Source organism: Roseovarius nubinhibens ISM (assembly GCF_000152625.1).
GTDB lineage: Bacteria > Pseudomonadota > Alphaproteobacteria > Rhodobacterales > Rhodobacteraceae > Roseovarius > Roseovarius nubinhibens.
On sequence record NZ_CH724156.1, the window covers coordinates 737,732 to 794,336 of the forward strand.

Consider the following 56,605-nt stretch of genomic DNA (forward strand, 5'->3'; position numbering starts at 1 on the left):
GGCGCGATCCTCATCTTTGCCGTGGCGGGTATCTGTTCCAACGGGATCGGGCGGCAGGCGATGTATTGGGCGACCGAACGGATCGGCGCGGTGCGTGCGGGCCTGTTGCGGCGGCTGACCCCGCTGTTCGTGCTGCCCTGCGCCTATCTGCTGCTCGGCGAGGTGCCCGCGCCAAATACCCTTTTGGGCAGCGCCTTGGTTCTCGCAGGCGTCCTGATCTACGTCCTGCCGCAGACCCGCGCCGCCACGCCCGCGCCAAATACCCTGCCGCAAATCTCGGCCAACCCGTTCGGCCTGCTGCTCGGCACGCTCTCGGCGCTTGCCTATGCGCTGGCCTTCGCCTTTCGCGGGCTGGGGCTCGACATCCTGCCGGACCCGACATTCGGCGCGATGATCGGGGCCTTTGCCGGGGCGCTGGCGCTCTTGGCACTGGCCCTTGCCCGCAAAGGTCTGCGCGACGGGCTGCGGCATCTGAGTCGAGACCGCCAAGCCGCCCATTGGCTCACCGCGCTGGGCCTGAGCGCCGGGCAGATCCTGCAGTTCTTTGCCCTCCATTCCGCGCCGGTGGTCTCCGTGGCGCTGCTCGGCACGCTCGAAGTGATGTTCTCGGCCGCCATCATCCTCTTGATAACAAAAGGGGAAACCGTGGCGCTCCGGCCGCTTATCCTGGCCTCTATCCTGTCCACCGCAGGCACCGCGATCTTACTTTTTGCCTAAGCCTGATATCAGCAAAACATATACCCATTTTCCCAGAAACAAATGTTTCTTTGCTCCCATTTCTCCTAGATTTTCCGGTGAAACACGGCCCTCCGCGGCCAGAGAGCCCCGAGGGAGGTGACCATGACCGAACATCCGACACTCAAACCCTTCAACTTCAAGAAATGGGTCGCCGACAATGCCGACAAGCTGCGCCCGCCGGTCGGCAACCAGCTTCTGCACAAAGAAGGCGACATGATCGTGATGGTCGTGGGCGGCCCCAACACCCGCGTCGATTTTCATGATGACCCGGTCGAGGAATGGTTCTTTCAGCAAAAGGGCGACATGATGCTCAAGATCGCGGAGGGCGGCAAAATCTACGACGTGCCGGTCCGCGAAGGCGAGGTCTTCATGCTGCCGCCGCATGTGCGCCACGCGCCCCAGCGCCCGCAAGAGGGCTCGGTCGGGATCGTCGTCGAAGCGCCGCGCCAGCCCGGCATGAAAGAAGGGTTCGAATGGTTCTGCTTCAACTGTCAGGGCCTCGTCCACCGCGAAGAGCTGACCCTTGACGGCGCCGAAGGCATCGTCAGCGCCCTGCCCAAAATCTACGACCGTTTCCACAACAGCACCGAGGCCCGGACCTGTCCGAGCTGCGGCGAACTGCATCCGGGCAAGGGCAAACCGCCCGCCGGATGGGTTCAACTCTGATCCAACGAGAATGATAAAGGGAGCCTCAAGATGAAGACCATCACCAGATTGCTGACCGGCGCCGCGATGGCGCTGGCCACCGCCGCCCCCGGCTTTGCCGCCGAATTCCGGCTCGGCCTGATCACCCCGCCGCCCCATATCTGGACCAAGGCCGCCGAAGCCTTTGGCACCGAGCTGGCCGAGGCCAGCGGCGGCACCCATAGCGTCACCGTCTTCCCCGCCCGTCAGCTCGGCAACGAGGCCGAGATGCTGCAACAGCTGCAGACCGGCGCGCTCGACATGGCCTTCATGACCGTGGCCGAAGTGTCGAACCGCGCGCCTGATTTCGGCGCGCTCTACGCGCCCTATCTCGCCGATGACATCGGTCACGCGGGCCGCATCCTGCGCAGCGACACCGCCCGCGACATGCTCGACCAGCTGCCCGGCAAGGCCGGCGTCGTCGGCACCGGCTTTGGCATGGCCGGCCTGCGCCAGATCGTCAGCCGGGGCGAGATCAATTCCGCCGAAGACCTCGCCGGTCTCAAGCTGCGGGTCACGCCCTTTGAGCCGATCCTCGATTTCTACAACGCCATCGGCACCGCCCCCACCCCGATGCCGCTGCCCGATGTCTATGACGCGCTGGCCAATGGTCAGGTCGACGCCATCGACATGGATGCCGAGCTGATCTGGGTGCTGAAATATTACGAGCACGCCGACACCATCGTGCAATCCGACCATATGATGTTCCCCATGGTTGGCCTCGTCTCGGCCCGCGTCTGGGCCGGTCTCTCGGAAGAGGACCGCGCGATGATCGGTGATCTCATGGCCCGCCATGTCGACAGCACCATCGACAGCTATGTCGAGAAAGAGCAGGGCTGGCTCGACCAGATCCGCGACACTGGCCGCAGCTACAAACAGGTCGACGAGAGCTTCTTCAGCGAGGCCATCGCCACCTGGAACGACACCTGGTCGGACCGCGCCCCGTCGCTGGCCGCCCTGCGCGAGGTGGCGGCGCAAACCGCCGAGTAACCCACCGAAAGGGTTGATCGGGGCGCGGGCCAGCATGTGCACGCGCCCCGACAGTTTGGAGACATGACATGATCGGACGTATCTCAGCCCGATGGGCGCGGATCGAACTGGCACTGGCGGCAGCCCTGGCCGTATCGATCACCTGTCTCATCCTCCTCAATGTCGTCACCCGCAGCATCGGCGCCGCCCTCTACTGGGTCGACGAGCTGGCCATCTACGCCATGGCCTGGATGACCTTTCTCGGCGCCTCCGCCGCGCTCCATTTCGGCCATAACGTGGCGGTCACCATCCTGACGGATTCGCTGATCCCCGTGCTGCGCCGGATCACCGCCAAGCTGGTCGATCTCATCGTGCTCGTCTTCGCGCTTTGCATGATCTGGTTCTGCTGGCGCTGGTTCTCCCCCTATCAGCTCGCCCTCCACGGCTTTGACACCGAGGCGTTTCAGGGCGCGGTGTTCAACTTCATCTACGCCGAGCCGACCACCACGCTCGGCATCCCGAAATACTGGGTCTGGATGGTGATGTGGGCCTTCGCCCTCGGCGCGACGCTGCACAGTGTCGCCAACCTCCTCGGCCAGAACGCCGCCGCCACGGATCAAGACACATGACCCCGCTCATCTTTGCCTTCAAACTGCTGATCGCCGTGCCCGTGGCCCTGGTGCTGGCGCTGACCGCCATCTGGTACATCTGGGAGAGCGGCAACACCGTCCTCTACGACAGCTTCGCGCAAAAGATGTTCTCGGGCCTCGAAAACTATGGCCTGCTCGCCATCCCGCTCTTCATGCTGACCGGCGAAATGATGAACGAAGGCGGCATGACCCGCCGGCTGATCAACGCGGCCCGGGTCTTTGTCGGCGGGTTTCGCGGCGGCCTCGCCTATATCAACCTGCTGGCCAATATGTTCATGGCCGCGATCATCGGCTCGGCCACCGCCCAGATCGCCGTCATGGCCCGCGCCATGACCCCCGAGATGGAAAAAGAAGGCTATGACACGGGCTTTGCCGCCGCCACCACCGCCGCCGGCGGGCTCTTGGCTCCGGTCATCCCGCCCTCGATGATGTTCGTGATCTACGGCGTGCTGGCCCAGGTGCCGATCGGCGACATGTTCCTCGCGGGCATCCTGCCCGGGCTGATGCTGGCCGTGGCCTTTGGCGCGGTGATCTTCTGCATTGGGCTCGCCACCTCCTTTCCCAAGGGCACATGGTTCACCCGACGCGAGGCGTTTCAGGCGCTGATCTACTGCCTGCCCGCCGCGTTGATCCCGCTGGCCATCATCGGCGGCATCCTCTTTGGCATCGCCACCCCGACCGAGAGCGCCGCCATCGCCTCGCTCATCGCCTTTCTCATCGGCTGGCTGATCTATGGCGAACTCAAGCCGCGCGCCCTCTTCGCGATGTTTCAGCGCACGGCGGTCAACGCCTCGATGATCATCTTCATGATCGCCGCCGCCAATGTCTTTGGCTGGGTGATCATCTACGAAGCCCTGCCGCAGAAACTTGCCGCGCTGATCACCTCGATCACCAGCGACCCGTTCCTCTTCCTGCTGATCGTCAACCTGATCCTGCTCTTCGTCGGCATGCTGATCGACGGCATCGCGGCGGTGATCCTGATCTCGCCGATCCTCTTGCCCATCGCGACCAATGACTATGACATCAGCCCCTATCAATTCGGCGTGGTGATGTGCCTCAACCTCGTGCTCGGCCTGCTGACGCCGCCAGTGGGCGTCGGGCTCTATATCGCCTCCTCGATGAGCGGCGTGACCCCGGGGCGCATTCTCAAATCGCTCTGGCCCTTCCTGCTGGCGGTCACCGTGATCTTGCTGCTTCTGAGCCGCTTCCCCTGGCTCTCGACCGCACTGATCTGACCGCACTGATCTGACCAGCCCCGGTATAAGCAAACCCTCTATCGACATAAGCGTTTCGATAACGCCCGCCCCGCCCGCAGGTTGTACCCTCAAAAGCTGAGGCCACCGGCCCGCCCGGAAGGGGCGCGGCCCCGGTCTCACGGCAGGCCCAAGGGAGGACAAGGCACGCGCCTGCCAGCACCGGACGCCCAAGGGCCAGACACCCAAGGACCGGACACCACCCCGGCCCACAGACCGGACCACCAAACCCACACCATCCTATCGGAGGAGAGACGGATGATCACCATGACCCAACGCGGCCGCAAGGCCGCGACCAATCCCGGCACGCCGCTGCTGGCCTCACTGCTGGCCCCCGTGCTGGCCCTGACGCTGGCCGGCACCGCCCTCGCGGGCGAAGCCCAGCACCCCGACCCGGCGAGCTATGGGCTCGACCCGGAAACCGGCGTTTTCAAACATCCCGCCGAAGCGCCCTATTGGGCCTATAGCGGCCCCCGCCCCTTTGACGGCAGCCTCGAAGAGCTCGAAGACGCGACATATATCAAGAACATGACAGTCGAAGGCCATTGGCCCATCGTCGTCAAACCGGGCCATTCGTGGCAGCACACCGTGGACATGGACGGCCATCGCTACATGATCCACTACTACCGCCACATCCTGAAAATCTATGACATCACCAACCCCAAGGAGATGGAGATCGTCCTCGAGAAAACCTACGAGGACGGCAATTGGTTCGGCGCCGCCGCCATCGCCTATAATGAGAAACTCGAGAAATGGATCATGATCCAATCCTTCGAGGTGCCCCGCTCTATCGGTGGGCTCAAGGGCAAGAAATACGACGCCCCCGAGGCGGTGAAGGCGATCAAAGAGGCCGAGGCCTTCCGCGGTGTCCGCATCTACGAGATGGACAGCATCACCGAATGGCGCCAGATCGCCGAGATCAGCACCAACACGCTCAACCCCCATGGGACGCGGCAGGAAGGTTCAGGCGCGCTCGACGTGCCGAATTACGACGGCGGCAAATATGCCTTTGTCGCGGCGGCCCCCGACAACACTTTCACCAATATCGAATACCCGAACTACATCTACTCTCCGGCGCAGATGATCCTCGACGTCGAAGACCCTTATAACCCGAAATGGGTCTCGACCTGGTGGGTGCCCGGTCAGCGGCTTGGCGAGGAAGAATATTACAAGGAATGGCGGCAATACGGGAACCGCGTCTCCTGGACCGGCGCACGGCTGCCAATCTCGACGCCGGTGCCGCTCGATGAGGGCGGGCGCTATGGCTATACGGTCATGGGCGGGCTCGGCTTTCACGTGCTCGACCTGCAGGACCCGGCCAATCCCAAGGCGGTCGGCAGTGTTGATCTGCCGGTCAATGTCGGCGGCGTCGAGGGCGACAATATCGACGTGACCCGTGTGCAGTCGCGCGGCATCGTGCTCGCCAATGGCTATCCGATGAATGAGGATTGCTACGAGCCCTACAAGGACATCTTTGTGATCGACGTCAAAACGCCCGAAGCGCCCGAGATCATCTCGGTCCTGCCGCGTCCGACACCGCCCGCAGAGGCCCCCTATACCGACTTCTGCCAGCGCCGGGGCAAGTTTGGGCCGAAACGCCCCTCGCCCTTCTTCGCGCCGGGTCAGGCCGACGACAATCTGGCGATCTACCCGTTCAACAACGCGGGCGTGCAGGTCTTTGACATCTCGGACCCGAAGAACGCCGAGATCGTGGCCTATTTCACCCCGCCGATGACCGATGATCTCGACGACCCGCGCTCCTACATCACCCCGGTCGAGAGCATCTTTGTCGAATGGGACCGCAACCTGATCTGGGCGATGGCCAATTCGGGCATGTATCTGCTGACCTCCGACGCGCTCGGCACGCCACAGTTCGACCTCGCCGGGATCGCTGGCAACTGATCCCACACCGTGAGCGGCCTCACCGCCGCTCACGGGCTGTCACGCAGAAGGCTTGACTTATGGCCGCCAATCCCCCACATGGGGCCTGTGCTGCGCTGCCGCGTGAGTATGCCGCGCCCCCAGATCGGGCGCATCAGCACATCTTCTCCAGTTCCCATTCACGCAGGGTTCTCTTGGCCATGGCCGGGTGCCGCGGGATACGCCTGCGCATTCGAGGTCACGGTTCACCCTGTCGCGTGGCGCATGAGGCGTGGCGCGAAACTTGCTCCTGCGGGCCGTTGGCGTCGTGGTGGGCGCTATAAAGGAATACACTTGTTCGATTTTGACATGCTCGGTCTCGCACCGGCCCTCAACGAGGCGCTGACCCGCGCCGGTTTCTCTGAACCCACCCCGATCCAGAACCAGGCGATCCCGCTTGCGCTCGAAGGTCACGACATTCTCGGCCTCGCCCAGACCGGCACTGGCAAGACGCTGGCCTTTGGCCTGCCGCTGATCAACCACCTGCTCGCAGAGCCCGGCAAACCGGCGCCCAAAACCGCCAAGGCGCTGATCCTCGCGCCGACCCGCGAACTGGTCAACCAGATCGCCGACAGCCTGCGCAACCTCACCGACGGCACCAGACTGCGCGTCGCCACGGTCGTTGGCGGCCAGTCGATCAACCGTCAGATCACCTTCCTCGCCCGTGGCACCGACATCCTCGTCGCCACCCCGGGCCGGCTCATCGACCTGATGGACCGCCGCGCCGTCGATCTCGGCTCGGTGCGCCACCTGGTGCTCGACGAGGCCGACCAGATGCTCGACCTCGGCTTCATCCACGCCCTGCGCAAGATCGCGCCGCGCCTCGGCACCCCGCGTCAGACGATGCTGTTCTCGGCCACCATGCCGAAACAGATGGAAGAGCTGAGCCGCGCCTATCTCGAGAACCCGCGCAAAGTGCAGGTCTCTCCCCCGGGCAAGGCCGCCGACAAGATCACCCAATCGGTGCATTTCCTCGAAAAACCCGCCAAACCGTCGAAACTGCGCGAAATCCTGTCGCGCGACATGGACGCGCTGACGCTGGTCTTTTCGCGCACCAAACATGGCGCGGAAAAGCTGATGAAAGGCCTCGTGGCCGACGGCTATAACGCCGCCTCGATCCATGGCAACAAGAGCCAGGGCCAACGCGACCGCGCCATCAAGGCCTTCCGCGCGGGCGAGATCAACGTGCTGGTGGCGACCGATGTCGCGGCCCGTGGCATCGACATCCCCGGCGTCGCCTATGTGATCAACTACGACCTGCCCGACGTGCCCGACAACTACGTGCACCGCATCGGCCGCACCGCCCGGGCTGGCCGCGAAGGCGAGGCCATTGCCTTTTGCTCGTCAGAAGAGGCCGATCTCCTGCGTCAAATTCAGCGCCTGATGAAAATCGACATCCCCGTCGCCAGCGGCACCCTGCCGCAAGGCGCGGCCGATGAGGCGCGCGGCGCGAAACCCGGTGGCAATCGCCGTCGTGGCGGCCGTGGCGGCCCCCCTGCCGCCAACCGTGGCGGCAAACCCGCCCATACCAAGCCCGGCGGCCAGTCCAAGGGCCGACGCCCCCGCCGCCGCAGCGCTGCTGCCAGCTAAGCAACAGCTCAGCGACAAAAAGAAAGACCCGGCCGCCCTCGCGACCGGGTCTTTTCTTGCGTCAAATCAATAGGATCAGGCGGCGCTGACCGCGTTCTGTTCGAGATCGCGACTGTCCATCCGGGCAATCGCTGCCTTGGACGCGCGGCAAAAGTTGAGCTTCGGCGTCGGGTTGATCTTGAGCGCCGACCCCATCACCAGATCGACCGGCACATCCTGCACAAAGCCCGATGTCTCCACCAGTTTCCGCAGCTTCAAAAGCAGCGCATCTTCCATCTTGGTCAGGTTCCGTGTCGGCGCATGATGCGACGAGCACAGGAACACGCCATTGCCCATATGGGTCATGAACACCTGTTCGGGCGCGAATTCCTCGGTGATCGCCTTGGCGAACATCTTGAGGAACTCGAGGAACTCATCCGAGCTGGTGAGCTCGAACACCCGCGAGATGTACTGTGCCTTGATCGCGGTCAGATGGATCTTGGCCTTGTCCTCGCGCGCCGCCTGTTCGAGGTAATTGCGGAACACCGGCAGCGCCAAGAGATTGTCGCCGCTCACATGTTGCTCTTCATCGACCATCACCGGCGGCATGTCCTTGGACTTGCGCACGCTGGCACGGCCCACGGCGGGCTGACCGACACTGTTTTGCAGCGCGAGATAGCTGTCGAGCGCGGCACGACGTTCCTGCACCAGCGCATGGGCGACACGGATCCGGGTCACCACTTCGACAAAGGCAAAGGGCTTGGTCACATAATCGGTGGCACCGGCGGCAAAGGCGCGTTCGACGACCGCTTGCTCCATATGTTTGGTGATCATCAGGATCGGCGCGTTGCGATAGCGGTCGAGACGGCGAATATCGGCACAGAGCTCGATCCCGTCGCGCTCGGGCATATCAATGTCGAGCAGCACGCAATCATAGGCGATCGACGTCTCGCGCAGCATGTCAAAGGCACGTTTGGCAGAGGTCTCCAGCGTCACATGCTCATGCCCCGCCTGGGCCAGGCATTCGCCCAGAATATCAAGTGCTATCGGATCATCGTCGACTGCCAGGATTTTCATTTTGCCACCTTCGTACACAGCTCGTTTGTCTCAGGGATCGTCACCGCCTGAGGTGGTGCGTCTCTCTCCCATAGATTGTTAAACATAAACTTTGTCGAAATTAAGGAGCGTAACTTTCCGACTCTGAGCAGGCGTATTTTCGCCAGTCGCGACATTTCCCGCCCCTCCCGCCAAAGAACGGTCGCTTTTGGCGGCCAAGCGGCCAACACCCCCCGGTTGCCGATCTTCTTCTGACCAATTCGTGTCGCGATCCTGCCCCATTGATAAATTTATCGTTAAAATCCAACAGGATAGATTTTGACGCATTTTTTCGGATTTTTTCCACGATGCCAGCAAAAAGCCAAACTCGCTTTTTATACATCTCTAAGATGAGTAAGTGAAACCATGCCTTGGGAGGCACAACATGCGTATTTTGTTGGTAGACGACGATCCGATTTTTACCGAGTTGCTGCTCGCGCATTTGGGGCATCAGGGGCTAACCGATGTGGAAACCGCCGCGTCGGCCAGTGCGGCCCTGCAACTGGCGGATCAGGCGCGGCTTCCCTATGAATGCCTGCTGCTCGACATTCAGATGCAAGGCATGGACGGGATCGAGCTCTGCGCCGAGATGCGCCGCCGCGACGACTATCGCAACGTGCCGATCATCATGATCACCTCGGGCGACCCGGCCCAATATATGAACAATGCCTTCGCCGCCGGCGCCACCGACTTTATGCAAAAGCCGCTCAACGTGCCGGAACTCATCGGGCGCATGAATATGGCGATGATGCTGGTCGACTCGCTGAAAAAGGAACGGATGAGCCGCGAAACCATCCGCGAGATGGTGACCCGCCCCTCCGCCCATGATCAATTCGACCCGTCCGAGCGGTTCACCTTCTCCGAAGTGTCCGGCATGGTCGATTTCTTTCAGCTCGAAAACCGCATCCTGCGGATGCAGAGCGGCCTCTACGCGCTGAGCCTCTTCCGCATCCAGGTGCAGGATTTCGGCACGCTCGGGCGCTATTCCGACCGCAGCGAGATGCAACAGCTCCTGCATGCCATGAGCACGGTCATCACCCATTCGGTGAATGAAAGGAACCTGCTCATCTCCTACCTGGGCCATGGCCGGTTTGCGATCTGCGTGCTGGGCCGGACCCCTATCGTCCTGCCGCTGCTGCAACTTAAACTTGCCGAAAACATCGAAGCGGTGAGCGATCTGATCCCCGATCTCGGCGGCCGCAAGGTCACGCTCAAGGTCTCGGCCCTGTCGTCGCGCCGCATCCTGTCGACCCAGGCCGCGCTCGACCTGCTCGAACAAGAGATGCAATCGGTCAGCGTGCTCGCCGACACCGAACTGCCGCGCGTCGAGGCGATCGAGGAAAACATCTTCCGCAAGGCCAAGCTTCTGGGCGAACGGCCCCGGCCTTTGCTTCTGGGCTGATCAGGCGCTGTGGCGCAAAGCGGGCTGTTGCCGGTCCTTGTAGGGCTGCACCACATTCATCAGCGCCGCCTGCGTCCGGTCGCCCGCGATATTCATCTCGGGTCCGAGCGGCGTCGCCGTCATTCCGATGCGCTTCATCCATCGGCTGAAAACCGCCGGAACAATGCCGATCACCGCCTCTGCGCCCAGCGCGCGGGCCGAGGCCGCCATATATTCGAGCAGGATCTTCTGCACCAAAAGCCGCCGTTTGCCATCCACCGAGGGCGCCACAAAGAGCCGCGTCGCCTCCCAGATGTCATCCCGGCAAGGTGCCTCGACAAACAGCACATCCGCCGGAATGTTTTCCAACAGCCCGCGCTGCGCGTCGCGCAACATATAGGTGTATTGCCCGCATTGCGCCGTGGTTGGCGTAAGCCGCATTCCGGCAAGAATGCGACCGTATTCATGGATCACCACCCAGCGGCTCAGCGGGGTGTCATATTGGTCGAATTCCATCCCCTCGGACTGCGGCAATTCCCAGCCTTTCATGTCTATAAAGACTTCGCGCCGCACCTTGAGATAGTTCACGAACAGGTTGCCATGCTGGTGAAGGTTCGCAAAAGACAAGGTAGTGCCTTGAATCTCCGAACTCAATTCATGCGTCGGCAGGATAAACTCGGGCTCTGCCTTCGGGGTTTTCGGCGGCTCTGCACGAAACCGGAACGGTGTCAGATCCTCCTGAGGCACAAGTTCGGGGAACCGGGAAGGTGCCGGTCGCATCCGTGTATGCCGTGAAAACAAGCCCATAGTTTTTCGCCTTGGTGATTACGATTCGATAAAATCACAGGTTGAATCTAAACGCCACAGTTTTGCCTCATAAATGCGGTAAACAGGATATATTGAGTTGGTACAAATGCCTATTAGATAATCACCAACGCGGAGTTGGCCTCAATAATTGGCCCATCTGTGCGTTTAAAAGCGGTAGCGTTTAATGGATTTTGCGTCCTTCAACTGGTCTCAACGGCGAGACACACGGTCGATCTTTCTCCTGACCTCTCAGATGAAAGACTACGCCCGCGTTGGCACCTCGCTGTTCTGGCAGCGCCAGATGATCTATGCCGCCGCCCTGGGGCTCGAAGCCTATTATTACAGCTGGCAACTGGCCCTTTTGAACCTCGCGTTGATGATCATCTCCGAGATCTACGACTTCGCCTGCTTCCGCAAAGTGCTGCGGATGAACGCCCGCGATATCAAATCCGCCCGCAAATATATCAAGCTGATTTACCTCGGCACCGCCATCAGCGCGGCCAATATTTGCATCTATGCGTTAACGGTCGCGATTCTCCAGGGGCACACCACCCACTTCCTGTCGATGTTCATGCTCTTCGCCGCGGCACTCTTTGCCTCGATGAACAACCACCAGTTGATTCCGATCCTGATCTTTCGACTGGCCATCTATGGCGCGACCTTCCTCTTCATCCCGATCTACGACATCTGGGCGACCAATGCCCCGGTGACCTCGGATCTCTGGATGCAGCTCTTCACCAGCCTCTTCGTGATGTTCTTCATCATCGACTGTAGCCGCGTCTCCTCCGGCCTCTACCGCCGCACCCTGCAACAGATGGCCGATTTGCAGACAGAGCACGAAAAGACAAAAGAGGCCTCCGCCGCGAAATCCGAATTCCTCGCCACGGTGAGCCATGAACTGCGCACCCCGCTGACCTCGATCAAGGGCTCGCTCGATCTGATCGCGGCCCGCGCGCTCGGCGAAATCCCCCCCAAGATGGAACCGATCCTGACCATCGCACAGCGCAATTCGACCCGGCTCAACGCGCTGATCAACGATCTTCTCGACCTCCAGAAAATGGAGGCCGGGCGCATGGACTACTTCATGGAAGAGCTGAACGCAGCCGAGTTCCTCGAACAATCCATCGCCACCAACGAACCCTTCGCCCAGCGCTTCGACGTCACCTTCGAACTCGAACCGACGCCGGCCAACCTCTTCATCACCTGCGACGCGAGCCGTCTCGACCAGGTGCTGTCGAACATCCTGTCGAACGCCGCCAAATTCTCGGAAACCGGCAGCACCGTCTCGATCCGCAGCGATGTCGTGGGCGCGATGCTCCGGGTGAGCGTGATCGACCGTGGCGTCGGCCTGCCCGAGAACGTCAAGCAAAAGGTCTTCGACGAGTTCAGCCAGCTCGATTCCTCGGACAAGCGCAAGGTCGGCGGCACCGGCCTCGGCATGAACATCTCCAAGCGCATCATGGAAGCCCATGACGGCCGCATCGATTATGTCAAAAATGAGGGCCCCGGCACGACCTTCTTCATCGAACTGCCCCTGGCGAATGTGGGCAAATCGGCCGAGATGCCCCCGGCACGCGGACGCAACCTCCGCTTGAGCGCCTGACACCCAACTCTCCTAAAATTCCCCTGTCTTTGAATGACTACGGTTCGGCCACAGTTTCGCCGAACTCCTATGGGAATCATTAGTGTAGTAACTGGTGTTCTTTGGGTGACGTGGAACTCTCCGATAAAAGGCAAAAAAGACTATGAGAATTCTCGCGGTAGATGATGACCCAATCATCCTGACGCTCCTTGTCGAGGTGCTTCGGGCTGCAGGCTTTACCGACGTCGTGACCGCCGAGTCCGGCGCCGATGCGCTGCGCGCCATCGACACGACGAACACGGCCTTCGACTGTTTCCTGCTCGACATCCAGATGCCCGAAATGGACGGCATCGAGCTGGTGCAAAAGATCCGCGGCTACAAAGCCTATGAGGCGACGCCGGTTCTGATGATCACCGCCATGTCGCAGCGCAAATATATCGACGCGGCCTTCGCGGCAGGCGCAAGCGATTATATCACCAAACCCTTCGAGATCGGCGAAGTCCACGCCCGGCTGCGCCTCGTGTCGTCGCTGGCCGAAACCCGCCGCGCCGGGGGCATCCCCGAACATCACGAAGAGATTGCCACCGATCGCCCCGTCGATCTGGCACGCCGCGTGAAACTGCATGATGTCGATGGGTTCATCGACTATCTGGCGATGGAAAACTACCTGCTGCAGGTGTCGCGGATCTCGCTCATCGGCATGCGGACCTTTGGCGTCATCATCCCGGAGATGAAGCGCGTCCTGGCCCATTCGACCCCCTATGAATACGAATCCGTTGTCGCCGATATGGCCGAAGCCATCTCTGACACGCTCAAGCCGCAATCCTTCTTTGCGGCCCATGCGGGCGGCGGCGAATTCATCTGCGTTCTGCTGAACTGCAATTCTTTCGACGGCGATGACTTCAATCACCGCCTGAACGAGACGATCACCGAAATGGATCTCCATTACAGCAACGGGGCGCCGATGTCGCTCCGCGCCGTGGTGGGGGATGATTTCTCGCTCAAGCTCAAATCGCCCAAGGGCGTGTCGCAAACCTTGGTGCAGGCGCTCGCCGCCGCCGAAATGGTCGAACGGCAGCCGCAGCGCAAAGAGCCGCAGAAATCCTCGCTATTACAATTGTTCGGCTTCGGTTAACCTCTCCGAAAAAGACCCGGAGGACAGGTTGCTGATGCAGGCACAAGACGCGTTTTCCGCGGGATTGCAAAAGGTGCGATCCCGCTTCCTCGAACAATTGCCGGAACAATCCGCGATGATCCGGGACATCTGGGCGCAGGTTCAATCCGCCCCGGACAAGCCCTCGCCGATCCTGCCCGACATCGGGCGCATCGCCCATCGCATCGCCGGCACCGCCGCCACATTGGGCTTTCCCGAACTGGGCCGCCTTGCCGCCACGCTCGAAGATGCGGTGACCGAGGCCCATGATCACCCCGGCGGCATTGCCGCGCTCACCGCGCCGGTCACCGCCATGCTACAGGAAATGGCCCGCGCCGCAGAGACCGAGAACCAGACCGAGACTGGGGCCGAGACCGGCGTGCAAACGAAAACGGGGCAGGCCTGACCGGCCTGCCCCGCTGATCCGCGCGCTGGGCGCAGGATTACCCGGCTTTCTGCCAGTTGTATTTTTCGTTCACCTTATCCACCGGCGTTTTCGCCAGATGGTTGGTGTAGTTCGACATGATCTTCTGGCTATAGCCAAGGATCACTTCGAGAACCTGCTGCTTGGTGAACCCGGCATCGAGGAATGTCTGCACGGTCGCATCGTCGAGGAAGCCCCGCTCGCGCACCAGCGCCAGGGTGAAATCGCGCAGCGCCTCGAGACGGGCGTTGGGCAGCGGCGTCTCATTGCGCAGCGCTTCGGTGATCTCGGCATCGACGCCCATCATATTCGCGATGGCGGTGTGGCCGGGCACGCAATAGTGGCATTCGTTCTCGACGTTGATCGCCTGCCAGACGACGGTCATCTCGTCCTTGTCAAAGCTCGAGTTGACGAAGAGCTCATGCAGCTTCTGGTAGCCTTCCAGGAGGCCCGGCGCTTCGGCCATCACCGCATGCAGACCGGGAACCCGGCCAAAGGCGGCTTTGGATTTCGCCAGAAGCGGCTTGGAGGCGTCGGGGGCGGTGGTTTCGTCGTGCAGGGTAAATTCAGTCATGTCAGAGGCTCCTCATCTGTGCCTTGGGTGATTGTCTCCCCCGTCATGTGCCTATTTTTGAGCGATCACTCAAGTCTATTTTTGAGCGATCACTCAAATGTGAGCTGAAAGCCGCAAATCGGCCAAGACAAACCCCGTCAGGCTGGCTATGGTGCGTCCCCAAAGCCGGAAAACCGGCACCGTCGGGTTACCGACGCAATACCGACATGTTACCGACCGGCGAAAATCATGGCACGTTCCCCCTCTTACAACCGCGACGCGGCGCTCGACACGGCGCTCGATCTGTTCTGGAAGAAGGGCTATCACGCCACCTCGCTCAAGGATCTCGAGGCCGCGCTCGCCATGAAACCGGGCAGTATCTACGCCGCCTTCACCAGCAAGGAGGCGCTCTATCTCGCCGCGCTGGAACGCTATTTCACCCGCAACCGCGCCGCGCTCCAGACCCTGTTTTCTCAGGCTGACGCGCCCCTGAAGGCCCTGGCCGATCACCTCCGCGCCACCGCCCAGAGCCGCCGCCCCACCGCCCCGAGCCAGGCCTGCATGCTGGTCAAAACCATCCTCAGCGCCACCGCCGACGACAGCGCCCTCGCCCAGGCGGCCCAAGGCTATATGACTGAAATGTCAGGTGTTTTTGCCGCAGCCTTTGACCGGGCCCGCGACTTGGGTGCGCTCCCGCGCGAGGCCGACACCGCCCGCCTCGCCCGCCGCTATCAGGCCAATCTCACCGCGCTCCGCATCGAAGCCGAGAGCGGCACCGACCCCCAGGCCCTCGCCGATCTGGCCGAAGACATGGCCCGCGACATCGAGGCTCTCGCCCAACCCGCCTGAGCCTATTGCTCGGCCCCGTCATCCTTGACGGCAAAGGGTTTGAGCCCCTCATGCAGCTTGTCGAGGAACAGCTTGGCGGCAATGCCCAAGGGCTGTCCGCGATGGGTGATCACCACCATATCGTGATAGATCGGCGGATGAAATTTGCGCCAGACCACCCCATCCTTGAGATCCGCCTTGCCATTCACCGGATCGATGATCGACACATCCCCCCCGGCCGCCACCATATTGCGGGCAAGCGCATAAAAATAACTGGTACAGCTGCGTTCATAGACCGCATCGGCCCGCACCATCTGGTCCTCGAATTGCCGGTCGACACTGTGGTCCCCGGTCACCCCGATCACCCGCCGCCCGCTCAGAAGCTGCGGCGTGATCACCTCATGGCTGGTCAGCGGATCGTCCTTGGTCATCACACAGACGCATTCCATCCGCATCTGCTCGCCCTCGAGCCCCGCCACCGGCATCGGCGCGTCGATCAGCCCGATATCGACCTGACGGCTCGCCACCATCGAGGCCACCCGCCGCGACGACCGCACATGAAGGTTGGTCCGGATACCGGGGTTTTCCTTTTGAAACTCGGCAATGACGCGCGGCAACATATTGACCGACATCGCCCCATTGGTGGCCACCGAAATGGCGCCGGCTGACCCGGCCCGGATTTCATCCGCCCGTTGATCGATCCGGGTCAGCGCCGCCAGCCCGTGGCGGACCTCTTCGCGCAGCAAGACCGCTTCGCGCGTTGGCGCAAAAAAGCCCCGATCCCGGTGAAACAGCTTCATTCCAAACTCTTCTTCGAGCTTGCCTAAGGCCACGCTAACGGCGGGTTGAGAGAGGTTGAGGCGCAGCGCCGCTCGGGACACGGACCCGGCTTCGAACAGGGCGTTGAACACTTCGAGGTGGCGTATCTTCAATCGCATAAGGCTTCCTAGCAAACAGTATTAATAAATCGAATGGAGGTATTTTCTATATTCAATTGCCTAATCAATGGTTCATTTCTAACACTGAGTCGCACCGGCTGCGACCCAAACGTAACTGCTGCCACTATTTCAAAATTTAACAAGATACTAGGAGAGCCCGGTTGGCGCCGACAATGAAAATCTCGTGTAACGGTTCCGTGTGGGCCCAATCCTGGACCGACCGCCCCTATTGGATCGATGGCGAAACGGCCCTGCCAGACATGGCCGAACGGCCTGATACACAGGCCGATGTGGTGATTATCGGCGCGGGCTACACCGGGCTCAACGCGGCGATCGAGACGGCGCAAGCGGGACGTAAAACCATCGTGATCGACGCCCAGGACGCGGGCTATGGCTGCAGCACCCGCAATGGCGGCCAGATCAGCACCAGCATCAAACCCTCGCTCGCCAAGCTCAGCGCGCGGTTCGGCCCAGAGCGTGGCCGCGCCATCCGCCGCGAAGGTGAAACCGCGCTGCAATGGATCGAGGACCGCATCGGCAGCCTCGGCATCGACTGCGATTTCGACCGCCCCGGCCGCTTCCACGCCGCCCACACCCCGCAAGCTTATGATCAGATCGCCCGCGAAGCCGAACAGCTCGGCCGTGAAGAAGGGATCGAGGCCCACCCCATCCCCGCCGCCGAACAGCACGCCTATCTCGGCAGCGACGCCTATTTCGGCGGGGTCCTCTTTCCCAACCACGCCTCCATCCATCCCGGCAAATATCATCGCGGGCTGCTGCGCGCGGCGCTGGCGGCAGGGGCAAGTCTCGTGCCGCATTGCGCCGCCATCGGGATCACCCGGGTGGCGGGCGGCTTTGAGGTGCAGACCGAAAAGGGCAAGATCCACGCCCGCGACGTGATCGTGGCAACCAATGGCTATACCGGCGCGGCAAGCCCCTGGATGCAGCGTCGGGTCATCCCCATCGGCAGCTATGTGATCGCCACCGAACCCCTGCCCGCCGAGCTGATGGACCGGCTTTTTCCGCAGAACCGCATCGCCAGCGACACCTGCAAAGTGGTCTATTACTACCGCCCCTCGCCGGACCGGACCCGCGTTCTCTTTGGCGGGCGCGTCTCGGCGAGCGAGACCGACCCGGCGGTCAGCGGCCCCAAGCTCTATCGCGACATGTGCCGCATTTTCCCCGAACTTTCGGCCTATCGCCTGACCCATAGCTGGGTCGGCATGGTGGCCTATACGTTCGACGAGCTGGCCCATACCGGCACCCATGACGGGGTGCATTATGCCATGGGATATTGCGGCTCGGGCGTGTCCATGGCCAGCTATCTTGGCATGCGCATGGGGCAAAAGGTGCTCGGCCTCGCGGAGGGAGAGACCGCGTTCGACGACCTGCCCTTCCCGACCCGCCCGCTCTATGCGGGCAAGCCCTGGTTCCTGCCGCCGATGGTGGCTTGGTACCGCTGGCGGGACCGGATGGAATATGGCCGCGCCCAGCGCGCGCTCGGCCAATCCTAGAGACAACCGGCGCGGATCATCGCCACCGCGCCGGGACAATCCATAGCAAGGCGAGACCCCCAAGGCCCAAAGGGCCGGGGCAAACCGAAAAGCAAAGGGAGTGCTCAGAATGACGAAACAGATCAAAACCACTTTGGCGCTGGGCCTGATGGCCAGCACCGCCCTGACCGGCGCGGCACTGGCGCAGGACAAATCCGTGACCATCGCGTCCTGGGGCGGGTCCTATCAGGAGGCGCAGAGCAAGGCGCTCTTTGAACCTGCCGCAGAAAACACCGGCATCGAGGTCAAACAGGAAACCTATGGCGGCATGTCCGATGTGCGGCTGCAGGTCTCGTCAGGTCAGGTGACGCTCGACATCGTCGCCAGCGGCTCTGGCTCGGCCTCGCGCGCGGCGGCCGAAGGGCTTCTTGAGCCGCTCGATTACGATGTGATCGACGTCTCGACCTTCTACCCGGGTCTCTATTCCGACTATTGCATCGGCGGCGATGTGTTCTCGGTCGTGGCTGCTTGGAACACCGACACCTATGGCGATGCCGGCCCGCAGAACTGGGCCGATTTCTTTGACACCGAGAAATTCCCCGGCACCCGCGCCTATCGCGGCACGGTTTCTGGCGCGCTTGAACCCGCGCTGATGGCCGATGGGGTCGCGCCAGAGGATGTCTATGAGGTGCTGAGCTCGGAAGAAGGGATCGAACGCGCGCTCGACAAGATCCGCGAGCTGAAACCCCATATCGCGGTGTTCTGGTCGTCCGGCGCACAGCACGCGCAGCTCATGAAAGACGGCGAGGTCGACATGACCACCGGCTGGAACGGACGGTTCGACAACGCGGCCAAGGATGGCGGCAAGGTATCCTATACGTTCAACCAGGCGCTTTTGGACTATGATTGCTTTGCGATCCCGAAAGGCGCGCCCAACAAGGACACCGCGATGGAGTTTCTCGCCGAGATTTCCAAGGCGGAATACCAAGACGACCTGCCAAAATACATCACCTACGGTCCGACCAACAAGGCCGCCTATGAGACGGGCGAGATCAGCGCCGAGGTGGCTGCCTCCCTGCCCTCCTCGCCCGAAAACGCGGCCAAGCAGCTTCCCATCTCGCTCGAATGGTATGCCGAGTGGGAACAGGTGGCCGCCGAGATGTATCAGGAAATGCTGACCGAGTGAGCCACGGCCATGGCATGACGGACAGGCGGGCGGCCCCAGCGCCGCCCGCTGCGACTGACAGGAAGGGACAGGATGAGTAGCCAAGTGACCCAGGAGGCGCTGCCGATCACGGTGCGCAACGTGACCAAGACCTATGGCCGTGTCCATGCGCTGGACGATGTGTCTCTCGATGTAAAAAGTGGTGAGTTTCTGACACTTCTGGGCCCTTCCGGGTCCGGCAAGACGACGCTTCTGATGGTGCTGGCGGGCTTTACCCGCCCCGATCAGGGCAGTCTCAAATTTGGCGACCGCGAGATGATCCGCACCCCACCGCATCTGCGCGATGTCGGCATGGTGTTTCAAAACTACGCGCTTTTCCCGCATATGACCGTGGCGGGTAACGTCGCCTATCCGCTCAAGCTGCGCCGCACCCCGAAGGCCGAGATCGCCGAACGGGTCGAGCGCGCGCTCGAGACCGTGCAGCTTGGCGGCTATGGCGAGCGCCGCATCGATCAGCTCTCGGGCGGCCAACGGCAACGCGTCGCGCTTGCACGCTCCATCGTGTTCGAGCCACGCATCCTTCTGATGGATGAACCGCTGTCGGCGCTCGACAAGAAACTGCGCGACCGGATGCAGATCGAACTGCGCCACCTCCATGAAAAGCTTGGCATGACAACGGTTTACGTGACCCATGACCAGCGCGAGGCGCTGACCATGTCGGACCGTATCGCGGTGGTGAACCACGGCCGCATCATGCAGCTCGCCGATCCCCAGTCGCTCTATGAGCAGCCGGAAAACAAATTCGTGGCCGATTTCATCGGCGACAGCACCTTCTTGCCGGTGCATCGCGAGGGCAGCAGCATCGTTGCCGGCGGCACCGATCTGACCGTGACCCGCCCCGTGCCCGAGGCCGAAAAACACCTCCTGATGCTGCGCCCAGAACGCGTGCGGCTCTTGACCGGCCCGGCCCCCGAGGGCGTCAACGCCTTCGAGGCGACGGTCACCGATCTGGTCTATCAGGGCGAAAGCTATCTGCTCTATGCGAGGCTGCGTGACGGCACCGAGATCGCCGTGCGCGGCGCGATCCGTAGCGAGACCTTTGCCGAATTGCCGAAACCCGGGGCGACCGCTCAGCTCGGGCTCGATGCCGCCGACACCGTTCTCATCGCCGATACGGAGGGCTGAGCCATGGCCGTGACGGATATGAATGCCGCCGGGCTGCGCCGCGACGAGCGGCTCGAACGGCTGCGCCTCTTCGGGCTGGCCTCGCCGGCGCTTTTGCTGGTGCTGGTGATCCTCGTGATCCCGGTGGGTTGGCTCTTCTATGTCTCTTTTATCGGTGCGGATGGATCGTTTTCGCTCGAGAATTACGAGCGGATGATCAAGCGCAAATCCTATGCGCGGATCTTCTGGACCACCTTTCAGGTGAGCCTTCTGACCACTGGTCTTTGCGTCCTCATCGGCTATCCGCTGGCCTATTTCATGTCACAACTGCCGCGCAAGCTCGCCAATCTGTGTATGATCACGGTGCTCCTGCCCTTCTGGACCTCGCTTCTGGTGCGGACCTATGCCTGGCTCGTCTTGCTGCAGAAAAACGGGCTGGTGAACAATTGGGCCATCTCGCTCGGTCTCTGGGACGAACCTTTGAAGCTTGTCCACAATCTCAACGGCACGTTGATCGGCATGGTGCATATCATGCTGCCCTTTCTCATCCTGCCGACCTATGGCGCGATGACGGCGATTGACCGCGACTACCTCAAGGCCGCGTCGAACCTCGGCGCCAGCCCGCGCCGCGCCTTCTGGACCGTGTTTCTACCACTGTCGACACCGGGGCTCTTTGCCGGGGCGCTGATGGTCTTTATCCTCTGCCTTGGCTTCTTCGTGACACCTGCGGTCCTCGGCGGCGGCAAGGTGATCCTCGTCTCGATGAAGATCGTCTCCAATATCGAGCTCTTCGTGAACTGGGGTGCGGCGAGCGCGCTTGGCGTGGTGCTCATGGTGCTCACGGTCACGGTGCTCTGGGTTGCGTCGCGCTTTCTCAATCTCGACCGCATGACAGGAGGAGGCCACTGATGGTGTCCTGGCTCAGATCCCCCGCCTCGGAAACCCAGATCACCCATGGTCAGCGGCTCTGGCTCTATATCTTTGCCATCGTCACGATGATCCTGCTGGTGCTGCCGACGCTCATCGTGATCCCCATGTCCTTCTCGGATTCGCAATATCTCGAGTTCCCGCCCGAGACATGGTCGCTGCGCTGGTACGAGCATTACTTTGCCTCCGAGGAATGGATGCAGGCGACGCGCACCTCGTTCAAGGCGGCCTTCTTCACCATGCTGGTGGCCACGCCCATCGGCGTGCTCGCGGCCTATGGGCTGCACGCCTCCAAGGTTCCCTTTATCCGGGCCTCTTTCGTGCTGTTGATCACGCCGATGATGGTGCCCGTGGTGCTCATCGCCATCGGCGCCTTCTACGCCTATGTGAAATTGCAGATCCTCTACACCATGCTCGGTCTGGTCCTCGCCCATAGCCTGCTGGCCATTCCGCTGGTGGTGATTGTCACTGGCTCGGCCCTCAAGGGGTTTGACACCAATCTCGAAAGCGCTGCGCGGTCGCTCGGCGCGCCGCGCTGGAAGGCCTTCCTGACCGTCACCCTGCCGCAGATCCGCTTTGCCGTGGTGACGAGCGCCCTCTTGGCCTTTCTCACCTCCTTCGACGAGGTGGTGATTGCCATGTTCGTCTCTGGCGGCGACAACCCGACCCTGACCCGCAACATGTTCAACGCGCTGCGCGATCAAATCGACCCGACAATTGCCTCGATCTCGACCCTGATGATCGTGGTGACCACCCTGATGATGGCTCTGGCGCAGATTTTCGGCCAGCAGCACAAACCCTGATTTCGGAGACCAGAATGATCAGCCTCGAAACCTTTGCCGACCTCGCCAATACCGAGCTCGGGCCCTTCGCCGACAAGCCCACGACCCTCACCCCGGGCCAGAAAGAGGCCTCTGCCGTGCTCTGGACCTCGGCCGATGACAGAACCAAGATCGGCGTCTGGGAATGCACCCCGGGCCATTTCACCGCCGACCGCACGGCGGCGGGCGAATATTGCCATATCATCTCGGGCAGCGCGACGCTCACCAATGCCGATGGCAGCGGCAGCCGCGACATCGGCCCCGGCGACCTTCTGGTGCTGCCACAAGGCTGGCAGGGCGAATGGGTGCTGCACAGCCATATGCGCAAGCTTTTCGTGATCAGCGCCTCTCCGGTCGGCTGAATATAGGACATGTGCGGGAGTTTCGACGAGGGCAGCACGACGGTCGAAACACACATCAGCCCCGGGCGCGCCAAACGCTCGGGGCTGATGTCATTTCAGGGTCAGACCTGCGTCAGCTTTGCCAAGCCTCACGCCCCGGTCGCACCGCGCAGCACATCCCGAAGCTGATCCGCATCCAGTAGCCCCTCTTCGGCGGCGATCTCCGACAGTGGACGCCCCTCGAGCTGTGCCCGCTTCGCCAAGCCCGCCACCTTCTTGTAGCCCAGCGCGCGCAGAAACACGGTGGACACGGCAAAGGATCGGGCAAGGTTTTCATAGGATCGCGCCTCATCCACCTTGAGACCGGCGATGCAGCTCTCGGCAAACTGCGGCAGCCCGGCGGTCAATAGCGCCATCTGCGTAAACAGCGCCTGCGCCATGGCCGGCTCGAAATGGTTGATCTCCATCTGCCCCGCCTGCGCGGCCAGCGACACGGTCAGATCCTGCCCCTGCACGATCATCGAAATCTGCTGGATCGACATCGGCATCACCGGATTGACCTTGCCCGCCATGATCGACGAGCCCGGCTGCACCGCCGGCAAAAGGATCTCCCCGATCCCCGACGCCCCGTCGCTCGACAGGATCACCAGATCGGCGGCGATCTTGGCGCAGGCGGCGGCGAGATTGCGCAGCTCGGCCGACATCCGGGCAAAGCCATCGGCAGATTGCATCCCGTCGAACGCATTGGCGGCACACTCGATCTCGAGCCCAAGGCTCTCGCTCAGCGCCTCTTCGATCACCTCGCGATAGCCCTCGGGCGCACCGAGCCCGGTGCCAATCGCCGTGCCGCCCATCGGCACGGTGCAAAGCCCATGCACCGCCCGTTCCACATCCTGCAGCGCCCTCGACACCATGCTCGCATAGCCCCCGAAGAGCTGTCCGTAGGTCATCGGCTGGGCCGCCTGCATGCAGGTCCGCCCGGTGCGCAGAATGTCAGAGGTCTCGCGCCCCTTGGCCTCGAGCGCCCTGATCAACAGCTGCGCCGCCTCCTGCAACGCGGGCCAGGCCAGCACACAGGCGAGCTTGATCCCCGTCGGCACGCAATCATTGGTCGATTGCGCCAGGTTGACATGGTCATTGGCGGTGACGCCGCCGGGCGCGTCCTGTGCCAGCCCCATGATCTGATTGGCGCGCGCCGCGATCACCTCGTTGAAATTCATATTCGTCGAGGTGCCGCCCGACCCTTCGGCCAGCGGCACGATGAACTGATCCCAATGCGCCCCGTCCCGGATTTCGTCACAGGCATCGGCAATCGCATCGGCATGGCGATCGATCAGCGCGCCGACGCTCTGATTGGCCCGTGCGGCGGCTTGCTTCACCCCGGCCATCGCCCGCATGAAATAGGGGTAGTCCGCGAGCGTCGGGCCAAACCCCTTGAAATTCGCGGCACCCCGCGCGGTGTTCGCCCCATAGAGCGAGGCTTCGGGCACGTCTAGAGTGCCCAGGCTATCGGAAACCTGACGCATGTCATTCTGTCCTAATTTGCGGCGGTGGAACTCTTAGAGAACCTGGCTGAGGAATTCGCGCGTGCGCGGGTCCGTCGCTTGATCAAAGAAGGTGGCGGGCGGGCCGGATTCCACGATCACACCCCGGTCCGTGAAATAGACGCAATCGGCGATCTCGCGGGCAAAGCCCATCTCATGGGTCACGAGGATACAGGTCATGCCATCGGCGGCCAGATCCTTGATCGTGTTGAGCACTTCTTTCACCGTCTCGGGATCGAGCGCGGCGGTCACCTCGTCAAAGAGCATGACATCGGGGCTCATGGCGAGCGACCGCGCGATGGCGACCCGCTGCTGCTGACCACCCGAAAGCTCGCCGGGATAGGCGTCTTCCTTGCCCTCGAGCCGCACCTTGCGGATCAGGTCGCGGGCGCGCTGCTCGACCTCGGCCTTGTTCTGGCCGAGCACCTTGATCGGCGCCATCATCACATTCTGCAACACGGTGCGATGCGGGAAGAGATTGTATTGCTGAAACACCATCCCGACCTTCTTGCGCAGCGCAAGCTTGTCGAGCTTGGGGTCGCTCACCTCGATCCCCTCCACGGTGATCGAGCCGGACTGAATATCATTCAGCGCGTTGATACAGCGGATCAGCGTCGATTTGCCAGAGCCGGACGGGCCGATGATACAGATCACCTCGCCCTTCTGGATATCCATCGACACGCCGCGCAGCACTTTGACCTCGCCAAAGGATTTGTGCACGTCTTTCAAGGAAACGATCGGTTGATCTTCGGTCCAGGACATGGGGGGCTCCTGATTAGAGTTTGACGGAGTATTTGCGTTCCAACCATCGCGTCAGCGCGCTGATCGGGTAGCAGTAAAGGAAGAACCAGCACAGGATGTAGAGATACATCGGAATGAGCAGGTCAACGCGGCCTTCGGCACTCAATGCGGCCCGGGTCAGCGCCATCACATCATTGACGCCGACGATCGACACCAGAGGCGTGGCCATGGTCAGCACCGCATAGAGGTTCATCCACGACGGCAACACGCGCTTGATGGTCTGCGGCAAGATGATCTCGCGCAGGGTCTGGCCACGGCTAAAGCCGAGGGATTCCGCGGATTCCCACTGCCCCGTCGGGATCGAGAGGATCGCGCCGCGCATATATTCGGACATATAGGCCATCACCGGCAGCGACAGGCCGATCACCGCCTTCACCCAGCCGGGGAAGGGGATCTTGGTGCCGAAGACCTCGATCTGGAACGGGATGAGCAGGATGCAGTAGAACAGCAGCACCAGCCAGGGCGAGTTGCGGAAAAACTGCGTGATGACCCAGGCCACCTGGCGCACCGGGCGCAGCGGCGACACCTGCAAGATGCCAAGCCCCACGCCAAGCACCGTCCCGATGGCCATGGACAGGATCGAGATCAGCACGTTGAAGCCAAACCCCTTGGCCAGCGTCGGCGTCCATTCGAGCAGGATCGCAAAGGCCGACCGGCCCGGCGTCGCGTCTTGGGCAAAGGCCGGGGTGATCAGCGCGGCGGCCAGCGCCAGCACGAGGATCGACGCGGTCCAGACATTGAACAGACGATCCTGCAACGGCAGACCCTGCGGCATGCTCCGCAGCGGCAGCAGAACCGGCAAATGGCCTTTGACGGGCGGGGTTTGCGAGTGTGTCCAAGCCATGATTATCTCCCGTATCCCGGAATGCGCAGCGCCTTTTCCCAGCGGTGCAGCACCCAGACCAGAATGGCCACCAGACCCACATAAGAGATCAGCAGCACGTTCATCATTTCACGCACATTGAGATCCTCGGACCAGATCTGCGCCGACACATAGAGAAGTTCGGGCACCGCAATGGCATAGGCCAGCGTTGTGGTCTTGACGAGGTTCACGAGGTTGGTGCCCAGCGCGGGCAGCGAGATGCGCACCGCCAGCGGCAGCACGATATCGGTATAGATTTGCAGCCGGGTGTAGCCCAGCGCCTCGGCCGCCTCGACGGTCGATTTCGGCACGGCTTCGATCCCGGCGCGAAAGATTTCCACATTCAGCGCCCCGGCAAAGAGCGACAGCGAAATGATCGCCCAGCCAAAATTGCCGATGAGCGGCTGCGGCAGGCCGTTGTCGCCGGTGATCCGGAGCACGGTGCCAATAGCGAAATAGAAGAAATAGAGCTGCACGAGCGGCGGGGTGTTGCGGAAAAAGGCCACGAAGAACCCGACCAGCACCCGCAGCGTCTTGGATTGCGCGCCCTGCACCGCGGCACCAATCGCCCCGATGATCAGCGAGAAGAAGATCGACACAACCGCAAGCTTGGCGGTCATCCAAAGACCGGCAAGATACCGGCCACGATTATACTCGTCGCTGACCACCGCCAGGTTAAAAAACCAGTCGGGCCACAACCAGTCCAAGATGCTTGAATAATCCATCTACGTCCGCTCTCGTCTCAAAGTAGAACCGGCGGCAAGCCGTGCCGCCGGTTCTGGTCTGTCAGGATCGCGCTTATTGCAGCGCGTCGTGCTGTTCCTGCAGGAAGGGGCTCGGCGCGATGCCATTGGCCTCATTCCGCTCGATCAGGAAGCCCGATTTGTGCCAATCGGTCACGATCTCGCTCATCAGCTTGCCATAGGGCGCGTCGAGTTCTTCGAGCGGCACGGCGATCGACCAGGCTTGCGGATCTTCGGTCGGGAAGGGCATCTCGAACTCGGCCCATTGCTCGTCCGAGGCGAGCTGCGATTCGATCCAGGTGTTGTCATAGAGGAAGCCGATGCAGCTGCCGTTCTTGAGCGCCGAAGTCACTTCGGGGATGCCTGCAAAGGCCACTAGGTTCGGACCGTAAAGCTGCGTCACGCGCTTGTTGTAATAGGACCCCTGCAGCGCGCAGACATCCTTGCCGCGCAGGTCTTCCCATTCCTTGAGACCAACCGCTTTGGGCGCCAGAACATTGGTGCCGCCGGCATAGTAGTTGGGCTCGATCATGCCCACGACTTCGCGGCGCTTGGGGTTGTCACCCATGGTCGCGATGATGAGGTCGATACGGCCTTGGCTCAGGAATTCCATACGGTTCGAGGCCACGACGGGCACCAGCTCGACCTCGACGCCGAGACGCTCTGCGACGTCACGAGCCAGGTCGATTTCCAGACCGGCGAGCTCGCCGTCGGAGGTGAGGTAACCCCAGGGTTTGTAATCTTGTTTGACGCCGACAACGATCTTGCCTTCGTCTTTGATCTCTTGCAGCTGATCCGCCTGCGCGGTGGTGCCAAACGCAACGATTGCAGCGCTGGCAATGACGGTTTTCCATGCGTGTTTCATGATGAACTCCTCTGCTGGACGGGCGGCTCCGGCGCCCATGGGCCATGGCCTGATCAAGCTCCTATCAGGGTCTGGCATGGCTTGTCCTATAGTTAATAAATTCCAAATGCCATAAAATTTTTGAAAAAGTTCATGTGACCTTTTTGGTGGCAAAGTGACCCGGCTACGCCTATGATTCACACAGGGGGAAAACGACTTGGAACTCTTGGAAAATATAGGCGACGCCCTGCCAGACCTGCCGCGCAAGCTCGCACGGGCCGCGCGCTATGTGCTGGACCGACCGGACCATGTGGCGCTTGGATCGATGCGCGCCGTGGCCCAATCCTGCGGCGTCGCCCCCACCACGATGCAGCGACTCGCCCATGAGATGGGCTTTGACAGCTACGACAAATTCCGCGCCGTCTTTCAGCGCGAATTGGTGGGTCAAGGCTTTGGCGCCAAGGTCGACGCGCTCCAGGATAATTTCAGCGATCTGTCACAGGGCAAGCTCGCCCTCACCCATCTCGAATCGGTGCGCGAGAATCTCGATTCTCTGCAGGCCAGCCTGAACGGAGCCGCAGTCGAGGATTTCGCACGCAGCCTTCACCGCAGCCGCCATTGCCATATCATCGCCGGGGGCACGCTGAGCTGGCTCGCCAGTTTCACGGAGGTCACCGGCAGCATGGCGCTCTCCAACCTCGTGACCCCCGCCGGTCCCGCCGTCGACAGCACCGAACGCATCGCCCATATCGGCCCGGAAGACATGTTGCTCGTCATCTCCGTGTCGCCCTACGCGAGAGAGATCATTTCGGCGCTGGAATACGCACGCGACCGCGGGGCGAAAAACTATGCGGTGACCGACCGGCCCAGCTCTCCGGTCGTGCCGCTCTGCCGCCATGCCTTTCTCGCCCCCACGGCGAGCCCGCATTACTTCCCGTCCTGGCGGCGGTGGTGAGCCTCGTTGAACTTCTGCTCGCCACCGCCGCCGCGGCGGGCAACACCGCCTCACGCGACCGGCTTCGAACGATCGAAGACATCCGGTCGGCCAATCACCACTATATCGACTGACCGGCCCGCGCGGCCCTCAGTCCAACCGCCGCAGCAAATACTGACCATAGCTGTTCTTGGCGAATTTCTCGGCCCGCGCCCGCATCTCATCGGCGCTGATCCAGCCCTTGCCATAGGCGATCTCTTCGGGACAGCCGACCTGCATCCCCTGCCGCTCTGAGAGGGTGCGGACGAAATTCCCGGCATCAAGCAGGCTGCCATGGGTCCCGGTATCGAGCCAGGCAAACCCGCGCCCCATCCGGTTTACCGCAAGACTGCCCTCGTCGAGATAGCTCTCCAAAAGCGAAGTGATCTCAAGCTCGCCCCGCGCCGAGGGCGTCACCTTGCGGGCCCGCTCTGACGCGGTGCCATCGAGGAAATAAAGCCCCGTCACCGCATAGTTCGACGCGGGCTTTGCCGGTTTCTCAGTTATTGATACCGCACGATACTCGGCATCGAACCCCACCACGCCATAGCGCTCGGGATCGGCCACGTGATAGCCAAAGACCGTGCCGCCGCTCTTGCGCGCATCCGCCTCGGCCAGCACTTCGGGCAGGCCATGGCCGAAAAATATATTGTCGCCCAACACCATCGCCGACGGCGCCCCATCGAGAAACTCTTCAGCCAGAATATAGGCCTGTGCGAGCCCATCCGGCGACGGCTGCACGATCCATGTGAGGTTGAGCCCCCAGGCCGAGCCATCCCCCATCAGCCGCTGAAACTGCGCCTGATCCTCGGGCGTGGTGATCACCGCGATCTCGCGTATCCCCGACAGCATCAGCACCGACAACGGATAATAAATCATCGGCTTGTCATAGATCGGCAAGAGCTGCTTGGAGATGCCGAGCGTGATCGGATGCAGCCGCGTGCCGGTCCCCCCGGCGAGAATGATCCCCTTGCGGGGCTGTGTCGTGCCGCTCATCTCTGCCGCTCCTTCAGATCGTCTAGAACTTCGGCCAGGCCAACCCGCCAATCAGGCCGCGCAATGCCAAAAACCGTCTCCGTCGCCCGACAATCGAGCCGGGAATTGAGTGGCCGCTGCGCCGGGGTCGGATAATCCGAGGTGGGAATATCCACCACCTCACAGCTGATCCCCGCCTGTGCGAAAATCTCGCGCGCGAACTCCGCCCAGCTTACCTCTGGTATGCCCGAAAAATGATAGGTGCCGCTCTGCCCCGCATCTTTATACAGCCTCTCGGCGATCCGCAGGCAGGCCGCCGCAATGGCCCGCGCAGGCGTCGGCCCGCCGATCTGATCCGCCACGATGGTGAGCCTGTCGCGCTCGGCCCCAAGCCGCAGCATGGTCTTGACGAAATTCGCCCCATGGCTCGAAAACACCCACGACGTGCGCAGGATCACATGCGGCCCGCCCGCCGCGCGCACGGCTTCTTCCCCGGCAAGCTTGCTGCGCCCATAGGCGTTCTGCGGCGCGGTCGCATCCGCGGGCGCATATGGTGCCACGCCAGAGCCTGCAAAAACGTAATCGGTCGACAGATGCACGAACGGCACGCCCATCGCCGCGCATTCCGCCGCGAGCAGCCCCGGCGTCGCGCCATTGACCTGCTGCGCCAGCGCCTCGTCTTCTTCAGCCCGGTCCACCGCCGTATAGGCCACCGCGTTGATCACCGCCTCGGGCCGCGCACGTTTGAGCGCCGCCAGCGTCGCCAGCGGATTGGTGAAATCAGCCGCGTCCCGGCCAAGCGCCACAATCTCCCAGCCCTCGGGTGCCCGGGCCTGCACCTCCCGCGCCACCTGGCCACTTTGACCTAAAAGCGCGATCCTCATGCCGCCCCCTCGGCCCGGCCAAGCCGCGTCCCCACGCCCTGCCGCGCCATGAGCGGCCGCCACCACGCCTCATTGGCGAGATACCAATCCACCGTGCGCGCGATGCCTTCCTCAACCGTCACCGACGGCCGCCAGCCAAGCTCGTCCCTGATGCGCCGCGCGTCGATCGCATAGCGATGATCATGCCCGGGCCGGTCGGCCACAAAGGTAATCTGCTCGGCATAGGATGTGTCCTTGGGCCGCCGGTCATCGAGCACCGCACAGATATGCCGCACGAGATCGATATTGCGCCGCTCGCCCTCGCCGCCGATGTTGTAACTGCGCCCGACCGCGCCCTTCTGCACCACCTGCAAGAGCGCCTCGGCGTGATCCTCGACATAGAGCCAATCGCGCACATTCGCCCCCGCGCCATAGACCGGGATTTCCCGCCCCTCGAGCGCGTTGATGATCACCACCGGCACCAGCTTTTCGGGGAAATGATAGGGCCCGTAATTGTTCGAGCAATTCGTCATCACGATGGGCAGCCCGTAAGTCTCGTGCCACGCCCGGACGAGATGGTCCGACGCCGCCTTGGAGGCCGAATAGGGGCTACGCGGATCGTAGGGCGTGTCCTCGGTAAAGAGCCCCTCATCGCCGAGCGAGCCAAACACCTCATCGGTCGAGATATGGTGAAACCGGAACCCCTCGGGCCGGCCCTGCCGCTCCCAATGTCCGCGCGCCGCCTCGAGCATATTGCAGGTGCCGGTCACATTTGTTTCGACAAACTCCGCCGGCCCGTCGATGGACCGGTCGACATGGCTCTCGGCGGCGAGATGCATGACCGCCTCCGGTTTATGATCGCGAAACACTCGCTCAAGAGCGGCGCGGTCGCGAATGTCGACATGTTCAAAGCGATAGTTCGGGCTCTGGGCCACCTCCGCCACATTGTCGAGACAGGCGGCATAGGTGAGCGCATCGAGATTGATGACCTCATGCCCCTGCGCCACCGCGCGGCGCACCACGGCCGAGCCGATAAACCCCGCCCCTCCGGTTACCAAAATCCGCATCTCACCCCTCCCAAACAAACGGCGTGTCGAAAGCGGCAAAGCTCTGCGCCGCGCGATCCTTGTCCGACAGCACCGCCGCGGATGCCTCGATCCCCCAGTCGATGCCGAGATCGGGATCGTCGAACCGCACCGCGCCATCGCATTCCGGCGCATAGAAATCGCTGCATTTATAGATCACTTCGGTGTCCGGCTCTCGCGTCACGAACCCGTGCAGAAACCCCGCCGGGATGAGCAATTGCCGGCCATTGTCAGCGCTGAGCTCAACCCCCACCCATTTGCCATAGCTCGGCGAGCCGCGTCGCACATCTACCGCCACATCATAAAGCGCACCACGCCCGCAGCGCACCAGCTTGGCCTGCGCATGGGGTGGCGACTGAAAATGCAGTCCCCGCACCGTGCCCACATCCCGCGACAGCGAATGATTGTCCTGCACAAACGCGATCTCGATCCCCGCCTCTTCCATCACCCGCTGGTTCCAGCTCTCGCTGAAGAACCCGCGCGCATCGGCAAACCGCCGTGGTGTGAGGATGAGAACCCCGGGCAAATCCGTCTGAGTAATCTCCAAGGCAAGCTCCTAAATCAAAACCCTTCCCACCCCGCCACAGCCTGCCCAGCAGACCGGGCCAAGGCTACACCTTAGGTGTTAATACATTGTCGATGCTCGGTCTATTGCTACCGCCTAGTGGCCGGGACACCCAGCCCTTAGAACCCGCTCACCTCAGGAAGCCATGTCGACAGCACCGGCATAAAGGTGATCGCCAAGAGCGCCAGGGCCAGCGCGATAAAGAAGGGCGGCATCTCACGGATGAGCGTCGAGGGTTTGAGCGCAACGGTAGACGAGACGATGAAAATCAGACTGCCCACCGGCGGCGTCGTCAGCCCCAGCGTCAGGTTGACGATCACGATGATCGCGAAATGGTTCGGATCAATGCCCAGGGCAAAGCTGATCGGCGCAAGGATCGGCACCAGGATCATCACTCCCGGCAGCGGGTCCATGAACAGCCCAAAGACGAGCAACAGCAGGTTCACCGCCAAGAGGAACACGATGGGCGACAGGTCCCAGGCGATGATCGTCTCCGCCAGAAACTGCGGAATGCCCTCGATGATCAGATTCCAGGCAAAGGCCCGCGCCGCCCCAAGGATGAGCAGCACCGCCGCCGAGGTCAGCGCCGCGCGCAGGATGATATCCGGCAGATGCCGCAGCTTGAGCGAGCGATAGACGAACATCCCCACGATGAGCGCATAGAACACCGCGATGACCGACGCCTCGGTCGGGGTAAAGACGCCAAAGCGGATGCCCCCGACAATAAGCAGGATCAAGAGCAGCGCCGGCACCGCGTAAAAGGCAATCCGCGCGATCTCCGCCATCCCCGGCATCGGCGCGCCCGAGGCATAGCCGCGCAGATGGCTCATCCGGCCATTGGCGATCAGAACCGCCAGCGTGATCACCAGCCCCGGCAAGACCCCCGCCATGAAGAGCGAGCCGACCGAGACATTCTGATCCTGCATCGCATAGATGATCATGGTAATCGACGGCGGGATGATCGGCCCGACGACCGAACTGGCGATTGTCAGCGCCCCGGCATAGGCCCGGTCATAGCCACCCTTTTCCATCATCCGGATCATCATCGTGCCCGGCCCCGCCGCATCGGCCAGCGCACTGCCGGAAATCCCCGCGAACATGGCCGAGCTCACCACATTGGCGTGCCCCAGCCCGCCGCGCAGATGCCCAACCAGCGATTGCGCGAGGCGCAGCACCGCCTGGGTGATCGCGCCGCCGGTCATGATCTCGGCCGCGAGGATAAAGAACGGCACTGCCAAGAGCGGAAAACTATCGAGCCCCGAGAACATCTCTTTCACAAGGACGATGTTGGGATAGGTCGATCCGAAACTCACCGCCGCAAAGACGGAAATCGCCATGGCAAAGGCTACCGGCACGCCAAGGGCCAGCAATAGGAACAGGCAAGGAAAGAGGATCTCAGCCACTGGCAGCTCCGGGCATCGTGTCAGCCGTGCCATCGTCGCTCGCGCGGCTCTTGAACTGCCCCGCCAGAATAAAGGGCCGCGCGATCAGGCACAGATGCACGATCAAGAGCGAGAACCCCACCGGCATGGCGGCATAGACATAAAGAAACGGCAGGCGCAGCGCAGGCGTGACCTGAAACTGCATCCGCTGGGCATATTGGATGCCGACATGAACCATATAGCCGAAAAACAGCAAGAGCCCGAGGGCTAGCACCGCGCGCATCACCTGCTGCCCCCGATTGGGAAGCTGTTCCTGCAGATTGGTGATCGCCACATGCCCGCCATAGCGCAGCGCAAGCCCCGCGCCGCTGAACGTCATCCAGATCATCAGATAGCGTGCCGCCTCATCCGCCCAGCTGAGCGATTGCCCGGTGAGATAGCGCAGCCCGATATTGGCCCCGACGATAAGCGTCATCGCCCCCAGCATCGCGATCAAGGCCCAGCCGTTCAACAGCACAAAGAGATGTTCCAGTCGTTTCACGCCATGGCCTCGTCAGCTCTGGGGAAAGGGCCGGCACCCCATAGGACGCCGGCCCCAAAGGATCACTCGAAATTGACGATCGAGTCGACCAGGTCCTTGCCATAGGTCTCGTAATAGCCCTCATAGGCCGAGGCGATAGCCTCTTGGAACTTGGCTTTTTCTTCTGCCGACAGCGCGTTGACCTTCATGCCGCGCTCCTTGAGTGTCTCGACACCCGAGGTCTCGACATTGTCGACATAGCCGCGCATCGCTTCGACACCGGCCGCTGCCGCCTTTTCAAACGCCGCTTTCTGTTCGTCGTTGAGCCCGTCCCAGAACGGCTTCGACACCAACAGCATGGCGGGCGAATAGACATGGCCCGACAGCGTCAGATATTCTTGCACTTCGTCGAGCTTGACCGACACGATCACCGAGAGCGGGTTTTCCTGCCCGTCGATCACGCCTTGCTGCAGCGAGGAAATCACCTCGGGCCAGGCCATCGGGGTCGGCGCCGCGCCCATCGCGTTGAACGCCGCCAGATGCACCGGGTTTTCCATGGTGCGGATCTTCAGACCTTCAACATCCGCCGGGGTCTCGATCGCATTGCGGTTGTTGGTGATATGGCGAAAGCCCTGCTCGCCCCAGGCCAGACCATGCAGGCCGACGGCGTCGAACTTGGCGAGGATCTCCTGCCCGATCGGCCCGTCGAGAACCGCCCGCGCATGGCTCAGATCCCGGAACAGGAAGGGGATGTCGAACACGCCGGTGTCACCGACGAAATTGGCCAGCGTCCCCGACGAGACGATGGTCGCCTCAACGGTGCCGAGCTGCAGCCCCTCGATCACTTCACGCTCGCCGCCAAGGCCGGACGAAGGGAAATGCTTGAAGCTGAACTGATCGCCGGTCTCGGCCAGCAGAACTTCTTCGAACTTGGCCGCCGCGACGCCGTAATGGCTGTCGGGGGCGAGCGCGTAACCGATCTTGATCTCGGTTTCGGCAAGGGCCGGCAGGCCCAGCGCCGCGAATGTCCCGGCAGCGGCCAGAACGCGCAGATTGAATGTCATGGATAGTCCTCCCAATGAATATGTCATCTAGTACACAAGCTGATTTTGCGGGGCAAGCCCGCCTCAGCCGATCCCCCTAATCGTTCGCCTGCACACGAAACAGCCGGATAAGCTCTGGCAGGTAGGCGCCGCCCTCCCCGGCCTCGATGGGCGCGGCAATCGCTTGCGCCACCCCGTCGGCAATCGTCGTCTGGGCGCCCGCCGCCTCGGCCATGGCCCGGAAATAGTCGATATCCTTCTGCGCATTGCTGATCGCAAAGGGAAGCCCGTTTCGGTCGCCCTCGGTGATATAGGGCGCCAGCCGGTCGAGCGCGGCACTCGCACCGCCGCCCGCGCCCAGCACCTCGGCAAAGGTCCGGCCATCGATGCCGCTGTCCGCCGCATGGGCCGCCGCCTCCGCCAGAAGCGTCATAAAGCCGATAGAGACGTAATTGTGCAAAAGCTTGAGCTGATGCCCCTGCCCCAGCGCGCCCACATGCACCACCTCTTCGGTAAAGGAGGCAAGAACCGGCCGCACTTGGTCGAGCACCTCCGCCGCACCGCCCACCAAGAGATTGAGCGTGCCCGCATGGGCATGGTTCGCCGTCCGCGTCATCGGCGCGTCGAGATAGGCCCCGCCCGCCGCCGCAACAATCTCGGCCATGCGCCTCGTGGTCTCGGGCAGCGAGGTCGAACAATCGACAATCACCGTGCCAGGCTTGAGCCCGGCAAGCAGCCCGCCCTCGCCGGTGACCACCGCCTCGACCTGCGGCGCGCCGGTGACACAGAGGATCACCACATCCGACGCCGCCGCCACAGAACCCGCGCTGTCATGGCGTGTCGCGCCAAGCCCGATGAGCTCATCCACCGGCTGGTTGCCCGGATGGTTCAGAAACCCGAGGGCATAGCCGCCCTTGCGCATCACATTACGGGCAATCCCATGGCCCATGAGGCCGACGCCCACGATCCCGACTGTCATCTCTCGTCCCTCCTCGACCATCCCATCACTCGGCATTGATCCAGATCGCCTTGGTGTCGAGATATTCCTCGACATGTTCGCGCCCGCCTTCGCGGCCATAGCCCGACATCTTGACCCCGCCAAAAGGCACCGCCGGGTCAATCGCATGGTACATATTGACCCAGACCGACCCCGCCTTGATCCGATGCGCCAGTTGATGCGCCGTGCCAAGATGGGTCGAAAACACCCCAGCGGCGAGCCCATAGGGCGTCGCATTGGCGCGCTCGACCACCTCGTCCAGCGTGTCAAACGGCAGCGCCGAAATCACCGGCCCGAAAATCTCTTCGCGCGCGATGGTCATCTCGTCGGTGACACCGGCAAACACCGTCGGCTTGTAGAAATGCCCGTTCTCGAACGCCGCCCCCTCGGGCGCCGCGCCGCCGGTCATCACCTCCGCGCCCTCGCGCCGCCCGGCCTCGAGATAGCCGCCAATCCGCTCGGCCTGCCGCGCCGAAATGATCGGGCCGATCTCGGTCTCTTCGTGGATACCATGGCCGAGACGCAGCCCGGCGGCATACTCCGCCACCCGGCGCACGAACTCGTCATGAATTTCCCGCGCCACAAAGAGCCGCGACCCCGCAATACAGATCTGCCCCGAATTGGCGAAAACGGACATGGCCGCCACCGGCACCGCCTTGTCGATATCCGCATCGCGGCAGACGATCACCGGGGATTTCCCGCCGAGCTCAAGCGCCACCCGCTTGAGATTGCCGGTCGCCGCCCGCGCGATGGCCTGCCCCGTCGCGGTCGAGCCGGTAAAGACGATCTTGTCGACCCCGGGATGCGCCGCAAGCGCCGCCCCGGCATCGGACCCATGACCCGTCACGATGTTGAGCACCCCATCAGGAAGCCCCGCCTCCTGCATCAGCTTGGCGATCAACAGCACCGTCAGCGACGCCTCTTCCGAGGGTTTGAGAACCACGGTGCACCCGGTGGCCAGCGCCGGCCCAATCTTCCAGATCGACCCCGCAATCGGCGCGTTCCACGGAATGATCGCCCCCACCACGCCCACCGGCTCGCGCACGGTCGAGGAATAGATCTCGCCAGGGAAAGAATTGGGAATGGTCTCGCCATGGATGGCCACCGCCTGCCCCGCGTAATAGCGCAGCATGCCGAGAACCCGACGGCTGTTGGCCAGCGTGCGCTGAATCGGCATCCCCATATCGAGCGTATCCGACAGGCAGAGCGTCTCCCATTCCGCCTCGAACCGCTCGGCAATGCGCAGCAACAGCGCCTGCCGCTCGAACGGCGTGAACTTGGCCCAGGGCCCCTCGAACGCCGCCCGCGCCGCCGCGACGGCCGCGTCAATGTCCTCGGCCCCGCCCTTCGGCACCGTGGCCAAAAGCCCGCCATCGGCCGGGTTGCGCGCCTCCATCACCTCACCCGATTGCGCCGCACACCACTTGCCACCAATCACCATGGGGCGAAAACCCCCGTCATAGAGCTTTGCCACGCGCGCCTGCCAATCCGTCATATCTTTCCCTCGCCTAAAGGATGTTTCATAGGGGTCAGCGCGTATGTGCCTCAGGATGCGACGGGGTACAATGGGGCCTTATGCCGAACAGAGCCAGCGCCGGGCGACTTGCTGCCGGGAAAGCTGACCTCACAGCAGGGAACGATCCGACACTCAAATGCTCTGGCAAAAAACCTCGCATCTGGTCAGAATGCTTCGGATCACGGCGTGCCCTTGGCTGACCCCGTGACGAGGTCAGGAGAAGTGGCGCATGTCGAAACACCCAGCTGAATTGAAACCGACCGCCACTGGAACGGTCGCCAAGGCGATGCAGATCCTGACCCTGGTCACCGCCCCACCCCGGCATTTCTCGACCGTGACAGAAATCGCCGAAGAGCTCGCCATCCCCCGGCCTACGGCCACCCGTCTCGTCAACAACCTGATCAAGCTTGGCATGCTCAAACGCGAAGGCGGCGGCAAGAAAATCATTGAAGGCGACGATCTGGTCGGTTTGGCCAGCGCCGCGCTGACCGGATCAGCGAGCCGCGGACCGCGCCATGAAATCCTGCACGAGCTGGTGCTGGCCACCCGCGAAACCGCGAATATCGGCACATTGGTTAACGGTCAGGTCGTCTATCTCGACCGGGTCGAGGCGCTCTGGCCGTTGGCCTTCCGCCTCGAAGTTGGCAGCCGGGTGCCGCTCTATTGCTCCGCACTGGGCAAGCTGGTGCTGGCGATGATGCCCGAGGTGCAGCTTGCCAAATACCTCGAAACGGTGGCGCTACGCCCGCTGACCCAGAACACGATCCAGACCCGGGACGCGCTCGCCAAAGAGATCGCGCAGATTCGCAAGGACGGCATTTCCGTCGATCGCGAAGAATGTTTCGAAGGGGTGATCGGCATCGCAGTGCCGGTGATCGCGGCCCCGCCCACCATCGGGCTCGCGCTCGTCGCGCCCAGCAGCCGCCAGACCCCCGAAGGCCTGCGCCAATTGGTTCCGCTGATGCAGGATGCGGCCGAACGACTGGCAAAATGCTACAGTTCCGAGTGAGCTGAGCCCCCGCTTTCCGCCCCATCCCCCCAATTTCTGTCGCGACTACATGGGCTTGCACCTGTGCAAAAGAAACGTTGACTTATGTCCACTATGTGATCAACTATTAATCACATAGTGGACATGCTAACGACTTGGGAGGGGAGTTGCATGAGGGAGGAAACGGCACGAGATCTGCCGCCCGGCTTGCGAGCAGGGGCGCAGACACATGGCCCGCAGAGCGGGACGCACGCATCATGACCCGGCTTTTGAACAGGTGGCATGATGCAGAGCGTCTGGCGATGCTCTGGCTCTACGCTTTCATCACCGTCACCATCATCATCGAGGTGCTGCGGCGTTTCGTTTTCGATTTCTCATCGATCTGGGGCGAAGAGGCCGCACGCTATGCCTTTATCTATCTGGTCTGGATTGGCGCCGCCGTCGGTGTGCGCAACCGCTCGCATATCAGCTTTTCGATTCTCGTCGACATCCTGCCCGCCCGGGGCGCCGCGACCTTTTCGATCTTCGGCAATCTGGCCGTCATGACCTTTGCAGGCTTCGCGCTCTACTGGTCGATCGAGCCGGTGCTGACCTCGCTCAAATATGGCTCTGTCTCCGAAGGGCTGCAACTGTCGCGCGCATGGTTCCTCGTCGCGGTGCCGCTTGGCTTCACCCTGGTGATGCTGCGCGCCATCGAGGCGACCATCGCGGACATCCGCGCCTTCGCCTCCAATCGCCGCCCGCCCTCGGGCGAAAAGCTCTTCGATTAAGGATTTCAGATGCTCTATGGTGGTGTAGAAACGACGCTCGAGCTTGGATGGGATGTCATCGGCCCGCTCCTGCTGTTACTGGTCCTCTTCCTGTTCTCGGTCCCCGTCTGGGTGTCGCTCGGCCTGACCGCGCTGGTCATGCTCTGGTCCACCGGGGTGCTGCCGCTCTCGCTTCTCGGCGAAAGCCTGTTCAGCGGCGTCGACCACTACGCCCTGATCGCCATCCCGCTCTACCTGCTGACCGGTGATGCGCTGGTGCGCACGGGCCTGTCCAAGAAACTACTCGATTTCGCCGAGGCCACGATGGGCTCGCTGCGCTCGGGCATGGGCACGTCGACGGTGCTGGGTTGCGGATTTTTCTCGAGCATCTCTGGATCGGACGCCGCAGGCTGTGCCGCCGTCGGACGGATGACCTACAGCCGCCTCGTCGAAAAGGGCTATCCGCCCAGCTATGCCGCGGCCCTCGTCGCCGCCGGCTCCTGCACCGGTATCCTGATCCCGCCCTCCATCGCCTATATCATCATCGGCATGATCCTCGGCATCTCTGCGGCGAGCCTCTTTGTCGCGGCCATCGTGCCCGGCGTGCTGGTGCTCGTGTCGATCATGATCACCAATACCATCCTGAACCGCATTCATGGCTATGAGAACAGCAGTAGCACATTCTCCTTCCGCAACTGGCTCGCGGCACTGTGGAGCGCGAAATTCGCCCTCTCCATCCCGCTGATCATTCTCGGGGGCATCTATTCCGGCATTTTCACCCCGACCGAAGCCGCCGCCGTGGCCGTGGCCGTCACCCTGATCATCGGCTTTGCCAGCGGCACGCTCACCATGGCACAAGTGCCCGCGATGCTGTGGAGCTCGGCCAAGGTCAACGGGATCATCGTGCCGATCATCGCGGTCGCGCTGCCGCTGGCTCAGGCGCTGGCGCTGGTTCAGGTCCCCCAAGGCTTTGCCCAGTTCATCCGCGGCATCACCGACGATCCAAATCTGACCATCCTGCTGATGCTCGGGGTCTTCATCATCGCGGGCTGCGTGATGGAGGCGACACCGAACATCGTCATCCTCGCCCCGATCATGTTCCCGCTCGCGCAGGAAATCGGGATGAACGACATCCAGTTCTGCATTTTCCTGATCACCTCGCTGGGGGTCGGCTTCATCACGCCGCCGCTAGGGCTCAATCTCTTCGTCATCTCCTCGGTCACCGGCGACTCTATCCTGTCGGTCGCGGGACGCTCGTTGCCTTACGTCTTCTCGATGTTGCTCGTCGTCCTGCTGATCGCCTTTGTCCCGGCCATTTCGACATGGTGGATGTGATGCACCCAACCCCTTTTCAACGCGCTGTTTCAACAAGAGGCCTCCTATGACTTCCGAACCTTCTTCGCCCTTGGCCACAGATCAATTCGCCGCCAAGCTCGAGCCTCTGACGGTCGACACCCCCTGCTGGACCCTGACCACGGACGAAACCGATCTGCGCGCCGTGCCAGTGGCCGAACTGGCACGGATGCTCGAACAGCTCTTTCTCATCCGCCATTTCGAAGAACGTCTGCTCGAGCTGAGCAAAGAAGGCCTGCTGCACGGCCCAGCCCATGCCAGCATCGGCCAGGAAGGCGCCGCCGTCGGCCTAATGTCGGCCCTGACCTCCGGCGACAAGATCAACGGCACCCACCGGATGCACCATCAGTTTCTGGCCAAGACGCTCAACCATGCGCTGGTCGCCGAATATGATCCGCTCGATCAGGGGTTTCCGCAGGCTGCCCAAGAGGTTGTGTTCAAAACCTACTCCGAAATCCTCGGTCTCAAATCCGGCTATTGCGGCGGCCGTGGCGGCTCGATGCATCTGCGCGAACCCGAGGCAGGCGTGCTCGGCTCCAACGCCATCGTCGGCGGCAACATCCCCCATGCGGTGGGCTATGCGCTGGCTGACAAGATGCGCGGCGAACGGGCCATCTCTGTCGCCTTCTTCGGCGATGGCGCCATGCAGATCGGCACCGCCTATGAGGCAATGAACCTTGCCGCGCTCTACACGACCCCGACCGTCTTTGTGGTCGAAAACAACCAATATGCGGTCTCGACCCATGTGTCAGAGCAGACCCGCGAAACTCGCCTGAGCCTGCGTGGCCTTGGCCTCGGCATCCCTTCGATCACTTTCGACGGCATGGATGTCATCGCCGCCCGCCGCGCCATGGAAACCGCCCGCAAGATCATCGAGACCTCCGGCGGCCCGGTGCTGCTCGAGGCCCGCACCTATCGCCACCTCCACCAATCCGGCCCGCTCAAAGGCAGCGCCTTCGGCTATCGCGACAAGGCCGAGGAAGACGCCTGGCTCGCCCGCGATCCGGCCACGACCCTGCCTCAGCAGATCCTGCGGGCCGGCCTGCTCACCGAGGCCCAGATCGACACGCTCCGCAGCCGGGCCACCGCCGCAGTCGATGACACTCTGGATCGCTTGATCGAAGGTAGCGGCAAGGACCGTCGTCTCAAACCCGATCTCTGGCCCGATCCTGCCACCGTCGAATACGGCATCCGGGGCGACCTCTCGGAACTCGCGGACAAGCGCCATCTCGAAGAACGCGACCTCACTGCCGAAACCGGCGTCGAGGCGAAATTCCACGATGTCATCTCCGAAGTCATGCTGCGCAACATGGAGAAATTCGACGGGCTCTTCGTGCTCGGCGAGGATGTTCACCGGCTGCGCGGCGGCACCGCAGGCGCGACCCGCGGCATCGCCGAGCGCTTTCCCGACCGTCTCCTCGGCACGCCGATCTGCGAAAATGGCTTTACCGGCATGGCCCTCGGCGCGGCGCTCAATGGCGCGCGCCCGGTGGTCGAAATCATGTACCCCGATTTCTCGCTCGTCGCCGCCGATCAGCTCTTCAACCAGATTGCCAAGGTGCGCCACATGTTCGGCGGTGACTTCCCCGTGCCCGTCGTCGTGCGCAGCCGTGTCACCCAGGGCACCGGCTATGGATCGCAGCATTCGATGGACGCCTCGGGGCTCTTCACCCTCTATCCGGGCTGGCGCGTTGTCGCCCCCTCGACGCCGCATGACTATATCGGGCTGATGAACGCGGCCATTGCCTGCGACGACCCGGTCCTCGTGGTCGAATATAACGAACTCTTCCAGAACAAGGGCCAGGTCCCCACGGGCGATTGGGATTACATCATCCCCTTCGGCAAGGCCCGCATCGCCCGCCCCGGCACACAGGCGACCATCCTCACCTATGGCCCGATGGTCGAGAGTTGCACCAAACTCTGCGACAGCACCGGGCTCGATGCCGAGGTGATCGATCTGCGCACGCTCGACCCGCTCGGGCTCGATTGGGAAACGATCACCGCCAGCGTGGCCAAGACCAACGCGCTTTTGATGGTCGAACAGACCACCCGCGGCACCTCCATCGGCTCGCGGGTGGTCAACGACGCCCAGCGCCGCCTGTTCAACCATCTCGACTATGAAATCCTTCATGTGACCGGCACGGAATCCTCCGCCGTGGTCTCCAAAGTGCTCGAAGAGGCGGCCTTTGCCCGCCCCGCCGATGTCGAAGCCGCGCTGCGACAGGTCATCTCGGACCGCCATCCCGCCCTGCAAGGAGCCTCCGCATGAGCGTCGCCCATCTCATCGAGCGGGTGCACCACACCGCCCTCTGCGTGCAGGATTTCGACCAAATGTACGATTTTCTCACCGGTTTCCTCGGCTTCGACACCGAGGGCGCCAAGGCCGAACGCGACGCGCCGGAACTGGCAACGGTGACCGGGATGACCGGGGCCCATATCCTCTGGGCTCTGCTCCGCAAAGGGTCGCACCGGATCGAGCTCTTTCAATATCTCGCCCCGGCGGGCAAGGCCACGCCCCCGGCCCAATCCGACACCGGCTTCACCCATCTGGCCTTCAGCGTGAGCGATGTCGACGCCATCCATGACGCGGCCGTCGCGGCAGGCCACCGCCCGATCTCTGCACCGCAGGTCATGCGCGGCGGCGTGAGCCGCGTCTTCTACCTGCGCGGCCCCGAGGACATCGTCGTCGAGTTCATGGAATTCGCGGACCGGAGGAACGCCTGATGACCTATCTCCCCCTGCCTAAGGTTCCCGCCCGCCGCGTCGCCTTCATCGGGCTCGGCACCATGGGAAGCGGCATGGCCGCCCGGCTCGTCGCCGCGGGCCATGAAGTACGCGGCGTCGATATCGACAGCGCCCGCCTCGCAGCCTTTGAAGAGGTGGGGGGCCTTCCGGCCGCCTCGGTGGCCGAGGCCTGCGACGGGGCCGAGATCATCATGACGATCCTGCCGCGCGACACCCATGTCCGCCAAATTTGCCTCGGGGCCGGCGGCATCGCCGACAGCGCCGCCCCCGGCACGCTGGTGATCGAGATGAGTACGATCTCTCCCGAGGCCAGCCTCGACATCCACGACGCCCTGACGTCCAAAGGACTGCGCGTGCTCGACGCCCCCGTCGGCCGCACCCCCAAGGACGCCCAGAACGGCGCGCTCCTGATCATGGCGGGCGGCCGCGCCGAGGACTTCGCCGACGCCGCGCCGGTGTTCGCACCGCTGGCCGACAAGATCGTCCATCTCGGCCCCAAGGGCAGTGGCATCCGCATGAAGATCGCCAACAATTACATGTCGATGGTCAGCATGGTGCTCACCGCCGAAACCCTCGCCATGGCCCGCAAGGCCGGGATCGACACAGATGCCGCGGTCGAGGTCCTGCAAAACACCACCGCCGGACGCGGTCAGATCAACGTGAACTACCCCAAAAAGGTGCTGCGCGGCGATATCAGCCCGGATTTCCCCCTCGCCATGGGGGCCAAGGACATCTCGCTCGGGGTCGGTCTCGGCAAGAGCCTCGGCGTGCCGCTCTTTCTCGGCGCCAACGCGGGCGAGCTGTTCAACCTCGCCGCCAGTCAGGACATCCGCGATTGGGACTGCACCGCGATGCTGGTGCTTATCGAACGGCTCGCAGGGCTGCCCGACCGCGCTCTCGCCCAAGACACTGACCAGAACAAGGACAAGGAAAGCTCGTGATGACGCAAGACCGCCGCAGAACCGCGCCGCATCGGCTCATCGGCCTCGCCGCCACCGCCATCTTCGCGGTCTTCGCAGGCAATATCATTCTGGCCAAGATTTCCGCCGAAATGGGGCTCTCCATGCCCCGCCTGCCCGCCCGGACCGAATTCGCGCTTTTGCTCGCGGCCACCGGTCTCGGCGTGCTGTTTCTAATCAAAGAAGAACGCAGAAAGGGATGAGCCCCGGCCAGTTTTGACCAAGCCATTTCTGACACTGCGTCACCCCCCATCGCAACAGAGGAGGACCCACGATGGATCCGGAAAAGACACTTACAGACACCCCAAGCAATGAAGACCGCCGCAACTTTCTCAAGCTCGCGGGCACCGCAGGCTTTACCGTCGCCGTCGCGGCAGTAGGCGCCGGAACGCTCGGCGTCGCTCCCGCCGAGGCCCAGACCGCCAAGGAAGAGGCTGATCGCGAGGCGGCGGCAGAGCATGTGATGACCATCGCCACCGCCTACCGTCTCGGCACGACGCGGACCTTCCCGGTGATGCAGCTGCATCTCAAGGAAAACATCCAAAACGCCAGCCGTGGCAAAGTCTATGTCCGGCTCGTGCCCAATGGCTCGCTCGGCGCCGGTGCGGCGCTGGCCGAAAAGGTGCAAAACGGCACCATTCAGGCGGCCCAGCATTCGATGGCCAATTTCGCGCCCTTCGCGCCCGCCGTCGACATCATCAACCTGCCTTTCTGGTGCGGCGAAAACCAGAAATTCGTCAATCTCGTGACCTCCGACATCTGGAAGGCCGAGGTCGACGCGCGCGTCGCCGCAAGCGGCTTCAAAGTGCTGCTCTATCAGCCCGTCGATCCCCGCACCGTGAGCCTCCGACGCGGCCTGCGCGATGCGCCGGTCAAAACCCCCGAGGACATTCGCGGCCTCAAATTCCGCGTGCCGGGCTCCAAGATCCTCGCCCAGACCTACAGCATGCTCGGCGCGAACCCGACGCCCATCGCCTGGGGCGAAACCCCCTCGGCTCTGCGTCAGGGCGTGGCCGATGCGCTCGACCCCAACACGATGGGTCTCAACCTCTTTGGCTTCAAGGATATCGTGGAACACGTGACCTTCACCCGCACCGTGCCCGATGGCGGGGTCTATTCCTGCAATATGGGCTGGCTTGAAGGGCTCGATACCGACACCAGAGAAGCCGTCGAATGGGGTGCGCATATCACCTTCCTGCAGAACCTCGCTCAGGTGCCCTCCTCGCGCAACTACGCGATCAACGAGATGTCCGCCGCCGGGGTAAATTTCTACGCCCCGACCGAGGACGAACAGGCCCAGTGGATCGAAGCCGCAGGCGCGCAAAAGCCCGAATGGGACGACGTCAAGAAAGAGCTCGTGGGCTCGCTCGCAACCTTCGACAAGCTCAAGGAAGCCGCTGACAATTTCGGCGGGCTCTACGTCCACGACGCTTGATCCCCACGCATATTCTCCGGGCCCTCGCGGCCCGGAGACCCCCACCACCCCCGGCTCTCAGAAGGTTTCAGATGCCCAGCAAAATCACCATGCCCCGGCTAGATCAATCCATGGAGGAAGGCCGCATCGCCACCTGGACCCGCTCCGAAGGCGACGCCGTCAAAATGGGGGATGTCCTCTTTGAGGTTGAAACCGACAAGGTTGCGGTCGAGGTCGAAGCCGAAGCAGATGGTTATCTGCATCATATTCTCGTAGCCGAAGGTGACACCGCCCCGGTCGATGGCATTGTCGCCTGGATCTATGCCGAAGGCGAAACCCCGGGCGAGCCACCAGCGCAAACCGCCGCCCCCAAAGCTGCGGCCGCCCCTGAGCCAACGGCCCCTGAACCATCCGCTTCGCAAGCAACCGCACCCACACCTGTCCCGGCCCCAGCCACCGCAGGGCACGACCACACCGCACCCTCGCGTCGCGCCATCACCCCCGCCGCCCGTCAAAAGGCCGCCGCGCTTGGCCTGGACGTCTCGCGCCTCACCGGTCGCGGCCCAGGCGGTCGCATCCAGATGAGCGACCTGCTGCAAGCGGCCGCCCAACCCGCCGCACCCATGCCCCTGGCCGAGAGCGCCACGCCCCCCGTTCTGCCAGATGCCGAACCCGGCGATCTCTTCGTGCAATCCACAGGCGCGGGCGACCGTCTGCCAATGGTCATGATCCACGGCTTTCTCGCCGACGCGACAGGCTGGGAAGCCTTGGCCGCACCGCTCGCCAAAACCCGCAGGATCCACCGGATCGAACTGCCCGCCCACGGCCGCTCACCACGCAAATCGATCAGCAATTTCGCCGATCTGGTCTCCCTGCTCCGCCGCAGCTTCGACGATCTCGGTCTCGAACGCTGCCATCTCGTGGGCCATTCCCTCGGCGGCGCTTTGGCCCTCGCCCTCGCCGACACGCGCCCCCGGCAGGTGGCGAGCCTGACGCTGATCTCTCCCGCCGGGCTCGGCCCCGAGATCAACGGCGACGCCATCACCGGGCTCGCCCGTGCGTCGCGCAGCGAAAGCCTCGGCCCCTGGATGAAACAGCTCACCGCAGACCCCGACGCGATCAGTTGGTCCTTCGTCCAAGCCGCTGCCATGGCCCGCCGCGACGAAAGAAAACGCGCCGCCCAACAGGCCATGGCGCGGGCTCTCTTTCCTGATGGGGTGCAAGGCTTTGACCTCAACGCCGCCCTTGGCCGCCTCGATATGGAGACGCGGATCATCTGGGGCCGCGAGGATCAGATCATCCCGTGGAAACACGCGCTCCGCGCCCCGGGGACCATCTCGCTCAACCTCTTTGAACGCATCGGCCACATGCCGCATTTCGAAGCCTCGGACAAAATCCTGCCCTTGCTTGACCGCCTCTCCTGAGGCGGCCACCATATCCCTTTTTCAAGATACGGAGCCTCTCATGAGTTCGAAAACTGCCCTCATCTCTGGCGCCAGCGGTGGCATCGGGGCCGCCGTGGCACAGCACCTGCAGGCCGAGGGCTGGTCGCTGTCGCTCGGTGCGCGCCGCGTTGACGCCTTGGCCGAGGCGTTTCCAGACGCTCATGTCACCCACCATGACGCGATGCAGCAGGACGAGGCCGCCTGGGCCAGCGCCGCGCTCGACCGGTTCGGCCGGATCGACGCGGTGATCTGCTCGGCCGGGGCGATGATTGCCCGCGACCCGCTCGAAATCGACGACGCCGAGCTCAACCAGATGTGGGAGATCAACGTCAATTCCCCGCGCCGCCTCGTCAAAGCCTGCTGGGACCCGCTCGCCGCCTCCGGCTCTGGGCGCGTCGTGATCCTCGCCTCGCTCTCCGGCAAACGCGTGCGCTCGCCCAAGGCCGCCTCCTACGCCATGACCAAACACGCCGCCGTCGCGCTGAGCCATGGCATCCGCAAGACCGGCTGGGATCTGGGCATCCGCTCCACCGCCATCTGCCCCGGCTTTGTCGACACCGACATGGCCCGCAAGGTCACCGATTTTCCGCCAGCGGACATGACCCGCAGCGCCGATATCGCCAAAATGGTGAACCTCGCCCTGACCCTGCCCAACACCGCCTCCATGGCCGAGCTTTCCGTCAACTGCACCGCCGAGGATCAATACTGAGATCGCGCCTCACTGCGCCAGAACTGCCGTCACCGAGAAGACATTCGACGGCGGCAGCACCAGATCGAGCCCAAGCTTGCAGCAGACCGCCAGCACGATCATCGCCAGCAGGATGCGCAGCTGCTCGGCCCGCAGCAAGAGACCGATCCGCGCCCCGATCTGCGCCCCGATGACGCCGCCCACGATCAACAGAACCGCGAGGACACTGTCCACCGACTGACTGCTATAGGCGTGCATCATCGTCGTATAGGCCGACACGAACAGGATCTGAAACAGCGAGGTCCCGACCACCACCTTGGTCGGCATCCCCAGCACATAGATCATCGCCGGCACCACGGCAAAGCCGCCCCCGACCCCCATGATCGCCGACAGCACGCCGACGAAAAACCCGACCAGAAGCGGCGGAATGACGGAAATATAGAGCCCCGAGGCGCGAAAACGCACCCGAAACGGCATCGCATGCACCCAATCCCGCCGCGTCCGCTTGCGCCGTGTCTGCGGCCCCTGCTTCTGCGCCTTGCGCAGCGCGCTGAGGCTCTCGATGAACATCAGCGCGCCAATGAGCCCAAGGAAGACCACATAGAACAGGTTCACCAAGAGATCGACCTGCCCCAGAGACCGCAGCAGGTTGAAAATATAGATCCCCACGGTCGAGCCCAACAGCCCGCCAATCATCAAGGCCAGCCCCATCGGAATATCCACCGTCCGTCGCCTCAGATGCGCAAGAATGGCGGAAAAAGACGCGGCCACGATCTGATTGGCCGAGGTCGCCACCGCCACCGCCGGCGGGATGCCGATGAAAAACAAAAGCGGCGTGATCAAAAACCCGCCGCCCACACCAAAGATCCCCGACAACAACCCAACCATCAACCCGATCGACAACAAAAGCGGCCCGTTGACGGACACTTCAGCGATCGGAAGATAGATTTGCATGGCACTCGCCTATGTCTGATCGTGATCAACGCGCAAACGCGCGCGCCCGTCTCTTGTCACGAAACGTCCACGCTGACCACCCTTGCGGCCCTGCATGACCACAGGATGGACCGGCACGCGATCACACCCCGTAATACTCCCGATACCAGGCCACGAATCTTGCCATGCCGTCGCGGATATCGGTCTGGGGGCGGTAGCCGGTGAGCGCTTTTAACAGTTCGGCATCGGCATAGGTGGCATAGACGTCGCCGGTCTGCATCGGCATGTAGTTGCGCACCGCCTTGCGCCCGGCGGCGGCCTCGATGGCCTCGATGAAATCCATCAGCCGCACCTTGTCGGAATTGCCGATATTGACCACCCGGTAGGGCGCGGCGGGCGACAGGCTATCGCCTGCGACGCGGGTCTCCTCGCCGCCCGGCACCGCATCGATCAACCCGCGAATACCGCGCACCAGATCGGTCACATAGGTGAAATCGCGCCACATATCGCCATTGTTGTAAATGTCGATCGTGCTGCCATCGAGGATACCCTTGGTGAACTTGTAAGGCGCCATATCGGGCCGCCCCCAGGGGCCATAGACCGTGAAAAACCGGAACATCGTGGTCGGCAGATCATAGAGATGGGCATAGGAATGGCCCATCGCCTCATTGGCCTTCTTGCTCGCCGCATAGATGGTGAGCGGCGTGTCGGCCTTGTGGGTCTCGGCAAAGGGCATCTCTTCATTGGCGCCATAGACCGACGAGGTCGAGGCCATCAGCAGATGGTCCACCTTATGCCGCCGCGCCGCCTCCATCACGTTGAACGTGCCGACGACATTGCTCTCGATATAGGCGCGCGGGTTCTCGAGACTATAGCGCACCCCCGCCTGCGCCGCGAGATGCACGATCACATCGGGGGCAAACTCATCCGCCACCGCGTCGAATCGCGCCTGATCTTCGAGCATGCCTTCGCAGGCGCTGAAAGCCTTGTTCTGGTTGAGGATCGCATGCCGCCGCTCCTTGAGCGTCACGTCATAATAATCCGTCATCCCGTCATAGCCCTGAACGACGAACCCCTCGTCGAGCAACAGCTGCGCCAGATGAAACCCGATGAACCCGGCCGTTCCGGTGATCAAGACCTTGCGCTGCGCCATGCCATACCTCTCTTACCACAACTGCCGGGGCCGCGGCCCCATACCTCTGACATCCCCCAAGCCCCGCTCTGATGCAAGGGGAGGCCCACGCAAAAGGCCGCAGGATCTCTCCCGCGGCCTCTCAATCGCTGCCTGACGGCGCTTATTTCTTCAGGTTGGTCCAGATCTGGTCATAGACCTTCTGGGTCTCTTCGTCACAGACCTCGATGAACGCGCCCTTGCCGGCCTCGGCGGGCGGGTTGCTTTCGGGCTGGGTCGACAGCTCAGGATCGAGGAACTCCTTGGTGCCCACCACGCCCGAGCTGTAGCGCGCATAGTTGGTCACCGCCGCGATATTCTCGGGCTCGAGCAGGAAATCCATGAACTTGAGCGCATTGTCGCGGTTCGGCGCATCCTTCAAGAGCACCACATTGTCCATCCAGACCACATAGCCCTCTTTCGGGAAGGCATATTCCACATTGGCCCCTTCCTGACGCGCCTTGGCACCGAACCCGTCATAGATCTGGCCCACCGCCGCATCACCAGAGACCAGCACCTCTTTCGCCGTGTCGCTGTTGAACGACGCCCAGTGCTGCTTGGCCTCCTGCAGCATCGCATTGAGCGCCTTGAGCTGCTCGCGATCCGTCGAACATTGCGGAATGCCCATATGCAGCGACGCCATGGCGATCACTTCGCCCTGACTGTCGAGCATGTTGATCTTGCCCGACAGCTCCGCCGGCGGGTTGAACAGGATATCGGTGGTGTTGATATCGCCCTGATAGACGTCGCGGTTCACCATGAAACTGGTGGACCCCCACTGATAGGGGATCGAATGCTGACGACCGGGGTCAAAACTCGGATCGGCCCATTCCTCTTGGATGTTGCCCTTATTGGCGAGCTCGCCATCCGCGATGGTGTCGAGCATCCCTTCACCGGCCATGATCTTGACCATGTAATCGCCCGGCACCGCCACGTCATAGGTGCCAATGGCCCCGGCCTTGAGCGACGCCAAAAGCGCCTCGTTGCTGTCGAACGTGTCCATCACCACTTCGATGCCGGTCTCTTCGGTGAACTTCTCCAGAAGCTCCGCCGGCATATACTCGAACCAGTGATAGACGACGACTTTGCCTTCGGCCTGTGCCGCCTGCGCCCCAAGCGCCAGCGCCATGGCCGCCGCCGCGGTGAATTGTGTCAGATGTTTCATGTCTTACTCCCTGTTTTATACGTTGGTTCAGGTCTTCTTGTCGCTCTTGCTGACGAAATAGGAAATCGTGACCATCAGGATCGACAGCGCCAGAAGCATGGTGGAAATCGCCATGATATTCGGCTTGATCCCCTGTTTCACCGATCCGAAAATCGCCGTCGGCAGGGTCTCGATCCCGGCCCCTTTGACGAAATTGGTGATGATGAAATCGTCGAGGCTGATGATGAAGGCCAGAAGATAGCCCGAGATGATCCCCGGCACCATCATCGGCAAAAGGATGCGGGTAAAGGCCTGCCGCTTGGTCGCATAGAGATCGAGCGCCGCCTGCTCATAGCTGTCCTCGATCCCCTGCATCCGCGCCGCGATGGGCATATAGGCAAAGGGAATGCAGAACGCGATATGCGCCAGCAGGATCGAACTATAGCCCCGGGTGAACCCGATCGAATTGAAAAAGATGAGCGTCGCCACCGCCGTCACGATCTCGGGCACCATGAGCGGCATCGAGATGAGGCCAAAGCTCACCGTACGCAGCCGGAACCGCCCGCCGCGCACCATGGCCGTCGCCGCCAGCGTGGCGATACTGGTCGACACTGTCGCGGCAATGATGGCGATGGTGAAACTGTTCCACGCCGCAAGCTTGAACTTCTCCGCCTCCGGCCCGGTGAACACATCCGCGTACCAGCGCAGGCTCACCCCTTCCCAATTGGTGATCGAATTGCTGTCGTTGAGCGAATAGATCGTCACCACCAGAAGCGGCGCATAGAGCACCACGAGGCACAGGATCGTCACCGGCAGGAACCCCGGCACATGTTTGATGTCGAAACGCCGCCCCATCACGCGCCCCCCTTCTCGGCCCGGGCCTGCTGACGGGCAAAGACGATCAGAATGATCAGCACCATGCTAAGCAGGATCATCGACGCCGCCGCCCCAAAGGGCCAGTTGCCCGCATTGCCCTTGAACTGTTCCTCAATGAGCGACCCGATCATGAAATTCTTCGCCCCGCCCAGAAGATCCGGCGCAAGGAAACTGCCCAGCGACGGCACAAAGACAAGGATACAGCCCGCGATCACCCCCGGCTTGACCGCCGGCAACAGGATGCGCCGCAGCGTGACCCATTTGCCCGCATAGAGATCGGATGCCGCCTCGCTCAGCGCGAAATTATAGCGCTCGACGCTGGCATAGATCGGCAGCACCATGAACGGCAGGTAGCTGTAGAAGAGGCCAAGCTGCACCGCGAAATTCGTGTTCACGATATGCAGCGGGCTGTCGATCAGCCCGGTCCAGAGCAGGAAATCATTCAATGGCCCCTGATCGCGCAGCACAAATTTCATCGACACCGTCCGGATGAGCAGGTTCACCCAATAGGGGATGGTGATGAGAAACACCCACATCGGCCGCACCTTCTCGGGCCGCGTGGCGATGAAGTAGGCGGTCGGAAAGCCGATCACGAGGCTGAGGATCGTCGCCGCCCCCGCCTGCCAGATCGAGCGCCAGAAGATCGTGATATAGGTCCATTCGATGCTCGGCGGCTCATCGCCAAAGAGCCCGCGATTAAAGAAGAACTGATCATAGGCGTCGAGGCTGAACTCCCAGATCACCCCGCCGCGGAATTCCTTCGTCAGGAAGGAATAGACGAGCATCATCAGAACCGGGATCAGGATGAGAAAGATCAACACCACCCAGGACGGCAGCAACAGCCAATGCCGCGCCTCCCGATAGGTGTCGGTGCGGGCGCTGCCGCCGCTGGCCGCTCCCCCCGCCATCAATCCGCCAGGAGGCGCGCAGCCCCCTGCTCCATGTTGATATGAGCGATCTGGCCGGGCTCGAACACCCGTTTGTTGCCGCGCTCCGAATTGGAACTGCGCACCGAAATCTGCACGCCCCCGTCCAGATCGAGAAGCGTCTGAATATCCGTGCCCACGAACATGTTGGCCCGCACCGTCCCGGCGAGGCTCTCAGGCCCTTCGGCCCCTTCCGAGAGGTAGAGCCGCTCGGGCCGCACCGACATATGCACCTTGGCGCCCTTGCCGACACCCTCGACCGCATCCACGCTGAGCTGATGCCCCCCGCCGAGATGCACCTGCGCCCGGCCCGCCTCGACCGCGTCGACCTCAACCTCGAGAAGGTTGGTCTCGCCGATGAAATCCGCCACGAACATGTTGCTTGGCCGCTCGTAAATATCGCGCGCATCGCCCAGCTGTTGCAGCTCGCCCGCCGACATGACCGCGATCCGGTCCGACATGGTAAGCGCCTCTTCCTGGTCATGGGTCACGAAAATAAAGGTGATCCCCGTCTCGCGCTGCAATTCCTTGAGCTCGAACCGCATCGCCTGCCGCAGCTTGAGATCGAGCGCCGACAGCGGCTCATCCAGCAACAGAACCTTGGGGCTCGGGGCCAGCGCCCGCGCCAGCGCCACCCGCTGCTGCTGCCCGCCCGACAATTGCGAGGGCTTGCGGCTGGAAAACTGCGACAGCTGCACCAGCTCGAGCATCTCGCCCGCCCGCTTGCGCGCCGCCGCCTTGCTCTCGCCCTTCATCTCGAGGCCAAAGGCAACATTGTCGAGAATCGTCATCATCGGGAACAGCGCGTAGTTCTGAAACACCGTGTTGATCGGTCGCCGGTTCGGCGGCAGCTTCTCGATCTCGTCGCCAAAGAGGAAAATCTCGCCCTCGGTCACATCCTCGAACCCGGCGATCATCCGCAAAAGCGTGGTCTTGCCACAGCCCGACGGCCCCAGCAGCGTGAAAAACTCGTTGTCGCGGATCGACAGCGAAATCGTTTTGAGCGCGGTGAAATCGCCATAGCGCTTCACGGCATTTCGTATGTCAATCGCGTTGATCCGGTCGTCTGTCACTTGCATCCCTTTCCTGCGGCCCGCCTTCTGGCGCATATCTGCCACGCCCCGGCGCCTGCCCAAGCAAAGCGCCATCGCACCGCAAAACACTAAGTCCGGTTTCGTCACATGCGAAGAACGCGTTACCTTACTGGTCCTTAGGCAGAGGCTAATCAGTCAGCCCCGCTGGCCAAAGCTGAACCTTTGCGAGCGGGGCTGAAGAGCTGTGATGCAAATTTGTGCAGAGGGCCTGAATTTTGGGACAGGCCCGCCCCGAGACCGTGGCCGACTAGGCTTTTGACAGCTCGAACGCGACATTGCCCAGCCCGGAAATCTCCGCCTGAACCTGCGTGCTCTCGTCAAACATCTCGATCCCGGTGAGCGTGCCGGTGATCACCATCTGCCCCGGCTGCAACCCGCCGGCATGGTCGCCAATGCCCTCGATCGCCATCTCGAGAGAGGTCAGCGCCGACCCATTGGGCAGCGCCACCTCGCCTTGCACCAAAGGCTCTTCATCGGCGACAAGCGACACCTCGACCGAGCGGACATCATCCCCCGCCCAATCCGTCACTTCACTGCCGACCACCAGACCATACCCGGCCTGCATATCCGCCAGCTTGTGCAGCGGATGGCCCACCGGCTCGGCAATCCGAGAGGTCACCAGCTCCATCACAACAAAGGGCGTGAAATACTCCGCAACCCGGCGCCGCTCATAGCCCGCCAACTCCCGGTTCAGGCGAAACCCGATCTCCAGCTCGACACCGACAGAGCCTTTGAACGGCACCGCCGCCCCCGCCGCATAGGTATAGACCTCGGGGATCGGCGCGATGATCGGCCGCCCGGGCTCATAGCGCCCGACCTTGAACCCGGACACCGCCCCAAGCTCCTCTTGCACAAGACGCTGCACCTGCAACGCCGCCTCATAGCTGAACGCCTCGGACGCCTGAAACGTCACGGGCAGGCCAGTTTGCCGCGCGGTCATCAAGGACTGCGCCAGCGCTCGGATTTCATCGGGTCGGGTCATATATGGTCCATCAAATTGAGTTCAGCCGCCCCACCGGACGGCCCCTATGGTCACAACATCAGACAACGCCGCCCTCACCGGGCCTTGGCACCATCCGCCTCTTCATTGTCATCGAGCCATTGCCGCACGGTCTCGAGCTTGTTCTCCAGATGCTTCTTGAGAATAGCCGAGAGCCTCGCCCCATCGCGCCGCTCGAGAAACGTCATGATCTGCTCATGCTCCTCGGTCGCCTGGGTCCAGCGGTCCATGGTCATATTGGCCACATAGCGCGCCCGCCTGACCCGCGCCGCCAGCGAATTATACTGCGCCGTCAACGTCTTGTTCCGCGCCGCGCTGAGGATCGCCTCATGGATCTGCTGGTTCACCGCGAAATAGCCCTCAAGGTCCCGCTGCTCGAAATACTTGAGCATCTCACGATGCAGCCGCCGCACATTGCCGATCTCCGCATCCGAAATGTGCTTGCACGCAAGCTCCCCCGACAGCGCCTCCAAGGCCCCCATCACCGGGAACACATCGTCGATGTCCTCCTTGGTGATCTTGCTGACCCAGGCCCCGCGGTTGGGCTCGAGATTCACCAGCCCGTCGATCGCCAACACCTTGAGCGCCTCGCGCAGCGGCGTGCGCGACACGCTGTAGAGCGCGCAGAGCTCCTTTTCCGGCACCCGCGTCCCGGGCAGCAGATCACCCACCACGATCAATTCCCGGATCGCCTCGGTAAGCTCTTCATGCAGCGACCGCCGCCGAAAAACCTCACCCTTGCCATCGCTCAGGGAACTCGTCTGATCTTCCGGGGTCATCGCCACCTCCGCCCACTTGATAATGCGTTCAAAACTCATTTTGCATTCACTATAAACCGGGACCCCCCTTCAATCAAGAACACTATAACCCTGTAAATAAGGGAAAATCTTGTCAGTTGACAGATACCGACTCAAAATGCATTCATTATTCAAACATTAGATTCTAAGACCTGACGGCCCGAACAGCGGCACCGTCGAAACCGGAGGAGAACACAATGCACAAGGCAGGGCGCCATTTTCTACAGATCCCGGGGCCAAGCCCCGTGCCAGGCCGCGTGCTGCGCGCCATCTCGAAACAGACGATGGACCATCGCGGCCCGGATTTCGCCGAGGTCGGCCTCACGGCCATCGCGGGGATGAAGACCATCTTCAAGACCAAGCAGCGCGTTTTCATCTACCCCTCATCGGGGACCGGCGCCTGGGAGGCCGCGCTGGTCAACACGCTCGCCGAGGGCGACAAGGTCGTGATGTATGAAACCGGCCATTTCGCCACCCAGTGGAAGAAAATGGCCTCGAAACTTGGCATCGATGCCGAGTTCATCGAAGGCGACTGGCGCAGCGGCGCCGATGCCGATCGGATCGAGGCCCGCCTGCGCCAAGACACCGGCCACGAGATCAAGGCCGTCTGCGTCGTCCATAACGAAACCTCCACCGGCTCGGTCTCGCCGATTGCCGAGGTGCGCCGCGCCATCGATGCCGCCGGTCACCCGGCGCTTTTGATGGTCGACACGATCTCGGGCCTCGCCTCGATCGACTTTCAGTTCGACACGTGGGGCGTCGATGTCGCGGTGTCCGGCTCGCAAAAGGGGCTGATGCTGCCCCCCGGCCTGTCCTTCAACGCCGTCAGCGACAAGGCGTTCGAGCTGTCCAAGACCGGCGGCATGCGCCGTTCCTATTGGGACTGGCAGGACATGGATGCCATCAACGGGTCGGGCTACTTCCCCTACACCCCCGGCACCAACATGCTCTACGGGCTGAACGAAGCCATCGCCATGCTGCACGAGGAAGGGCTCGACAATGTCTTCGCCCGCCACCAGCGCCATGGCGCCGCCACCCGCAGCGCCGTGCGTCACTGGGGGCTCGAAGTGCTCTGCCGCCAACAGGGACAGGAAAGCGGCGTGCTCACCGCCGTGCTCATGCCCGAAGGCCATAGCGCCGACGCCTTCCGTGCCA

General features: G+C 62.5%; 56 protein-coding genes (2 of these 56 cut by a window edge). 30 read left to right on the forward strand and 26 right to left on the reverse strand.

Going from position 1 to position 56,605, the window contains the following annotated elements; translation table 11 throughout:
* From ISM_RS03670 to ISM_RS03700, 7 genes are all read left to right on the forward strand, one after another.
* Positions 1-717 carry the 3' portion of a DMT family transporter gene (locus ISM_RS03670; protein ID WP_009812765.1) on the forward strand. 201 nt of this gene lie to the left of the window's left edge, so only the last 717 of its 918 coding nucleotides appear in the window; the start codon falls outside the window, past its left edge; its stop codon occupies positions 715-717.
* Positions 718-840: 123 nt separating this feature from the next.
* Positions 841-1,404 carry a 3-hydroxyanthranilate 3,4-dioxygenase gene (locus ISM_RS03675; RefSeq protein WP_040617826.1) on the forward strand — a complete coding sequence of 188 codons (564 nt, stop codon included), beginning with the start codon at positions 841-843 and terminating at the stop codon, positions 1,402-1,404.
* A gap of 30 nt (positions 1,405-1,434) precedes the next feature.
* Positions 1,435-2,412 (forward strand): TRAP transporter substrate-binding protein, encoded by a 978-nt coding sequence (locus tag ISM_RS03680; protein WP_009812767.1) that lies wholly within the window; start codon positions 1,435-1,437, stop codon positions 2,410-2,412.
* Positions 2,413-2,480: 68 nt separating this feature from the next.
* Positions 2,481-3,020, forward strand: a complete 540-nt coding sequence (locus tag ISM_RS03685) for a TRAP transporter small permease (RefSeq protein ID WP_009812768.1) — start codon at positions 2,481-2,483, stop codon at positions 3,018-3,020.
* Positions 3,017-4,276: a TRAP transporter large permease gene (locus ISM_RS03690; RefSeq protein WP_009812769.1), complete on the forward strand. Its 1,260-nt coding sequence runs from the start codon at positions 3,017-3,019 to the stop codon at positions 4,274-4,276. The genes ISM_RS03685 and ISM_RS03690 overlap by 4 nt, the downstream gene beginning before the upstream one ends.
* Positions 4,277-4,552: 276 nt before the next feature.
* Entirely contained in the window at positions 4,553-6,196 is a 1,644-nt protein-coding gene (locus ISM_RS03695) for an LVIVD repeat-containing protein (protein ID WP_009812770.1), read from the forward strand.
* A 312-nt stretch (positions 6,197-6,508) separates the two neighbouring features.
* On the forward strand, positions 6,509-7,804 hold the full coding sequence (locus ISM_RS03700) for a DEAD/DEAH box helicase (protein WP_009812771.1): 1,296 nt from the start codon (positions 6,509-6,511) through the stop codon (positions 7,802-7,804).
* Between the two features lie 75 nt (positions 7,805-7,879).
* Here the strand turns inward: ISM_RS03700 and ISM_RS17655 are convergent, their stop codons facing one another.
* The gene (locus ISM_RS17655) at positions 7,880-8,860 is read right to left on the reverse strand and encodes a response regulator (RefSeq protein ID WP_050754103.1); all 981 of its coding nucleotides are present in this window, start codon (positions 8,858-8,860) and stop codon (positions 7,880-7,882) included.
* Between the two features lie 403 nt (positions 8,861-9,263).
* Between ISM_RS17655 and ISM_RS17660 the strand changes: the two genes are divergently transcribed.
* A complete protein-coding gene (locus tag ISM_RS17660; protein WP_009812774.1) occupies positions 9,264-10,280 on the forward strand; it encodes a response regulator in 1,017 nt (338 codons plus the stop codon).
* Here the strand turns inward: ISM_RS17660 and ISM_RS03715 are convergent, their stop codons facing one another.
* Positions 10,281-10,847: an acyl-homoserine-lactone synthase gene (locus ISM_RS03715; protein ID WP_254655642.1), complete on the reverse strand. Its 567-nt coding sequence runs from the start codon at positions 10,845-10,847 to the stop codon at positions 10,281-10,283. It lies immediately after the preceding gene.
* A gap of 472 nt (positions 10,848-11,319) precedes the next feature.
* Here ISM_RS03715 and ISM_RS03720 point away from each other — a divergent pair, with 472 nt between their 5' ends.
* From ISM_RS03720 to ISM_RS03730, 3 genes are all read left to right on the forward strand, one after another.
* Positions 11,320-12,669: a sensor histidine kinase gene (locus ISM_RS03720; protein ID WP_198011645.1), complete on the forward strand. Its 1,350-nt coding sequence runs from the start codon at positions 11,320-11,322 to the stop codon at positions 12,667-12,669.
* 142 nt (positions 12,670-12,811) lie between these two features.
* Entirely contained in the window at positions 12,812-13,783 is a 972-nt protein-coding gene (locus tag ISM_RS03725; RefSeq protein ID WP_009812777.1) for a response regulator transcription factor, read from the forward strand.
* A 34-nt stretch (positions 13,784-13,817) separates the two neighbouring features.
* Complete coding sequence (locus ISM_RS03730; protein ID WP_009812778.1) at positions 13,818-14,207, forward strand: Hpt domain-containing protein; 390 nt, start codon at positions 13,818-13,820, stop codon at positions 14,205-14,207.
* Positions 14,208-14,244: 37 nt separating this feature from the next.
* Here the strand turns inward: ISM_RS03730 and ISM_RS03735 are convergent, their stop codons facing one another.
* Complete coding sequence (locus ISM_RS03735) at positions 14,245-14,799, reverse strand: carboxymuconolactone decarboxylase family protein (protein WP_009812779.1); 555 nt, start codon at positions 14,797-14,799, stop codon at positions 14,245-14,247.
* Between the two features lie 228 nt (positions 14,800-15,027).
* On the opposite strand from ISM_RS03735, the gene ISM_RS03740 reads away from it, so the two are divergent.
* Complete coding sequence (locus ISM_RS03740; protein WP_009812780.1) at positions 15,028-15,627, forward strand: TetR/AcrR family transcriptional regulator; 600 nt, start codon at positions 15,028-15,030, stop codon at positions 15,625-15,627.
* A 2-nt stretch (positions 15,628-15,629) separates the two neighbouring features.
* Here the strand turns inward: ISM_RS03740 and ISM_RS03745 are convergent, their stop codons facing one another.
* Positions 15,630-16,544, reverse strand: coding sequence for a LysR family transcriptional regulator (locus tag ISM_RS03745; protein ID WP_083780892.1), 915 nt, complete (start codon positions 16,542-16,544; stop codon positions 15,630-15,632).
* Positions 16,545-16,717: 173 nt separating this feature from the next.
* Between ISM_RS03745 and ISM_RS03750 the strand changes: the two genes are divergently transcribed.
* The 6 genes from ISM_RS03750 to ISM_RS03775 all read left to right on the forward strand — a co-directional run bounded on the left by ISM_RS03750 (position 16,718) and on the right by ISM_RS03775 (position 22,476).
* Positions 16,718-18,058, forward strand: a complete 1,341-nt coding sequence (locus ISM_RS03750) for an NAD(P)/FAD-dependent oxidoreductase (protein ID WP_009812782.1) — start codon at positions 16,718-16,720, stop codon at positions 18,056-18,058.
* A gap of 109 nt (positions 18,059-18,167) precedes the next feature.
* Complete coding sequence (locus ISM_RS03755) at positions 18,168-19,223, forward strand: ABC transporter substrate-binding protein (protein WP_009812783.1); 1,056 nt, start codon at positions 18,168-18,170, stop codon at positions 19,221-19,223.
* A gap of 72 nt (positions 19,224-19,295) precedes the next feature.
* The gene (locus ISM_RS03760) at positions 19,296-20,387 is read left to right on the forward strand and encodes an ABC transporter ATP-binding protein (protein WP_040617828.1); all 1,092 of its coding nucleotides are present in this window, start codon (positions 19,296-19,298) and stop codon (positions 20,385-20,387) included.
* Between the two features lie 3 nt (positions 20,388-20,390).
* On the forward strand, positions 20,391-21,275 hold the full coding sequence (locus ISM_RS03765; RefSeq protein ID WP_009812785.1) for an ABC transporter permease: 885 nt from the start codon (positions 20,391-20,393) through the stop codon (positions 21,273-21,275).
* On the forward strand, positions 21,275-22,096 hold the full coding sequence (locus ISM_RS03770) for an ABC transporter permease (RefSeq protein WP_009812786.1): 822 nt from the start codon (positions 21,275-21,277) through the stop codon (positions 22,094-22,096). The genes ISM_RS03765 and ISM_RS03770 overlap by 1 nt, the downstream gene beginning before the upstream one ends.
* Positions 22,097-22,110: 14 nt before the next feature.
* Entirely contained in the window at positions 22,111-22,476 is a 366-nt protein-coding gene (locus tag ISM_RS03775; protein WP_009812787.1) for a cupin domain-containing protein, read from the forward strand.
* A 128-nt stretch (positions 22,477-22,604) separates the two neighbouring features.
* On the opposite strand, the gene ISM_RS03780 is transcribed toward ISM_RS03775, so the two are convergent.
* From ISM_RS03780 to ISM_RS03800, 5 genes are all read right to left on the reverse strand, one after another.
* Complete coding sequence (locus tag ISM_RS03780; protein WP_040617829.1) at positions 22,605-23,981, reverse strand: lyase family protein; 1,377 nt, start codon at positions 23,979-23,981, stop codon at positions 22,605-22,607.
* Between the two features lie 33 nt (positions 23,982-24,014).
* Positions 24,015-24,761 carry an amino acid ABC transporter ATP-binding protein gene (locus ISM_RS03785; RefSeq protein ID WP_009812789.1) on the reverse strand — a complete coding sequence of 249 codons (747 nt, stop codon included), beginning with the start codon at positions 24,759-24,761 and terminating at the stop codon, positions 24,015-24,017.
* A gap of 13 nt (positions 24,762-24,774) precedes the next feature.
* Positions 24,775-25,644: an amino acid ABC transporter permease gene (locus tag ISM_RS03790; RefSeq protein WP_156783305.1), complete on the reverse strand. Its 870-nt coding sequence runs from the start codon at positions 25,642-25,644 to the stop codon at positions 24,775-24,777.
* A 2-nt stretch (positions 25,645-25,646) separates the two neighbouring features.
* On the reverse strand, positions 25,647-26,387 hold the full coding sequence (locus ISM_RS03795) for an amino acid ABC transporter permease (RefSeq protein ID WP_009812791.1): 741 nt from the start codon (positions 26,385-26,387) through the stop codon (positions 25,647-25,649).
* Between the two features lie 73 nt (positions 26,388-26,460).
* On the reverse strand, positions 26,461-27,270 hold the full coding sequence (locus ISM_RS03800; RefSeq protein WP_009812792.1) for a transporter substrate-binding domain-containing protein: 810 nt from the start codon (positions 27,268-27,270) through the stop codon (positions 26,461-26,463).
* Between the two features lie 196 nt (positions 27,271-27,466).
* Here ISM_RS03800 and ISM_RS03805 point away from each other — a divergent pair, with 196 nt between their 5' ends.
* Positions 27,467-28,204 (forward strand): MurR/RpiR family transcriptional regulator, encoded by a 738-nt coding sequence (locus tag ISM_RS03805; protein ID WP_009812793.1) that lies wholly within the window; start codon positions 27,467-27,469, stop codon positions 28,202-28,204.
* A gap of 129 nt (positions 28,205-28,333) precedes the next feature.
* Here the strand turns inward: ISM_RS03805 and rfbA are convergent, their stop codons facing one another.
* The 9 genes from rfbA to ISM_RS03850 all read right to left on the reverse strand — a co-directional run bounded on the left by rfbA (position 28,334) and on the right by ISM_RS03850 (position 37,147).
* Positions 28,334-29,218: a glucose-1-phosphate thymidylyltransferase RfbA gene (gene rfbA, locus ISM_RS03810; RefSeq protein ID WP_009812795.1), complete on the reverse strand. Its 885-nt coding sequence runs from the start codon at positions 29,216-29,218 to the stop codon at positions 28,334-28,336.
* Complete coding sequence (gene rfbD, locus ISM_RS03815) at positions 29,215-30,081, reverse strand: dTDP-4-dehydrorhamnose reductase (RefSeq protein WP_040617831.1); 867 nt, start codon at positions 30,079-30,081, stop codon at positions 29,215-29,217. The genes rfbA and rfbD overlap by 4 nt, the downstream gene beginning before the upstream one ends.
* Positions 30,078-31,127, reverse strand: coding sequence for a dTDP-glucose 4,6-dehydratase (gene rfbB, locus ISM_RS03820; RefSeq protein ID WP_009812797.1), 1,050 nt, complete (start codon positions 31,125-31,127; stop codon positions 30,078-30,080). Before rfbB ends, rfbD begins: the two co-directional genes overlap by 4 nt.
* Position 31,128: 1 nt before the next feature.
* On the reverse strand, positions 31,129-31,692 hold the full coding sequence (gene rfbC, locus ISM_RS03825) for a dTDP-4-dehydrorhamnose 3,5-epimerase (RefSeq protein WP_040617832.1): 564 nt from the start codon (positions 31,690-31,692) through the stop codon (positions 31,129-31,131).
* A 137-nt stretch (positions 31,693-31,829) separates the two neighbouring features.
* Positions 31,830-33,113 (reverse strand): TRAP transporter large permease, encoded by a 1,284-nt coding sequence (locus ISM_RS03830; protein WP_040617833.1) that lies wholly within the window; start codon positions 33,111-33,113, stop codon positions 31,830-31,832.
* Positions 33,106-33,633 (reverse strand): TRAP transporter small permease, encoded by a 528-nt coding sequence (locus ISM_RS03835; RefSeq protein ID WP_009812800.1) that lies wholly within the window; start codon positions 33,631-33,633, stop codon positions 33,106-33,108. Before ISM_RS03835 ends, ISM_RS03830 begins: the two co-directional genes overlap by 8 nt.
* A gap of 62 nt (positions 33,634-33,695) precedes the next feature.
* On the reverse strand, positions 33,696-34,676 hold the full coding sequence (locus ISM_RS03840) for a TRAP transporter substrate-binding protein (protein WP_009812801.1): 981 nt from the start codon (positions 34,674-34,676) through the stop codon (positions 33,696-33,698).
* 76 nt (positions 34,677-34,752) lie between these two features.
* On the reverse strand, positions 34,753-35,634 hold the full coding sequence (locus tag ISM_RS03845; protein ID WP_009812802.1) for an NAD(P)-dependent oxidoreductase: 882 nt from the start codon (positions 35,632-35,634) through the stop codon (positions 34,753-34,755).
* 25 nt (positions 35,635-35,659) lie between these two features.
* Positions 35,660-37,147, reverse strand: a complete 1,488-nt coding sequence (locus ISM_RS03850; RefSeq protein WP_009812803.1) for an aldehyde dehydrogenase family protein — start codon at positions 37,145-37,147, stop codon at positions 35,660-35,662.
* A 250-nt stretch (positions 37,148-37,397) separates the two neighbouring features.
* Between ISM_RS03850 and ISM_RS03855 the strand changes: the two genes are divergently transcribed.
* The 10 genes from ISM_RS03855 (at position 37,398) to ISM_RS03900 (ending at position 47,530) form a co-directional block, all read left to right on the forward strand.
* Positions 37,398-38,177, forward strand: a complete 780-nt coding sequence (locus ISM_RS03855) for an IclR family transcriptional regulator (protein WP_083780893.1) — start codon at positions 37,398-37,400, stop codon at positions 38,175-38,177.
* A gap of 236 nt (positions 38,178-38,413) precedes the next feature.
* The gene (locus ISM_RS03860) at positions 38,414-38,926 is read left to right on the forward strand and encodes a TRAP transporter small permease (RefSeq protein WP_040617834.1); all 513 of its coding nucleotides are present in this window, start codon (positions 38,414-38,416) and stop codon (positions 38,924-38,926) included.
* A gap of 9 nt (positions 38,927-38,935) precedes the next feature.
* On the forward strand, positions 38,936-40,240 hold the full coding sequence (locus tag ISM_RS03865) for a TRAP transporter large permease (RefSeq protein WP_009812806.1): 1,305 nt from the start codon (positions 38,936-38,938) through the stop codon (positions 40,238-40,240).
* A gap of 46 nt (positions 40,241-40,286) precedes the next feature.
* Complete coding sequence (locus ISM_RS03870; protein ID WP_009812807.1) at positions 40,287-42,527, forward strand: alpha-ketoacid dehydrogenase subunit alpha/beta; 2,241 nt, start codon at positions 40,287-40,289, stop codon at positions 42,525-42,527.
* Positions 42,524-42,982: a VOC family protein gene (locus tag ISM_RS03875; protein WP_009812808.1), complete on the forward strand. Its 459-nt coding sequence runs from the start codon at positions 42,524-42,526 to the stop codon at positions 42,980-42,982. The genes ISM_RS03870 and ISM_RS03875 overlap by 4 nt, the downstream gene beginning before the upstream one ends.
* Positions 42,982-43,944 (forward strand): NAD(P)-dependent oxidoreductase, encoded by a 963-nt coding sequence (locus ISM_RS03880; protein ID WP_009812809.1) that lies wholly within the window; start codon positions 42,982-42,984, stop codon positions 43,942-43,944. The genes ISM_RS03875 and ISM_RS03880 overlap by 1 nt, the downstream gene beginning before the upstream one ends.
* Positions 43,944-44,165: a hypothetical protein gene (locus ISM_RS03885; RefSeq protein ID WP_009812810.1), complete on the forward strand. Its 222-nt coding sequence runs from the start codon at positions 43,944-43,946 to the stop codon at positions 44,163-44,165. Before ISM_RS03880 ends, ISM_RS03885 begins: the two co-directional genes overlap by 1 nt.
* Before the next feature lie 71 nt (positions 44,166-44,236).
* On the forward strand, positions 44,237-45,397 hold the full coding sequence (locus ISM_RS03890; protein WP_009812811.1) for a TRAP transporter substrate-binding protein: 1,161 nt from the start codon (positions 44,237-44,239) through the stop codon (positions 45,395-45,397).
* Positions 45,398-45,507: 110 nt separating this feature from the next.
* Entirely contained in the window at positions 45,508-46,800 is a 1,293-nt protein-coding gene (locus tag ISM_RS03895; RefSeq protein WP_254655699.1) for an acetoin dehydrogenase dihydrolipoyllysine-residue acetyltransferase subunit, read from the forward strand.
* A gap of 40 nt (positions 46,801-46,840) precedes the next feature.
* Positions 46,841-47,530, forward strand: coding sequence for an SDR family NAD(P)-dependent oxidoreductase (locus tag ISM_RS03900; protein ID WP_009812813.1), 690 nt, complete (start codon positions 46,841-46,843; stop codon positions 47,528-47,530).
* Between the two features lie 9 nt (positions 47,531-47,539).
* Here the strand turns inward: ISM_RS03900 and ISM_RS03905 are convergent, their stop codons facing one another.
* From ISM_RS03905 to ISM_RS03940, 8 genes are all read right to left on the reverse strand, one after another.
* Positions 47,540-48,463 (reverse strand): sulfite exporter TauE/SafE family protein, encoded by a 924-nt coding sequence (locus ISM_RS03905; protein WP_009812814.1) that lies wholly within the window; start codon positions 48,461-48,463, stop codon positions 47,540-47,542.
* A 121-nt stretch (positions 48,464-48,584) separates the two neighbouring features.
* Positions 48,585-49,595 (reverse strand): NAD-dependent epimerase/dehydratase family protein, encoded by a 1,011-nt coding sequence (locus ISM_RS03910; protein WP_009812815.1) that lies wholly within the window; start codon positions 49,593-49,595, stop codon positions 48,585-48,587.
* A gap of 142 nt (positions 49,596-49,737) precedes the next feature.
* Positions 49,738-50,778 (reverse strand): extracellular solute-binding protein, encoded by a 1,041-nt coding sequence (locus tag ISM_RS03915; protein WP_009812816.1) that lies wholly within the window; start codon positions 50,776-50,778, stop codon positions 49,738-49,740.
* A 27-nt stretch (positions 50,779-50,805) separates the two neighbouring features.
* A complete protein-coding gene (locus ISM_RS03920; protein WP_009812817.1) occupies positions 50,806-51,612 on the reverse strand; it encodes an ABC transporter permease in 807 nt (268 codons plus the stop codon).
* Positions 51,612-52,541 carry an ABC transporter permease gene (locus ISM_RS03925; protein ID WP_009812818.1) on the reverse strand — a complete coding sequence of 310 codons (930 nt, stop codon included), beginning with the start codon at positions 52,539-52,541 and terminating at the stop codon, positions 51,612-51,614. Before ISM_RS03925 ends, ISM_RS03920 begins: the two co-directional genes overlap by 1 nt.
* Positions 52,541-53,638 (reverse strand): ABC transporter ATP-binding protein, encoded by a 1,098-nt coding sequence (locus tag ISM_RS03930; RefSeq protein ID WP_040617835.1) that lies wholly within the window; start codon positions 53,636-53,638, stop codon positions 52,541-52,543. Before ISM_RS03930 ends, ISM_RS03925 begins: the two co-directional genes overlap by 1 nt.
* A 262-nt stretch (positions 53,639-53,900) precedes the next feature.
* Positions 53,901-54,635: a fumarylacetoacetate hydrolase family protein gene (locus ISM_RS03935; protein ID WP_009812820.1), complete on the reverse strand. Its 735-nt coding sequence runs from the start codon at positions 54,633-54,635 to the stop codon at positions 53,901-53,903.
* 74 nt (positions 54,636-54,709) lie between these two features.
* Entirely contained in the window at positions 54,710-55,432 is a 723-nt protein-coding gene (locus ISM_RS03940) for a GntR family transcriptional regulator (protein ID WP_040618295.1), read from the reverse strand.
* Positions 55,433-55,647: 215 nt separating this feature from the next.
* Between ISM_RS03940 and ISM_RS03945 the strand changes: the two genes are divergently transcribed.
* Positions 55,648-56,605: the 5' portion of a pyridoxal-phosphate-dependent aminotransferase family protein gene (locus ISM_RS03945; protein WP_040617836.1), read on the forward strand. Its footprint extends 230 nt past the window's final position; only the first 958 of its 1,188 coding nucleotides appear in the window; it begins with the start codon at positions 55,648-55,650; its stop codon lies off the right edge, out of view.

Coding starts and splice junctions, on each gene's coding strand:
- ISM_RS03865 (WP_009812806.1), top strand. CDS start 38,936: ATGCTCTATGGTGGTGTAGAAACGACGCTCGAGCTTGGATGGGATGTC.
- ISM_RS17655 (WP_050754103.1), bottom strand. CDS start 8,860: ATGAAAATCCTGGCAGTCGACGATGATCCGATAGCACTTGATATTCTG.
- ISM_RS03900 (WP_009812813.1), top strand. CDS start 46,841: ATGAGTTCGAAAACTGCCCTCATCTCTGGCGCCAGCGGTGGCATCGGG.
- ISM_RS03795 (WP_009812791.1), bottom strand. CDS start 26,387: ATGGATTATTCAAGCATCTTGGACTGGTTGTGGCCCGACTGGTTTTTT.
- ISM_RS03730 (WP_009812778.1), top strand. CDS start 13,818: ATGCAGGCACAAGACGCGTTTTCCGCGGGATTGCAAAAGGTGCGATCC.
- ISM_RS03930 (WP_040617835.1), bottom strand. CDS start 53,638: ATGCAAGTGACAGACGACCGGATCAACGCGATTGACATACGAAATGCC.
- ISM_RS03785 (WP_009812789.1), bottom strand. CDS start 24,761: ATGTCCTGGACCGAAGATCAACCGATCGTTTCCTTGAAAGACGTGCAC.
- ISM_RS03735 (WP_009812779.1), bottom strand. CDS start 14,799: ATGACTGAATTTACCCTGCACGACGAAACCACCGCCCCCGACGCCTCC.
- ISM_RS03780 (WP_040617829.1), bottom strand. CDS start 23,981: ATGCGTCAGGTTTCCGATAGCCTGGGCACTCTAGACGTGCCCGAAGCC.
- ISM_RS03855 (WP_083780893.1), top strand. CDS start 37,398: ATGTCGAAACACCCAGCTGAATTGAAACCGACCGCCACTGGAACGGTC.
- ISM_RS03885 (WP_009812810.1), top strand. CDS start 43,944: ATGACGCAAGACCGCCGCAGAACCGCGCCGCATCGGCTCATCGGCCTC.
- ISM_RS03770 (WP_009812786.1), top strand. CDS start 21,275: ATGGTGTCCTGGCTCAGATCCCCCGCCTCGGAAACCCAGATCACCCAT.
- ISM_RS03680 (WP_009812767.1), top strand. CDS start 1,435: ATGAAGACCATCACCAGATTGCTGACCGGCGCCGCGATGGCGCTGGCC.
- ISM_RS03940 (WP_040618295.1), bottom strand. CDS start 55,432: ATGACCCCGGAAGATCAGACGAGTTCCCTGAGCGATGGCAAGGGTGAG.
- ISM_RS03760 (WP_040617828.1), top strand. CDS start 19,296: ATGAGTAGCCAAGTGACCCAGGAGGCGCTGCCGATCACGGTGCGCAAC.
- ISM_RS03880 (WP_009812809.1), top strand. CDS start 42,982: ATGACCTATCTCCCCCTGCCTAAGGTTCCCGCCCGCCGCGTCGCCTTC.
- ISM_RS03695 (WP_009812770.1), top strand. CDS start 4,553: ATGATCACCATGACCCAACGCGGCCGCAAGGCCGCGACCAATCCCGGC.
- ISM_RS03925 (WP_009812818.1), bottom strand. CDS start 52,541: ATGGCGGGGGGAGCGGCCAGCGGCGGCAGCGCCCGCACCGACACCTAT.
- ISM_RS03800 (WP_009812792.1), bottom strand. CDS start 27,270: ATGAAACACGCATGGAAAACCGTCATTGCCAGCGCTGCAATCGTTGCG.
- ISM_RS03745 (WP_083780892.1), bottom strand. CDS start 16,544: ATGCGATTGAAGATACGCCACCTCGAAGTGTTCAACGCCCTGTTCGAA.
- ISM_RS03740 (WP_009812780.1), top strand. CDS start 15,028: ATGGCACGTTCCCCCTCTTACAACCGCGACGCGGCGCTCGACACGGCG.
- ISM_RS03720 (WP_198011645.1), top strand. CDS start 11,320: ATGAAAGACTACGCCCGCGTTGGCACCTCGCTGTTCTGGCAGCGCCAG.
- rfbB (WP_009812797.1), bottom strand. CDS start 31,127: ATGCGGATTTTGGTAACCGGAGGGGCGGGGTTTATCGGCTCGGCCGTG.
- ISM_RS03935 (WP_009812820.1), bottom strand. CDS start 54,635: ATGACCCGACCCGATGAAATCCGAGCGCTGGCGCAGTCCTTGATGACC.
- ISM_RS03755 (WP_009812783.1), top strand. CDS start 18,168: ATGACGAAACAGATCAAAACCACTTTGGCGCTGGGCCTGATGGCCAGC.
- rfbA (WP_009812795.1), bottom strand. CDS start 29,218: ATGAGCGGCACGACACAGCCCCGCAAGGGGATCATTCTCGCCGGGGGG.
- ISM_RS03845 (WP_009812802.1), bottom strand. CDS start 35,634: ATGACAGTCGGGATCGTGGGCGTCGGCCTCATGGGCCATGGGATTGCC.
- ISM_RS03910 (WP_009812815.1), bottom strand. CDS start 49,595: ATGGCGCAGCGCAAGGTCTTGATCACCGGAACGGCCGGGTTCATCGGG.
- ISM_RS03790 (WP_156783305.1), bottom strand. CDS start 25,644: ATGGCTTGGACACACTCGCAAACCCCGCCCGTCAAAGGCCATTTGCCG.
- ISM_RS03890 (WP_009812811.1), top strand. CDS start 44,237: ATGGATCCGGAAAAGACACTTACAGACACCCCAAGCAATGAAGACCGC.
- ISM_RS03870 (WP_009812807.1), top strand. CDS start 40,287: ATGACTTCCGAACCTTCTTCGCCCTTGGCCACAGATCAATTCGCCGCC.
- ISM_RS03775 (WP_009812787.1), top strand. CDS start 22,111: ATGATCAGCCTCGAAACCTTTGCCGACCTCGCCAATACCGAGCTCGGG.
- ISM_RS03850 (WP_009812803.1), bottom strand. CDS start 37,147: ATGACGGATTGGCAGGCGCGCGTGGCAAAGCTCTATGACGGGGGTTTT.
- ISM_RS03875 (WP_009812808.1), top strand. CDS start 42,524: ATGAGCGTCGCCCATCTCATCGAGCGGGTGCACCACACCGCCCTCTGC.
- ISM_RS03750 (WP_009812782.1), top strand. CDS start 16,718: ATGAAAATCTCGTGTAACGGTTCCGTGTGGGCCCAATCCTGGACCGAC.
- ISM_RS03685 (WP_009812768.1), top strand. CDS start 2,481: ATGATCGGACGTATCTCAGCCCGATGGGCGCGGATCGAACTGGCACTG.
- ISM_RS03895 (WP_254655699.1), top strand. CDS start 45,508: ATGGAGGAAGGCCGCATCGCCACCTGGACCCGCTCCGAAGGCGACGCC.
- ISM_RS17660 (WP_009812774.1), top strand. CDS start 9,264: ATGCGTATTTTGTTGGTAGACGACGATCCGATTTTTACCGAGTTGCTG.
- rfbD (WP_040617831.1), bottom strand. CDS start 30,081: ATGAGGATCGCGCTTTTAGGTCAAAGTGGCCAGGTGGCGCGGGAGGTG.
- ISM_RS03840 (WP_009812801.1), bottom strand. CDS start 34,676: ATGACATTCAATCTGCGCGTTCTGGCCGCTGCCGGGACATTCGCGGCG.
- ISM_RS03905 (WP_009812814.1), bottom strand. CDS start 48,463: ATGCAAATCTATCTTCCGATCGCTGAAGTGTCCGTCAACGGGCCGCTT.
- ISM_RS03860 (WP_040617834.1), top strand. CDS start 38,414: ATGACCCGGCTTTTGAACAGGTGGCATGATGCAGAGCGTCTGGCGATG.
- ISM_RS03765 (WP_009812785.1), top strand. CDS start 20,391: ATGGCCGTGACGGATATGAATGCCGCCGGGCTGCGCCGCGACGAGCGG.
- ISM_RS03690 (WP_009812769.1), top strand. CDS start 3,017: ATGACCCCGCTCATCTTTGCCTTCAAACTGCTGATCGCCGTGCCCGTG.
- ISM_RS03725 (WP_009812777.1), top strand. CDS start 12,812: ATGAGAATTCTCGCGGTAGATGATGACCCAATCATCCTGACGCTCCTT.
- ISM_RS03675 (WP_040617826.1), top strand. CDS start 841: ATGACCGAACATCCGACACTCAAACCCTTCAACTTCAAGAAATGGGTC.
- ISM_RS03915 (WP_009812816.1), bottom strand. CDS start 50,778: ATGAAACATCTGACACAATTCACCGCGGCGGCGGCCATGGCGCTGGCG.
- ISM_RS03920 (WP_009812817.1), bottom strand. CDS start 51,612: ATGGGGCGGCGTTTCGACATCAAACATGTGCCGGGGTTCCTGCCGGTG.